Origin of the sequence: Bradyrhizobium sp. 164, assembly GCF_023073715.1 — a bacterium.
In the GTDB taxonomy this organism is placed as follows: domain Bacteria; phylum Pseudomonadota; class Alphaproteobacteria; order Rhizobiales; family Xanthobacteraceae; genus Bradyrhizobium.
The window spans coordinates 1-56,974 of the sequence record NZ_JADPKA010000066.1 but is presented as its reverse complement, the minus strand read 5'-3'; the positions used below and the strand labels follow the sequence as shown (position 1 = coordinate 56,974).

Below are 56,974 nucleotides of genomic sequence, written 5' to 3'. Positions count from 1 at the left end.
TTCGTCCCCGAGCTCGTGATCATTACTGCGCCGGCGCGGGAAGTTCCCGGCATCATCGACCAGGCCGGACGCCGCGGGTCGGCGGGCGCGCTGATCGTCTCGGCCGGGCTCGGCCACGGACCGGGATCCCTCCACGAGGCTGCTATCACTGCTGCCCGCAAATACGGCATGCGGCTGATTGGTCCAAATTGTCTCGGCATCATGATGCCTGGAGTGAGCCTCAATGCCAGCTTCGCAGCACACATGCCAGGCGCGGGAAGTCTCGCGCTGATCTCGCAATCGGGGGCGATCGCGGCCGGCATGGTCGATTGGGCGGCGCAGCGTGGCGTGGGTTTCTCCGGCATTGTCTCGATCGGCGATCAGATCGATGTCGACCTTGCCGATTTGCTGGACTATTTCGCGATGGATCACAAGACCCGCGCAATCCTGCTCTATATCGAAGCTATCAAGGACGCTCGCAAGTTCATGTCGGCGGCGCGCGCCGCCGCGCGCGTGAAACCGGTCGTCCTGGTGAAGTCCGGCCGGATGGCGCAGGGGGCGAAGGCCGCGGCCACGCATACCGGCGCGCTCGCCGGCGCCGACGCCGTCTATGACGCGGCGTTCCGCCGCGCGGGCGTGCTGCGGGTCTCCGATCTGCGCGAGCTGTTCGATTGCGCCGAGACGCTCGGCCGCGTTGAATCCCCGACGGGCAAGCGCCTTGCTATCCTGACCAATGGCGGTGGCATCGGCGTGCTTGCCATCGATCGATTGGTCGAGCTTGGCGGAATCCCGGCGTCGATCTCGGCGGACGCTCGCAAGAAGCTCGATGACGTGCTGCCGCCGACCTGGTCCGGTGCAAATCCCGTCGACATCGTGGGCGACGCCGACGCCTCGCGCTACGCGGCGGCGCTGGAGGTGCTGCTCGCCGATCCCGACAATGATGCCGTGCTCGTCCTCAACGTGCAGACGGCGATCGCCTCAGCGGCCGACATCGCCACGACCGTGACGGAGCTCGTCGGAAAATACCGCGAGCAGCACCGCCAGTGGGCAAAGCCCGTCCTTGCCGCCTGGGTCGGAGCCGATCAAGACATCATTCGGACGCTCTCCGGCGGGGGCATTCCGAACTACCCGACCGAGGACGATGCCGTGCGCGGCTTCATGCATCTGGTCCGGCACCGCGAGGTGGTGGAGGAGCTGAGCCAGGTTCCGCCGGCGATGCCCGATACGTTCGTGCCGGACGCGCCGGCCGCGAAGCGGATCGTCACTGCTGCGATCGCCGACGGCCGCAAATGGCTCGAGCCGGTCGAGATCAAGCACCTGCTCGAAACCTACGACATCGCGATGGTGCCGACCTATGCTGCGACCAATGTCGAGCAGGCGGTGGCCTATGCGAGCGACATGTTCGCGCAAGGCCTGACTGTCGTGCTGAAAATCATGTCGCGTGACATCGTCCACAAATCGGATGTCGGCGGCGTCGTTCTCAATCTGACCACGCCGGATGCGGTGCGCGCGGCTGCCACCGATATTCTCGACCGGGCCAGAAAACTGCGTCCCGAAGCCCGCATCGGCGGCGTCATCGTGCAAGCGATGGTGGTCAAGGCGAAGGCGCGCGAGCTGATCCTCGGTCTTGCCGATGACCCCACCTTCGGCACCGTCGTCGTCTTCGGCCGGGGCGGGACGGCTGTGGAGATCATCAACGACAAGGCGCTTGCGCTTCCGCCGCTGGACCTGCAACTCGCCCGCGACCTGATCGATCGCACGCGCGTGTCGCGGCTGCTTCGCGCCTACCGAGACGTACCGGCAGTGAAGCCGGATGCCGTCGCCATGGTGCTGGTCAAGCTGGCGCAGATGGCCGCTGACATTCCCGAAATCCGCGAATTCGACATCAACCCGCTACTCGCGGACGAAACCGGTGTCACTGCGGTCGATGCTCGCGTCGCCGTGGCGCCGCCGCAGCGGAAGTTCGCCGGCTCCGGCCCGGCCAATTTCGCCGTTCGGGCCTATCCATCGCAATGGGAGCGCCGCCTGGTACTGAAGGACGGCTGGCGTATCTTCGTGCGGCCCTTGCGCCCCGAGGACGAGCCGACCATCCACGAATTCCTGCGTCACGTCACGCCGCACGACCTCCGCCTGCGCTTCTTCGCGCCGATGAAGGAGTTCACCCACGAGTTCATCGCGCGCCTGACGCAGCTCGACTATGCGCGTGCGATGGCCTTCATCGCATTCGCCGAGGAGACCGGTGAGATGGTCGGCGTCGTCCGGCTCCACTCGGACTCGATCTACGAAAGCGGCGAATATGCCATCCTGCTGCGGTCCGACCTCAAGGGCAGGGGATTAGGATGGGCCCTGATGCAGCTGATCATCGACTACGCGAAGTCGGAAGGGCTCAAGACCATATCGGGCGACGTGCTCCAAGAGAACATCGTGATGCTCGAGATGTGCCGCCAGCTCGGCTTCGCGGTCAAGCCGGATCCGACCGAACCTGATATCTGCGAAGTCAGGCTGAAGCTCTGAGCTTACCCGCTAGGAGGGGCTTCAGCCCGAGATGTGACAGACCCGTTGGCCAACCGATGCCCGACCGGTATCGGGCGTTCGGCAGCGCCTCAACGCAATCGCGACTTGCACTGCCTGCAATTTTGCAGCGATCTAAATGCATGGACGCATCCTTCGGTTGCTGCCCTTTCGCCTAGCCGGGGCATTTTCGCGGCATTTGCCTAAAACCGCGCCCATGCTTTCCGGTTGAAAAGCCTGATAACGTTGACTACGCAGGAACCTCGATGCCTCGCAGTCTTAGGAGCCCCGTGGCGTGCCTCAGGACAAGACCGGCGACCCCCGACAGTCAGCGGGCAACAAGCTATCGGTTCTGCGCAAGCACCCGATCTTCGCGGATCTGGAGCCGGAGGCGCTCGATCAGCTCTGCCGCTATGCCAAGCACACAACCGTGAAGCGCGGTGCGACGATCGCCGCCAAGGGCGATCCCGGCAACAATCTGTTCGCGGTGATTTCGGGAACGGTGAAGATCTCCTCTTCGTCGCCGGATGGGCGGAATGCCATTCTCAATCTGATCGGTCCCGGAGAGATCTTCGGCGAGATCGCGGTGCTCGACGGCGCGCCGAGGTCGGCCGATGCGACCGCGAACACCAATTGCGAGCTCTACATCATCGATCGCCGGGATTTCCTGCCATTCGTGAAGAGCCAGCCGGCGCTGGCGATGAAATTCATCGAGCTGCTCTGCGCGCGCCTGCGCTGGACCAGCCAGCAGGTCGAGCAGGTGATCCTGCAGAACCTGCCGGGCCGGCTTGCCAGCGCGCTGATCGGTCTCACCGAGGAGCGCAAGTTCGACTCCGGCAGCGGCACACTCGCGATCACCCAGCAGGAGATCAGCGAGATGGTGGGCATGACGCGCGAGAGCATCAACAAGCAATTGCGCGCCTGGGCCGGCCGTAATTGGGTTCGTCTCGAGCACGGCGCCATCGTCGTGCTGGATATCGATGCGCTGCGCGAACTCGCGGAGAGCGGCCTCTCCGGCGAGTGATATCTCAGACCTGATCGTCGAGGATGGCGACCGCGCGGGTCCAACCGGCGGAGGCGCGTTCGATCTTGACCGGGAAGCATGAGACCGTGAAGCCGGTCGAGGGCAATTGATCGAGGTTGTGCAGCTTCTCGAGATGGCAATAGCCGATGTGCCGCCCTGCCTTGTGGCCTTCCCAGATCAGGCCGGCATCCCTTGTTTCGGCATATTTCTTCGCGGTGTAGACGAACGGCGCGTCCCAGCTCCAGCCATCGGTGCCGGTCAGGCGGACGCCGCGTTCGAGCAGGTACATCGTGGCCTCATAGCCCATGCCGCAGCCGGAATTGACGTAATCGGCTTGGCCGAATTTCGCGCCGGCGCTGGTGTTGACGACCACGATCTCCAGCGGCGACAGCGTGTGTCCGATCCGTTTCAGCTCCTTCTCGACATCGTCGGCGCTCGCCGCATAGCCATCGGGCAGATGCCGGAAGTCGAGCTTCACGCCGGGTTGAAAGCACCATTCCAGCGGCACTTCGTCGATCGTCCACGACCGTTCGCCGCGGTTCATGGTCGGATGGAAGTGCCAGGGCGCATCGAGATGCGTCCCGTTATGGGTCGACAGCGCGACCTGCTCGACGGCCCAGCCCTGGCCATCCGGAAGGTCTTCCGCCTTGAGGCCATCGAAGAACTGCAGCATGCGCGGCAGCCCTTGTTGGTGATCGATGTACTGGATCGTCGGATGGTTGCCTGGCGGATCGGCAGTCACGTCGTTTCGGAGCGGCACGATCAGCTTCCGCGGCATGGGCATTTTCCTCGATATGGTCCGCTGTTTCGAACATGTTGAGGGGGCTCGGTAGGCGGCGTCAAGTCACGTGCCGGCGACGTCGAGCCAGCCCACCGTGCCCACCATAATGCGAATTGCGCCAGAAATTGATCGATGCAAGTCTTGCATTGATCAATGCTGGATTTGGCTTGGACTCAGAATGCCGCCCGCCCTACGGACGACATTGGCGCTTGACTTCACACCTGAAGTGGAGCGACCCAAGGCGGCCCGCAGCCGGCCGACAACGACATAATCAACTCAATCGACCAGGAGGAAAGCCCAGATGAAGACGCTCACCGGTATCATCACAGCCGTTGCCTTAGCGGTCTCAGCGCCCCTGGCGACCGCACGCGATTTCCGCTCCGCCGACATCCACCCCGTCGATTATCCGACCGTCGAGGCCGTCAAGTTCATGGGCAAGCAGCTCGCGGCGGCGAGCGGCGGCAAGCTCGGCGTGAAGGTGTTTCCCAACGGAGCCCTGGGCTCCGAGAAGGATACCATCGAGCAGCTCAAGATCGGCGCTCTCGACATGATGCGGATCAACGCATCGCCGCTGAACAATTTCGTGCCGGAAACCATCGCGTTGTGCCTGCCTTTCGTCTTCCGCGACACGCAGCACATGCGCACCGTCCTTGACGGTCCCATCGGCGATGAGATCCTGGCGGCGATGGAGCCGGCGGGACTGGTCGGACTTGCCTATTACGATAGCGGGGCCCGGTCCATCTACACCGTCAAGGCACCGGTCAAGTCGCTCGCCGACCTCAAGGGCCTGAAGATCCGCGTCCAGCAATCCGATCTGTGGGTCGGCATGATCCAGAGCCTCGGGGCCAACCCGACGCCGATGCCCTACGGCGAGGTCTATACCGCTCTCAAGACCGGCCTCGTGGACGCTGCCGAGAACAACTGGCCGTCCTATGAGTCCTCGCGCCATTTCGAGGCCGCCAAGTTCTACAATGTCACCGAGCACTCGCTGGCGCCGGAAGTTCTCGTGATGTCGAAGAAGGTCTGGGACACGCTGAGCAAGGAAGATCAGGCGATGGTCCGCAAGGCGGCCAAGGAATCGGTGCCTGTCATGCGCAAGCTCTGGGACGAGCGCGAGCAGGCCTCCCGCAAGACGGTCGAGGCGGCCGGCGTTCAGGTCGTGACCATCGCCAACAAGGCGGAATTCGTCGATGCGATGAAGCCGGTGTATACGAAGTTCGCCGGTGACGAGAAGCTCCAGCGCCTCGTCAAGCGCATCCAGGACACGAAGTAAGCACAGCGGTGTCGGGTCCGGAGTCGCCTAGCGTGCGATGCCGGACCCTCGCGGGGAGGCACGGGATGACAGATCCACACGTCGCAAGCCACGAGCACGTGGCGGTCGCCGGACGCCCGTCTACCGGCTTGCTGTCGCGGATCAATGCTCCCGTCGCGCGCGCGGGCATGTATCTGTCCGTGACCGGCCTGCTCGGCATCGTCATCATCGTGTTCTACCAGGTGTTCGGGCGTTACGTGCTCAATTCGAGCCCGACCTGGACGGAGAACCTCGCGCTGGTTCTGATCCTGTATGTCACGTTGATCGGCGCCGCCGTCGGTGTGCGCGATGCCGGACACATCGGCATGGACAGTCTGCTTGTGATGCTTCCGGATTACATCCGGGAAAAGATCGAGCTCGTGATCCACGTCCTGGTGGCCGTGTTCGGCATTGCGATGGCCTATAACGGCTGGATCCTGGGGGCGTCGGTTGGAACGGTGAAGATCCCCAATCTCGGCCTGCCCGAGGTGATCCGTTACGTGCCGCTGATCGCCTCCGGTGTCCTGATCGTCTCCTTTTCAATCGAGCACATCGTTGCTCTCCTGCGCGGCGAAGAGGTCGTCCCCTCATGGAACTGATCATCCTCGGCGCCACGTTCTTCGGCTTCCTGATCCTCGGCGTCCCCGTCGCCTTCGCGATTGGCCTCTCGGCGATCTGCACCATCTTGTACGAAGGTCTGCCGGTTGCCGTCATCTTCCAGCAGATGATGTCGGGGATGAACATCTTCTCGTTCCTCGCCATTCCGTTCTTCGTCTTCAGCGGTGAGCTGATGCTGCATGGCGGCGTCGCCGACAAGATCGTGCAGCTCGCCAAGAATCTCGTCGGGCACATTCGCGGCGGGCTCGGCATGTCCAACGTTGTCGCCTGCACGCTGTTCGGCGGCGTCTCCGGCTCGCCAGTGGCCGACGTGTCGGCGATGGGCGCGGTGATGATCCCGATGATGAAGAAGGAGGGTTTCGACACCGGCTACGCCGTCAACGTCACCACCCATGCCTCGCTGGTCGGAGCCTTGATGCCGACCAGCCACAACATGATCATCTATGCCCTCGCCGCCGGCGGCAAGGTCTCGATCGGCGCGCTGATCGCCGCCGGCCTGCTGCCGGCGCTCGTGCTGATGGTGTGCATGCTGGTTGCCGCCTACGCAGTCGCGGTGAAGCGCGGCTATCCGGCCGGCAAGTTTCCGGGCTGGGCCGAGGTCTTCCGCTCGCTCGCCGCCGCGCTGCCTGGCCTTCTGATCGTCGGCATCATCCTGGCGGGCATCTTATCCGGCGTCTTCACGGCCACTGAATCGGCAGCCGTCGCGGTCACCTACACGATCCTGCTGACGTTCTTCATCTACCGCACCATGACCTGGGGCAACTTCCTGCGTGCCGCCGCCAAGGCGGTGAAGACGACCGGCGTGGTGCTGTTGCTGATCGGCGTCTCCACCATGTTCCAGTATCTGATGGGGCTATATGAAGTCGCCGATCTCGCCGGCGCGATGATGAGCAAGGTCTCGACCCAACCCTGGGTCATCTTCCTGCTCATCAACGTCATCCTGTTCGTGCTCGGCACGTTCATGGACATGGCCGCGACCATCCTGATCTGCACCCCGATCTTCCTGCCGATCGCGATGAAGGCGGGCATGGATCCGGTGCAGTTCGGCATGCTGATGCTGATCAATTGCGCGCTGGGGCTGAACACGCCACCGGTCGGAACGACGCAGTTCGTGGGCTGCGCCATCGGCGGCATCTCGGTCGGCGCGGTGATGCGCACCATCCTGCCGTTCTATGCCGCCCTGATCGCAGCACTGATGTTCGTGACCTACGTCCCTGCGTTCTCGCTGTGGCTGCCCCGCCTGCTGATGGGCTACAAGGGATAGCAGCATCAGGGAGAAGCTATCAGTGACGGACTATCGCAAGCTTTTCGATCTCACCGGCAAGACCGCAGTCGTTCTCGGCGCCGCATCCGGCATCGGCAAGTCGTCGGCCGAGGCGCTGGCCGGGCTCGGTGCCCGCGTCGTTTGCGCCGATCGCGCGTTTGATGCGGCGGAAGCGACCGCCGCCGGCATTCGCGACAAGGGCGGCTGGGCGGAAGCAGCTAGCTGCGACGCCGCAAGCGCCGCGGACGTCAAGGCGCTGGCCAAAACCGTGATGCAGAAGTTTCCGCGGCTCGACATCGCCGTGACGACGCCCGGGCTCAATATCCGCAAGACCATCCTTAACTATACCGAGGAGGATCTCGATCGCGTCCTGAACCTCAACGTCAAAGGCACGGTCTGGTTCTTCCAGGCCTTTGGCCGCATCATGGTCGAGCAGAAGGGCGGCAGCATCATCGCCTGCTCCTCGGTGCGCGCAGTCACGATCGAGCCGGGCCTCGGCGTCTATGGCTCGACCAAGGCGGCGATCGGCCTTCTGGTGAAGGGCTTTGCCTCCGAGGTCGGGCATGCCGGCGTGCGCGTCAATGCGATCGCGCCGAGCATCGCCGAGACCGCGTTGACCGGCCCGTTCAAGCAGCGGCCTGACATCTACAATCTCTACGCCGGCCACACCGTGTTCAACCGCTGGAGCAGCGCCGACGAGGTCGCCACCGCGGTGGCCTATCTCGCCTCGGACGCCGCGAGTTATGTCAGCGGCAGCACGATGTTCATCGACGGCGGCTGGACGGCCGTGGACGGCCCACCGACAGGCCTTACCCAGCTACACAAATAGGCGGCCATCTGCATCTAGCCGGTAAAGCCCACGCGTCGGCGCAGCTCCTTCTGCTCTTCGCCAGTCAGCAGGGCGATCAGCGCGGCCGCCTCCTTTGGATACGCGGCCCGCGCTGTCGCGCCGGCCGTGTACATCGTCACGAGCTCGCAGCCCGGCGGCAGCGATCCCGATAGCGCGATGCCGTCGGTTGCGATGATCTCGGTCGCTTGCGTGCAGCCGATCGGCCTTTGCGCGGTGGACGCCGCGAGCTCCCGCATCGCAGTCGCTCCGTTCGGAAAGATCATGAGGCGTGACGCGACCTCATAGGCAATGCCGAGCTGATCCAGCACCTTGGCGACATGCTGTCCCGCCGTCGAAGCCTTGGTATCGGGGACGTAGATCGCATCGGCGCTGCGTAAGACTTGACGCAGATCGGATTCGGTCCTCACCGTCACCCCGGGATCTCGGTTGCGGACCGCCAGTGCAGTCTCGACTTGGCCGATATCAGCGATCGAGGAGGCCGTGACAAGCTTTTCCCCGGTGAGCTTTGCAAGAAGGGCTTGCGTCAGGATCACGAGGTCCGCAGGTTTTCCCGCGCGCAACTTGTCGGCCATGATACCGACCGCGCCAAATTCGCCGTCAATGCCGAAGCCGGTCTGCGCCTTAAAGGCGTCGGTGAGGCCGCGCACCAGCCCTTGCGCTGCGCCGCCGCTCAAAATGTTCACTGTCGTCACGATGCAAGCTCCGCAGCTGCAATGATCCTGTCGCGCGTGATTGGCAGGTCGCGCACACGCACGCCGAGGCAGTCGTAGACCGCATTGGCGATCGCGGCCGTCACCGGGCCGTGCGCGGCCTCACCGGCGCCAACTGGCTCGGTCTCCGGCCGCTGGATGAGCTCGACATCCACTGCCGGCACTTCGCTGAATCTCAGGATCGGATAGTCGGTCCAGGACGTCGATGTAATTCGCGCCCGCTCGAAGCGGACACGCTCCTTCAGCACCCAGCTCGTTGCCTGGATCGCGCCGCCCTCGATCTGGTTGATGACGCCGTCCGGATTGATGGCTTCGCCAACGTCGACGGCAAGCGTCAGCCGCTTCACGCGGATGTCGTCGGTGCCTTCGATTTCGGCAATCGCGGCGCAGTAGGCTCCCATGTTCTTATAGCGCGCAAAGCCGACGCCGTGACCGATGCCGGTTCGCTTCTGCGGTTTCCACGCCGCGCGTTGCGCAGCGGCGCGGATGACGTCCTTGGCGCGCTCGTCGCGCAGATGGCGCAAACGGAATGCGATCGGGTCCTCGCCGCGCAGGGCGGCGATCTCGTCGAGCAGGGATTCGATGGCGAACACATTGCCTTGTGCGCCGAGGGTCCGCAGCGCCGAGGTGCGTACCGGCATCGTCAGCAATCGGTGGCTCGTGATCGTCCAGGCCGGGAGGTCATAGAGTGGAACGGAGTTGCGATCAGCGCCGCCGCCATTGGCGACCGGCGGGTTGGACGAGATCATGCGCGGGTACGGGTTTGCGATCTCAGTCGCGGCAAGCAGCGCCGGCTGCGCCGCGCGCCCCGGCCGCGCCGCGTGGCCGTTGCTCCAGATGGTGTGACGCCAGCCGACGATCTCGTTGTCGGCGTCGACATCGGCCTCGATCTCGATAGCCATGGCCGCACCGAACGGCGCATGGGACATCTCGTCATGGCGCGACCATTGCACCCGCACCGGATGGCCGACGGCAGCCTTTGCCAGCAGCACGGCGTCGAGCGCGACGTCGTCGGCCGCGTTGTGTCCGTAGCAGCCGGCGCCCTCCATGTGCTCGACGACGATGTTCCCGGCCGGCAGCTTCAGCACGATCGCGAGATCGGCGCGCAGCAGATAGACGCCCTGGCTGTGGGTCCAGACATGGACGCGATCGCCATCCCATTGCGCCATGGCGCAGGACGGCGCGATCGAGCCGTGTGCGATGTAGGGGCGGGTGTATTGGCGGCGCAGGGTTTGGGCCGGCTTGTTCGTCGCCGCTGCGGTCCTGATCTCGATGATGGTGGTCTCGACCGGCTGGCTTCTTAGGAAGCCCGTCAAATCATCTTCATCGGGCAGCGCATCGCCGGCCGACCAAGTCGCGCCCTTGCGTAAGGCTTTCAGAGCGGCTTCCGCCGCTGCCTCGCTGTCAGCAACCACGCCGGCAAAGCCGCCGTCGCGAACGATCGTGACGAGAGCGGGGACAGCGCGCGCAGCCTCCTCATTGAGCGCAGTCAATCTGGCCCCTGAAACCTCCGGCCGCAGCACGCGTCCGTGCAGCAGGCCCGGCAGTGCCCAGTCGTGGATGAAGCGCGGCCGCGCGAACACCTTGTCGGGAATGTCGAGGCGCTGGACGGAATGTCCGGCGACGAGACGCTCGGTGGCGCTTTTCGCTGTCGCGCCCGCGGTGACGTCGTGGTCCAGCGAGACCTCGCCAGCCAGCTCCCAATAGCTGGTGCTGACATTGCCCGGTCCCGAGATCGTGCCGTCATCGATACGCAGCAGCGCCGCATCGACGCCGAAGCGCTCCGATGCAGCAGTGAGGAAGCGCTGGCGCACCTCGGCGCAGGCGTGGCGCAGTGCGCGGCCGGATTGCTGGATCGACAGGCTGCCCGAGGTGACGCCTTCGTTCGGGCTCATTGCCGTCGAGGCGCGGATCATCTCGATCCTGATGATATCGAGATCGAGCTCGTCCGCCGCAATTTGCGCCAGCGCCGTGACAATGCCCTGGCCGATTTCCACTTTGCCGGGCGAGATCGCTACCCGGCCATCGGCGGTGAACCGCACCCAGGACGATAGTCTTGGATTGGCTGCGAGGCTGGCCGACAGCTTCGGGGCAGGAGACGACACATTCATGACGTCGCCATCTCCGATGCTGCCCGCAGCACGGCGCGGACCATGCGGTTGTGCGATCCGCAGCGGCACAGATTGCAGTCCAGCGCGGCTTTAACCTCGGCGTCCGTCGGTGACGGATTGCGCTTCAGCAGCGCCGCAGCGCTGATCAGAATCCCCGATACGCAATAGCCGCATTGCATCGCCTGTCCGCAGATGAAGGCGCGTTGCAGCGGGTGGGGCTTCTCCGCGGTGCCAAGGCCTTCCACCGTGACGACGTCCTTGCCCGCGACCGACCAGATCGGCATGTCGCATGAAGCCATCGCGCGGCCGTCGACCATGACGTAACAGGCGCCGCACTCACCGGCGCCGCAGCCGAAATGCGCACTGTTGACACCGAGCCGGCTGCGCAGCACGTCGAGCAGGATCTGGTCAGGATCGACATCCACGGCCATCGCTGCGCCGTTGAGCTGGAATTGAATGGTAGGCATTCTCGCGCTAAGGCCTCACGACTTGTCGAACTTCTTGACGATGTCGGCCCATTTCTCGATGTCGCCGCGCAGGAATTTTTCGAATTGTTCCGACGTCATCGACATGGGCACGGCACCTTGTTCTGTCCAGAGCCTGATGATGTCGGGCCGCTTTACCATTGCGTTGACGGCCGCATTGAGCTTGTCGATGACAGGCTTCGGCGTCCCCGCCGGCGCCATCAGGCCGAGCCAGATCGTCGCCTCGTAGCCAGGCACCCCGGCCTCGATCGCGGTCGGCACGTTCGCCAGCACGGCCGAGCGCTGTTTGCCGGTGGTGGCGAGCGCGCGGACTTGGTTCTCACCGATGTTCGGCGCCATTGCCGGCACGGCGTCGATCATCATCTGCACTTGTCCGCCGATCACGCCGCTGCGCGCCTCGCCACTGTTGCGATAAGGCACATGGACGATATCGACGCCGGCCATGACTTTGAACAGCTCGCCGGCCATGTGATAGGGCGTGCCCTGGCCGGAGGAGGCGTAGTTCAGTTTGCCTGGCTGCGCCCTGGCGAGCGCGATAAATTCCTGCAACGTCCTTGCTGCGACTTGCGGATTCACCACGATGACGAGATCGGAAGAGTTCACCGGCGCGATCGGCGCGAGATCGCGCATCAGCTCGTATTTGCGCTTGTCCGGCGTCAGCAGGGATTCGTTCGCGGTCTGGGTATTGGACATCATCAACAGCGTGTAGCCGTCGGCGGCCGCCTTTGCCGCTTCGACCGTGCCGATGACGCCGCCCGCGCCGGTGCGGTTCTCGATCACGAAGGGTTGGCCAAGGCTTTCCTGGAGCACGTTGCCGATCAGCCGGGCCGCGACGTCCGCAGGCCCGCCGGCGCCAAAGGGCACGATGATGCGGACCGAGCGGGTGGGATAATCCTGTGCCAAGGAGGAGGCCGCGGAGAACGCGGCGAGCACGCCGGCTGCCAGAGCCAGCATGGATCTTCGGGCTTTCATGCCCACCTCCCTGATGTCGTTCTTGTTGGCCGACACTGTAGCGGCAGGGGATGTGGACTGTCGACGGCTCACAAAGCCGCTCGTGCCGGGAATATTGCGACCGTATCGGTGTGGCCGCGCCGCTCTTCGCAGTCGCGGCAGGAACCGGAAGCGCACGTGATCTGAGCAAATCGCATGGGCATTGCCGGATAAATGCCCTCGGCTGACGGGTATTTTGGTGTTACGAACTGGAACATGAACCAGCACGCCAAGATCGAAATCCGCCATTCGACCTGCCCGCATGATTGTCCCTCGGCCTGTGCCCTCGATGTCGAGGTGGTCGAGGGCCGCAGCATCGGCCGCGTCCGCGGTTCGAAGCAGCAAACCTATACGGCCGGCGTCGTCTGCGCCAAGGTCGCCCGCTACGCCGAGCGCATTCATCACCCCGAGCGGGTGACGTTTCCGATGCGCCGCATTGGGCCGAAGGGTTCTGGGCAGTTTGCGCGGATCTCCTGGGACGAGGCGCTGGATGAGATTGCCGATCGCTTCAATCAAGCCGAGCGCGAGTTCGGCGCGGAATCGATCTGGCCCTATTACTACGCCGGCACCATGGGCCTCGTGATGCGCGACGGTCTCAATCGCCTCACCCATGTGAAGAAATATTCGCGCTTCTATCAGACAATCTGCGCCAATGTCGCGCGCATCGGGTTCGCGATCGGCACCGGCAAGATCGCCGGCGTTGATCCGCGCGAGATGGCGCTGTCAGACCTCGTCGTGATCTGGGGCACAAATCCCGTCAACACCCAGGTCAACGTGATGACGCACGCCTCGCGCGCGCGCAAGGAGCGCGGCGCCAGAATCGCTGCGGTCGACATCTACGACAACGAGACCATGAAGCAGGCCGACATCAAGATCCTCCTGCGGCCCGGCACCGACGGCGCGTTTGCCTGCGGCGTGATGCATGTCCTGTTCCGCGACGGCTATGCCGACCGCGCCTACATGGACAAATATACCGATTGCCCTCGTGAGCTCGAGGCGCATCTGAAGACGCGCACACCCGAATGGGCCTCGGCCATCTCAGGCGTGCCGGTGGCCGAGATCGAGGCCTTTGCCAAAGCGGTCGGCGAGACCAAGCGGACCTTCCTGCGTCTCGGTTACGGCTTCACCCGCTCGCGCAACGGCGCGACGCAGATGCATGCGGCGCTCTGCATTCCCGCCGTGACCGGCGCCTGGCAATATGAAGGCGGCGGCGCCTTCTTCAACAATTACGCGCTCTGGCATTTCAACGAATCGATCATCGAAGGCCACGACGCGATCGACAAGACTACGCGTGCGCTCGACCAGTCGCAGATCGGCCGCATCCTCACCGGCGATGCCGAAGCCCTGCAGGGCAAGGGTCCTGTCAAGGCGATGCTGATTCAGAACACCAACCCGATGACGGTGGCGCCGGAGCAGGCGCTGGTACGGCAGGGCTTTGCGCGCGAGGATCTTTTCGTCGCGGTGCACGAGCAGTTCATGACCGAGACCGCCGAGATGGCCGACATCGTGCTGCCGGCGACCATGTTCATGGAGCATGACGATCTCTATTACGGCGGTGGCCATCAGCACATCTCGGTCGGGCCCAAGCTGATCGACCCGCCCGGCGAATGCCGCTCCAATCACGAGGTGTTGCAGGGGCTGGCGCCGCGGCTTGGTGCGAAGCATCCGGGTTTCGACATGACCCCCCGCGAACTGATCGACGCGACCTTGAGGCTCAGCAATCACGGCGACATCGCCGGCCTCGAAGCCGATATCTGGCGCGACCTGCAACCCGATTTCCGCACCTCGCATTATCTCGATGGCTTCGCCCATGCCGACGGAAAGTTCCATTTCAAGGCTGATTGGGCGCATCCGCCCTTCGGTCAGACCATGGGCGATTTCGACAAGATGCCGGCGCTGCCGGATCATTGGGCGGTGATCGAGCACAGTGATCAGGCCCATCCATTCCGCCTCGCGACCAGCCCCTCGCGCAGCTTCCTCAACACTACTTTCAACGAGACGCCGTCCTCGCAGGCGCGCGAGGGCAGGGCGAGCGTGATGATCCATCCGCTGGATGCGGCCGCGCTCGGCATCGCCGGCGGCGATGCGGTGACGCTCGGCAACGGCCGTGGTGAGAGCACGCTGGTCGCAACGCTGTTCGAGGGCGTGCGGCGCGGCGTTCTGATCGCCGAATCCGTTCACCCGAACAAGGGCCATATCGGAGGCCGCGGCATCAACATGCTGACGGGCGCGGACACCATCGCGCCGATTGGCGGGGCGGCATTCCACGACAACAAGGTCTGGATCAGGAAGGCGGCCGCGGGCTGAAGCACACTGTCGCTTCGATTGCTCTCTAAATTTGTGTCGAGGCGCTAAAGCTCCGCCTCGCCGCAGATTGCGCTTGCACCTCGCGCCCGAGCTGCCGCAAATGACAGCAAAACCGGGCCAAGGAAGCGAGCGTGCCATGAGCGACACCACAGCCGTCATTACCGAGAAGCGCGGGCAGGCGCTCTGGATCACCATCAACCGGCCGGAGAAGCGCAACGCGCTGAACGGCGATGTCATCGCCGGCATCAGCAAAGGCTATCGCGACGCGCATGACGACAAGGACGTCCGCGTCATTGTGCTGACGGGCGCGGGCGACAAGGCGTTCTGCGCGGGCGCCGACCTGCAGAATTCCGGCGCGGCTTTCGCGATGGATCATTCCAAACCAAATGTCGACTATGCCGATCTGCTACGTTTGTCACAGAACGCCACCAAGCCTGCGATTGCGCGGGTTGGCGGCGTCTGCATGGCCGGCGGCATGGGCCTTTTGTGCATGACCGACATGGCGGTTGCAGCCGATCACGTCATCTTCGGCCTGCCGGAGGTGAAGGTCGGCGTGTTCCCGATGCAGGTCCTGAGCCTGCTGCAGAGGATCGCGCCGCCGCGGCTTGTCAACGAATGGGCGCTCACGGGTGAGCCGTTCGATGTCAAGGCGGCGCAGGCCGCGGGCCTCCTCAATCACGTCGTGCCTACGGCCGAACTCGACGCCAAGGTCGACTGGCTGATCGGCCGCATCGTCGACAAATCGCCGACCGCGATCCGCCGCGGCAAATACGCCATGCGCGCCATCGCGTCGATGTCTTTCGACGAGAGCATCGCCTACACCGAAAGCCAGATCGCGCTGCTCGCGATGACCGAGGACGCCAAGGAGGGATTGAAGGCGTTCAGCGAGAAGCGATTGCCATCTTGGACCGGAAAATAGGCGATCATGTCAGGGCACGGTTGGATGCTGTGGTCCTTCAAAGCAGCTTTATTCCGAGGAGTGATCGGCGTTTAGTCCAACAAGGAGCGCTCTTCTGCGCTGCTCGCGGCGCTTCTTTGTGGCTGTGATCAACTGTTTGCCGGTGCGCTTGGCGTAGGTTGGCAGTTGGCGGCTTGATCTATGACGGCCTGCGGCACGCAACTCTGCGTCCGTGAGATCGCTATCGGCACCTTCGGTGAAGCCTCCGTGCCGGAAGGAAGTAAAGGAAAGTTCCTGGCGAAGGTCGGCCGCTGCGATGATCTTTTTCACCACGCTGCGCAGATAGCGCAGGTCCTTGCGTGGCGTAATCCATGGAATCGGGTTACCGACCGACGATGGGCATGGTCACGCCGGAATACCAGCCCCGGGAGCGAAGTCTTTTTCATCTCGTCGAGCTCGTCCATAAGTTCAGGAAAGAGAGGGGCGCCCGTTTCGTCTAACAGTGGCCACCAGGCTTCCTCTCCATTCTTTGGGTGCACGATCCTGACGCTGTTTGGCCGTTCGCTAGGACGGTAGTGCGACATGTCGAAGGAGCCAAATCCTATCTGCGCAGCACCGACGATTTCATCTTCCGCAATACCTTCCGCGACATCGAACGTATCCTGAAGATGCTCGGCGAGGAGCACGGCACCCGCTTCGAGCACGAGTGCTACGACGTCGGTCATCTCTATAATCTCGCTCATTTCCTGGACCGGAAGCTCGTCAAGCCGCCGTTCTTCGTCCAGACCATCTTCGGTATTCTCGGCGGTATCGGTGCCGACATGCGCAACTTGGTGTTCATGAAGGAAACCGCCGACCGGCTTTTCGGCGACGACTATCACTGGTCGGTGCTTGCAGCCGGCCGCTCGCAGATTCCATTCGCGACGCAGGCCGCGATGATGGGCGGCAATGTCCGCGTCGGCCTTGAGGACTCACTGTTCATCAGCCGCGGCAAGCTGGCGACGAGCAACGCCGAGCAGGTCGGAAAGATGCGCCGCATCCTGGAAGAACTGGGCCATTCGATCGCAACACCGGCCGAGGCGCGCGAGATGCTCGCTCTGAAAGGCGGCGACCAGGTCGGCTTCTGACGTTTCGGGCTAAGCAACGAACAATTTGAAGAGAGAAGGATAACCATGCGATTTGAAGATGCCAACGACATGTTAAAGCCTGGCTATCTGCCGTTCGAATCCGGTTATCAGGAGATCGAGGACGGCAAATGGGTCGTTGCGGGCCTGACGCGTATGCCCGGCTGTCGCGCCAAGATGGTGGTTCGGCTGGCCTGGCGACATCGACTGGGAGGCTCCGGGAAACGTTCGATGACGGCGGGATTGTGGAAGTCGTGGCGACCATCGCTGCGTACAATATGGTCTCACGCTTTCTCGTCGCGCTCAATGTTTCGCATCGATAAAGGTCCTGAAGACGAGGCGGAGATGTGGAAGACGTTCATCTCGTGCCCAACTATTGCGTTCCGACAGGCCGCTGCGACCATGCATGCCGCGCAACCTGCGGACTGCGGACCGATCCTGACGTCATCGCTCCGATCGGAGCTCGGGTTATTGTTCTTATGACTTCGTCAATGAAGTCAACGGCAACTGCCTTGGTTGCGCTTAAAATCGATTCATCTGTCACGTTATCGGAGCAGGGTTGCACGAGTACCTCCAGGCGACAAAAGCTCGCGCGAGAGCTGTTTTGTACCGAAGATGAGTGCCTCGATTGCCATATTCGAACGAGTGCGGCTCGGTTTGACCAACTCCTGTAGAATGAGCCCATCGATCCCAGCCAAGATGAAGCGCGCAAGAGTCGTATATCCCCTAGGCGACAGCTGCGGCTTTCCAGACTTGCTTGCGAGCTGATCTCGGTAGAGGCGCAGATATGCCTCGTATTGTTGATCGGCCAACCATTGGGCGCCCTCTCGCAAGGCATAGAGTGTCAGCTCATATTGAACAATTTGTCGCGCGCGTGACTGCGTGATCGAACGCCAAGTGCCGCGAATGAGTATCTCTATCCGCTCGTCCAAGGAGGGGTCGGTGCCGGCCCTGTCCTCCCGCAGCCGTTCTGCGATCTCTTCAATGAGCACCTCTAGTACGGCGACCAGGAGCGCGCTTTTGCTCTCGAAGTGATAGTGCAGAGTGGCAAGTTTGACGTTCGCTTCCGCCGCAATCTTCCTGGTTGTCGTCGCGAGAACACCTGTTTTCTCCAGAGCTTGCAGCGCTCCTTGGATAATCTGAGCACGCGTAAGTTCGCTTTTGGCCGTCATGTTTTTCATGCGCCGAATGTCGATGATGTGCCCGACGCTGTCAAACCCAACAGGCATCGGCGCCCAAAATGTCAGCATCTGTGCCCAAAATTGGTCGCTTGACTAAATTTGGTCATTTGACCAGATTATGGAAAAGGAACTGGAGGAAAGATGGCGCTTGCCGATCAGCAAAGGGGATTGATTGCCGCCGCCGCCGATCGCAGCTTCGACGAACAGGTCGAGCGAACGAAGGCGTTCGCCGCCATTCCGAGCACAAGGGGCGCGGAGTGGCCTTGCCCAGGATTTCGTGGCGGGCGAGCTCCGGGCCAGAGGCTACGTCGTCGATGATTGGCAGATCGATTTGGCTGAGCTGCAGGGACTACCGGACCTCGGCGTGATTTCCCACGATTTTTCACGGGCGCGGACGGTGGTCGGGACACTTCAGCCGCACGTGGAGACCGGCCGATCCATCATTCTCCAGGGCCATTGCGACGTCGTTCCGGCAGGACCTGCCCAGATGTGGAGGTCGCCCGCATTCCAGCCCGAGATCAGGGATGGGTGGCTTTATGGCCGGGGAGCCGCGGACATGAAGGGCGGCACGCTGGCAGCCCTGTACGCGGTCGAGGCGATCCGAAAGGCGGGATTTCGCCTGAAGGGGCGGATTCACTTTCAATCTGTGATCGAGGAGGAGAGCACCGGGGTCGGTGCCTTGTCGGCCCTCCAGCGTGGCTACCGCGCTGACTGCGCGCTCCTTCCAGAGCCCACTGGCCAACGCTTTGGCGATGTTTGTCTGGGCGTGATCTGGTTTCGTTTGCGGGTGTCAGGCGAGCCGACGCACGTTTCGCATGCAGGAGAGGGCTTCAATGCCATCAAGGCCGCCATGGAAATGGTGCGGGCTCTCGAGGGACTTGAAAAAACATGGAACGACCGGGCGGCCGGCCATCCCATCTACGGAGAAGTCGACCATCCCCTGAACTTCAACCCCGGCATTATACACGGGGGCGATTGGGCATCGAGTGTACCAGCCTGGTGCGATGTCGATTGCCGCATCGGCCTCTTGCCTGACTGGAGCGTGGAGGCCTGCCAGAGGGAGATTGTCTCCTGCGTCAACGCTGCGGCGTCGAAGATGCCATTCCTTGCGAACAATCCTCCCGAGATCGTGGGGTCCGGCTATCTCTCGCACGGCTACATCATGCGCAATGAGCCCGCTGTTCGGCAGGTCTTGGAAGAGGCGCACCGCGCAGTGACGAGGCGGCCTCTCGAGCGGCGACTTGCGACGTCGCTGAACGACGCGCGTTTTTACGATCGTCACTTCGGAATCCCGGCTTTTTGCTACGGCCCCGTGGGGGAGCGGATTCATGGATTCAACGAGCGCCTGAATCTCGAGTCGCTCCGCGAGACGACCAAGACGATCGCCTGCTTTGTGGCTGATTGGTGCGGCGTCGAACCGGCGCAGCAGAATCTGGCAAGCAGGAAGCAGAGCATCTCATGATGGTTAGGATAGACGGCGAGCGGTTATGGTCCGACCTGATGACGATGGCCGCCATCGGAGCGACGGCCAATGGCGGTTCGTACCGGACTGCGTTGTCCGACGCCGATCGCGACGGCCGCAACCTCTTCGTCCACTGGGCGAAGGAGGCCGGGCTGGCCGTCAGTGTGGACAAGATCGGCAACATTTTCGCGCGCAGGGAAGGGCAGGATCCGAAGCTGCCACCTGTCATGCTGGGCAGCCATCTCGACACCCAGGCTCCCGGAGGCAGGTTCGACGGCGTGCTTGGCGTGCTGGCCGGACTCGAGGCCGTGCGCACCCTCGATCGTGCCGCTATCAGGACGCGGCGCGCGATCGAGGTCGTGAACTGGACCAATGAGGAAGGGGCGCGGTTTCCGCCCGGCGTCGTCGGCTCCAATCTCTTTGCGGGGCGCACAACGCTGGAAACATTGCTGCAAACCAGGGATCGCGCCGGCATTCTGATGGGCGACGAACTGAAACGTATCGGTTATGCGGGCGAGGTCGAGGTCGGGCAGCGACTGGTCGACAGCTATATCGAAGTGCATATCGAACAGGGTCCCGTGCTGGAAGCCTCGAATGTCACGATCGGCGCGGTAACCCACACGTCATGCCAAGGCGGCGGCATCATCGAAATCCTCGGCGAGAACGGTCACTCGCAGACGACCAGAATGTCTAAACGGCGCAACGCTCTGGTCGGTGCCGCAAGGATCGTTGAAGCAATCGAACAGATCGGGATGGCGCAGGAGCCGCACGGTATGGCGAGCGCGACCGTAATCGACATCCTACCGAACAACCGGATCAACATTCCACACAAAGCGGTGTTGCAATTTTTGGCCGTTCACGCCGAGCCGGAGGGACGCGACCGTATCCTCGACATGATCGAGCAGGCGGTCACCAAGGTGGGCAAGGAAGCCCAACTGGCTGTATCATTCTCGCGCAACCCGCAGCGCCACAAGTTCGATTTTCCAATAGAGCTCGTGGAGCTGGCAGAGCGCATTTCCGGCGATCTTGGCTATTCGTCCATGCGGTTACCAACGTGGACTGCGCACGATGCGCTGAACATGCACGTCGTGTGCCCGACTTCGCTGATCTTCGTGCCCTGTCGGGACGGCATATCGCACAGCGAGTTCGAATGGTGCGAGCCGGAACATGCGAAGGCGGGCGCCGACGTTTTAGCCAACATGGCACTCGCGCGCGCACAGCGTCCGAGCGATTGATGCGGTCGTTCGTCGTTGGCCACGGTTGGCCGATATCCGATCATAGAGGGTGAGGAGGCAGTGACGTGAGTGATTTTGATCCCATGCGAGACTCGACCCACGTACGTTCCTACCGAAGCCCGTCGCGGCGTGCGTTGTTGAAGGCAGGGGTTGCCGCCGCCGCGACCGCGCCTTTTCTAATGCGCATCGACGAGGCGATCGCTCAGGGGATCACACCGAAGCGGGGTGGCACCCTGACGAGCCTTCTGACGCCCGAGCCTCCGGTCCTCATGATCGGCGTCAATGCCCAGGGGCCTACTCTGACCGCCGTCAGCAAGATCTTCCAGCCGCTTTTCACCTATACGCCGACACTCGATTTCGAACCGGTGCTGGCGAAGAGCTGGACGATCTCGGACGACAAGAAGGTCTATACCTTCCACCTCCAAGAGAACGTCAAGTTCCACGACGGTCAGCCCATGACGGCCGACGACGTCATCTTCTCGGCGATGAAATTCTGGATGACGCTCTCGCTGCGGGCGCGGATCATTTTCGCCCGGATCGAGAAGGCGGAGGCACCGGATCCGCACACCGTAGTCTTCACCCTGAAGGAGCCGTTCGCGCCATTTCTGTATGGTTTTGGCGGGACGGGCTTCATGATCGTCCCCAAGCATCTCTATGACGTTGCCGACCTGCGCAACAATCCGAACAATGCCAAGCCGGTTGGTACTGGACCGTTCAAGTTCGTCGAGTGGCAGCGGGGCAGCTTCATCAGGCTGCGCCGGAACGAAGAATATTGGAAGCCGAACCAGCCGTACCTCGACGAGATCGTCTACCGCATTGTCCCCGACAGCCAGAGCCGCGCTCTCGCTTTGCAGTCAGGCCAGGTCCAGCTGGCCGGCGGCAACGACATTGAGCCTTTCGATCTGCCGCGATTCCAGGCACAACCGAATTTGTCCGTCACGCTGAAGGGATGGGAGTACTACGGCCCGCTGGCGTGGATCGACATCAACAAGCGTGTCAAGCCGCTGGATGACGCCCGCGTCCGGCGCGCCATGAGTATGGCGCTCGATCGCAACTTCATCCTGCAGAAGCTCTGGTTCGGCAGCGGCAAGGTCGCCACGGGTCCGCTGTGCGAGACGACCAAATTTTACGATGCTTCGGTCAAGCTGCCTCCGTTCGATCTGGCTGCCGCCAACAAGCTGCTGGATGAGGCCGGCCATAAGCCCGACGCTTCCGGCGTCCGGTTCACGATCCGCCATTTGCCACTTCCCTACGGCGAAGTGTGGACGCGACTGTCTGAATATTTCCGCGCCTCGATGCAGAAGATCGGCATCAACGTGACGATGGAAACGACAGACGCGGGAAGCCACTCGGCCCGGATGGCAAAATGGGACTATGAGACGTCGATCAATTACATCTACCAGGTCGGTGATGCCAACATCGGCATGGAGCAGTATTTCACCTCGGAGAACATCAAGAACGTCGCGTTCAACAACGTCGGTGGTTACAGCAACCCGCGGGTTGACGAACTCCTCGCCAAGTCACGGTATGCCATCGATCCCGTCGAACGCCAGAAACTACTGTCGGAATTTCAGCGCATCGCGGTCGACGACATGCCTTACATCTATCTGCTACAGATGAGTTTCCCGACCTATTACGCGAAGAGGCTCAACAATACGGTCACGACGGCGATGGGCATTGCCGATGACTTCGACGACGTCTTCCTCGCATGAGTTCGAATCGTCTTCAGGCAATGCCCCGCCTGATCGGATGGCGGGTGCTGAAGATGGCGGCGATGGTCCTGGCCATCGTCGTCGTCAACTTCCTGCTCATTCATGCCGCACCAGGCGATCCGGCGAGCGCGATCGCCGGCCAGTCGGGACAGGCCGATGCCGAATTCATGCGGCAATTGCGCGAGCAATTCGGCCTCGACAAGCCGTTGCCCTTGCAGCTCTGGATCTACATCGAACGCGTTCTCACGTTGGACCTCGGGGTCTCGCATCGTCTCCAGCGGCCGATTCTCACCGTGATCTTCGAACGGCTGCCGGCGACGTTACTGCTGACCGGGACTGCGTTCCTGATCGCGCTGGCCAGCGGCGTCGCACTCGGGGTCCGGGCCGCCCGTAAGCCAGGCGGCATAGCCGATACGCTCATCATGGGCGGCTCGCTGTTCTTCTATGCAACCCCGCTCTTTCTGGTCGGTATCGTGCTGGTACTCGTCTTCGGCGTCTGGCTCAATTGGCTCCCTACGTTCGGAATGGAGACGGTCGATATGCCCCTCCAGGGCATTGCGCGCGCCACAGACATCGCCCGGCACGCCGTTCTCCCCGTGATTACGCTCGCCGTATTCTATTCGGCTGTTTACGTGCGCCTGACGCGTGCCTCTATGGTGGAGGTGTCGAGCTATCCTTTCATTAAGACTGCGCGCGCCAAAGGCGCCTCCGAGACTCGGATCAGGTGGGTTCATATGCTCCGGAACGCGCTGCTGCCCGTGATCACGCTGGCTGGAATCCAGGCCGGCCATCTGGTCGGTGGGTCCATCCTTGTCGAGACAGTGTTCGCCTGGCCTGGGATCGGCAGCCTTGCGTTCGAGGCCCTGCTCGCGCGCGACTATGACCTCCTTCTCGGCATCTTTCTCTGCACATCGGTCGTTGTCTTGACCTTCAATCTCCTGACCGACCTCGTCTACCTTGCCTTCGACCCGCGAGTTCAGGCGCTATGAGATCCTTTATCAGGCGCTATCCTCGAATGGTCATCGGGGCCTCGATCATTCTGGCGGTGATCTGCCTGGCCATCGCTGCACCTATTCTGTTCCCGTTCTCTCCATGGGAGATGCGGGGAGCACCTTTCGAGCCGCCTGGCAGCCCTGGTTTCATTCTGGGCTCCGATGCGCTCGGCCGGGACATCGCCGCCGGGCTGGCACACGGGACCTGGGTGTCGCTGCTGATTGGCGGTGTCTCAACTCTGGCCTCGCTCGGGATCGGGATCAGCCTCGGGGCGCTTGCGGGTTATGTCGGCGGACGTGTGGACGATGCAGTCATGCGGTTCGCCGAGTTTTTCCAAACGATCCCGAGTTTCCTGCTCGCGATTCTTCTCGTTGCGATATTCCGGCCGAGCATCTTCTCCATCATAACGGCGATTGCCCTGGTATCCTGGCCGCCTGTCGCTCGGGTTGTGCGGGCCGAATTCCTCTCGTTGCGAAAGAGAGAGTTCGTCCAGGCGGCGGAAGTCCTCGGCGTTTCCCATTTCCGCATTGTCTGGCAAACGCTCCTCCCCAACGCTCTACCGCCCGTGATCGTCCTGGGCAGCCTCATGGTCGCCAATGCGGTTCTTACCGAGTCCGCGCTGTCCTTTCTTGGGCTCGGCGATGCGAACTGGATGTCCTGGGGATTTCTGGTCGGGTCGGGACGTAGCGTGATCCGGATCGGCTGGTGGATCAGCGTCCTTCCCGGTGTGGCTATCGTCATAACGGTGCTCGGTCTTAATCTCCTCGGTGAAGGTCTTCAGACATGGCTGAATCCGCGCCTGTCGAAGCGGGATCTGCCATGACCTGTAAGCTCTTGGCTGTCGAACAACTGTCGATCGGCCTTCCGGCGTATGCCGACCGTGCGCAAGCTGTGTCCAAGGTCAGCTTTTCGCTGGGAGAGGGTGAGATTCTTTGCGTTGTCGGCGAAAGTGGCTCCGGCAAGTCGATGATCGCCAATTCGATCATGGGGCTGCTTTCGAAGGAGCTGCCGGTCCTAGGTGGACGGATCGAGCTGCAGGGGATCGACCTTCTGAACCAAACCCCGGCGCAACTACGAATCTTGCGCGGCTCCCGGATGGGAATGGTGTTCCAGGAGCCTATGGCGGCGCTCAATCCCTTGATGCGGATTGGTGATCAGATCGCGGAGGTGTTCCAAGTCCATGGCATAGCGTGCAGCCAGGAGCGGGTGGCCGATCTGCTCCGGGCGGTCAATCTGCCCGACCCGGAAGTGCTGGTGCGCGTGTATCCTCATATGCTGTCTGGCGGCCAACGGCAGCGCGTTGTGATTGCAATGGCGATCGCGCTCGAGCCCTCGCTGCTGATTGCGGACGAGCCGACAACCGCCCTCGACGTCACCACGCAGGCTCAGATTCTGAAGCTCATTCGCGATATCCAGCGGAGGCGGAATACCGGAGTGCTGTTCATCACGCACGACTTCGGCGTGGTGCGGGAAATCGCCGACCGCGTGATTGTCATGAAGGACGGTGAGCTGGTGGAGCACGGCAGCGCCGACGACGTCCTCGAGCGGCCATTGCACGACTACACGAAGAAATTGCTCGCCGCCGTCCCACGACCGAACATGGATGCGCCGCGACCGCGGGCCGACAGAGCTATCCTCCAAGCGTCCGGCCTGCGCAAGACTTATTGGCGCGGCAGCAAGGAGGTGGCTGCGCTCAACGATATCAGCCTCGATCTGCGGAAGGGCGAGACCATCGGGCTCGTCGGCGAGAGCGGCTCGGGCAAGTCGACACTCGCGAGGACCATTGTTAACTTGGTCACTCCGGATAGCGGCGAGATCAGATTCGAGGGTACTGACCTCCGGTCCTTATCCCGCAAGCAGTGGAAGCCATTCCGCAAGCGCATCCAGTTCCTGTTCCAGGACCCATTCGAGTCGCTCGATCCACGGCGCACGGTCGGTGACATCATCTCAGATGGCCCGATCGCGCACGGAACGAGTGCAGCAGAAGCGAGGGCCATCGCTCGGGAAAAGCTGCAGCTCGTCGGGCTCGATCCGTCGGCAGTCGTCCGCTGGCCCCATGAGTTCAGTGGAGGGCAGCGTCAGCGGATCGGTATCGCCCGGGCCCTCGCCATGAACGCAGAGCTGCTGATCGCTGATGAGCCGGTCTCGGCTCTCGACGTATCGGTGCAAGCGCAAATACTCGATCTGCTCGAGGGTCTTCGCGACAAGCTCGGTCTGTCCATGCTGTTCATCACTCATGACATGAGGGTTGCGGCACAAATCTGCGACCGCATCGCGGTGATGAAGCTCGGAGAGATCGTCGAGGAAGCACCTGCACGGGAGCTGCTGTCCAACCCGCAGCACCCCTACACACGAATGTTGATCGCCTCGGTGCCGGGCCTGGCAGCCGGCAGCGTCGTTGGTTCGGCCATGGAGACATCATGAAGATCATATCGTCTCCCATACATTGATACCACTTTCACGGAAGCGAGCAGTTCGGCACCATCGGCAACGGAATCGTCGCCGGGCAGCCCGATCATCGAGGAGAGCCGAGGAATGACCATTCGTCCGAATTCGATCGAAGCGCGCGACGTCGCTCGCATGTTGCACCCTTATACCAACGCCGTCGTCCACGAGAGGACGGGACCCATGATGATCGAAAGCGGCGATGGCATCTACGTCGTCGACAACGAAGGAAATCGGTACATAGAAGGGCTCGGCGGACTGTTCTGCGCCTCGCTCGGCTTCAGTGAGCAGCGCCTTGTCGAGGCGGCGTACCGACAGATGCAGAAGCTTCCATTCTATCACAGCTTTGGCGGCAAGTCGCACGACACTGCCGTTGAACTTGCTGAGCGACTGGTTGATCTCGCCCCCGTGCCGATGAGCAAGGTGTTCTTCGCCAGCTCCGGATCGGAAGCCAATGACACGGCGATCAAGATGGCCTGGTACTATCACAACGCGATCGGAAAGCCTGGCAAGAAGAAGATCATCTCGCGGATGCGCGCTTATCACGGCGTGACCATTGCCTCGGCAAGCCTCACGGGCCTCCTCAACAACCACCGCGATTTCGACCTGCCGATCAAGGGCATTTTGCATACCGAATGCCCGCTCCACTACCGCTATGCAGAACCTGGAGAGAGCCCGGAAGACTTCGCGACGCGGTGCGCCGATGCACTTGATCAGCTCATCCAGAAAGAAGGACCCGATACGATCGCGGCATTCTTCGCCGAGCCCTTGATGGCTTCCGGCGGCTGCATCGTTCCGCCGCCGACCTATTACGAGAAGATCCAGGCGGTTCTGCGCAAGTACGAGATATTGCTGATTGCCGACGAGGTCATCTGCGGCTTTGCCCGTACCGGCAACATGTTCGGGTCCGAGACCTTCGCTATGAAGCCCGATATCATCACCATGGCGAAGCAGCTTTCGGCTGCATACCAGCCGATCGCGGCTGTGATGATCAATGAGAAGGTCTATGCGGCGATCCGCGAAGCAAGCGGCAGGATCGGCACTTTTGGTCACGGCTTCACCTATGGCGGCCATCCCGTCGCGACCGCGGTCGCCCTTGAGACTCTCAAAATCTATGAGGAGCGGGACATCGTGAACTATGTCCGCTCGATCATGGGCGATTTCCAGGCGGGTCTGCATTCCTTTGCGGACCATCCTCTGGTCGGGAACGCGCGGGGCATCGGTCTGATCGGGGCGCTGGAGCTCGTCAGCAACAAGCAGACGAAAGAGGTGTTCGATCCGTCCTGGGGTATCGCTGCCCAAGTGGGAGAGCGCGCCCTCAAGCATGGCCTGATCACGCGGGCGCTCGGCGATACCGTCAACTTCTGCCCTCCGATGATCATTACCAAGTCGGAGATCGCGGACATGTATTCCCGCGCCCGGCTTGCTCTCGACGAGACGTACGCCTGGCTGCAGGCGGGCCGTCCTGCCGCCGCGGCCTGACTTTCAAAAGCGATCGCTGGGGCCCCGAGCAGCTCCAGCCTCGCCGACCTTTGCCGCTTTCACCATACAAGGATCTCAACGATGCGAAATTTCGAAGTTCCCGGACGGTCCTTGGCCTATGCGAAGGACGGGATGGCAGCGACGTCCCATCCGGTCTCGACGTTGACGGCGCTCGAGATCATGAAGGCGGGCGGCAACGCCATGGACGCCGCGATCGCAGCCTGCGCGGTGCAATGCGTCGTTGAGGCCGGATCGACGGGTATCGGCGGCGACTGTTTCGCGCTGTTCTCTCTCCCAGGAAGTGCAAAGCCAATGTCTTATAACGGCTCCGGAAGAACGCCGGCGGCGGCCGAAGCAGCGTGGTATGTCCGGCATGGTATCCGGAGCATCGACCGGCAGACACCGCACGCGGTGACGGTTCCTGGTGCGGTAGAGGCGTGGGCGACGCTCGCAAAAAACCATGGCCGCCTTCCGTTCGGCGAGATCCTCGCCCCTGCCGTGGAGATAGCTCGCCGTGGTTACGTTCTCACGCCGCGCGTCGCGTTCGATCTCGCTAACCAGACCAACTTGCTTGGCGCGGACATCGGTTGTCGAGAGACATTTCTGATATCTGGCGATGCGCCGAAAGCCGGCTCCGTCCAGAGCCAGGAGAGGCTTGCTGACACGCTTGAGCTGATCGGCCGCGAAGGAGCGCGGGCTTTCTACGACGGCGACGTCGGCGCCGCGCTCGCCGGCTTCTTGGCGGACAAGGGCGGTCTCCACACAAGCGCCGACTTCGCATCGGCGAAGGGGGAGTACACCGATCCGATCTCCATCGATTATCGCGGCCGCACAGTCTACGAATGCGGCCCGAACGGGCAGGGCATCATCGCTCTCATGATCATGAAGATCCTCTCCCGGTTCGACCGATCCGGCTCGCCGCGAGATGTCGATAACCTCTATATCGAGGTGGAGGCGACGCGCCTGGCGTATGCGGCGCGCGACCGGTTGCTGGCGGATCCCGCGATGGCAACCGTGCCTGTGGATTATTTGCTGTCCGACGATCTCGCGTCATCCCTGGCCGCAAAGATCGACTTGGGCAAGGCGATCGAAGAAATGCCGCCGTTCTCGGGCACCGAGCACAGCGATACGGTCTATATCTGCACTGTCGACAAGGACCGAAACGCCGTCAGCTTCATCAACTCTCTTTTCCATCCATACGGGGCCGGCTTGATGGAGCCGACGACCGGCGTTCTGTTCCACAATCGCGCGCAGAGCTTTGTGATCGATCCGGGACATCCCAACTGTATTGGGCCCCGCAAACGTCCGCTGCACACGATCATTCCCGGCATGGTGTATGAAGGTGGCCGACCTTCGATGGTATTCGGCGTGATGGGCGGGCATTACCAGGCGATGGGTCATGCCCACTTCCTGGCCAGGCTGTACGAGTACGGACTCGATCTGCAGTCCGCGATGGACGAACCGCGGCTGTTTCCATTGCCCGGTGGAATTATTGTCGAGGCGGAGGAAGTTCTTCGCGGTTCGATTGTCGAGGCGTTCGGCGAGCGGGGTCTCAGAGTGCAGCCGCCGCGCTGGCCGATAGGCGGGGCCCAGGCCATTGGGATTGACTGGCAACAAGGCGTGCTGGTCGGCGGCTCCGACCATCGGAAGGATGGCTGCGCGCTGGGTTATTAGAGGAGACTGCTAATATCGATCGCCTAAGGACCAGCGATTCGGTTGGGCTCGCCATCCCCAGATCGTCTTGGATGGGCGGTCGATGAAAACAGAATTGCTGCTCGAGACCCGCGTGCTGACCTGCGCGTCACCGGCCTACCTTGCGTCTCCTAGCAAACCGACGCATCCGCGGGACCTGGCGAGGGAGCATCAATGTGTTCTCATCCGCGATTTCCGCGACCGGTCGTCCCGTTGAGTGGGAATTTCAGCGCGGCGAAGAGGTTATCCCGTTTGCGGCATCCGGACGGCTCCTGGCCTATGACACCGGCTCGCTCATTGGGAGTTGCCTCGGCGGCATCGGTGTTGCGCAATTGCTGGAGCTATACGCCAAGGCCATCCTGGCGGAAGGGAAGCTCGTGCATCTGCTCCCGGACTGGTCGGACGAGTGTCAAACGCCATCCGGAACTGCCCCCTTTGCGTCATGAAGAACTGCCCCCACCATCGCGCTATGATCTCGGTTGAAGGTTGTTTCCGCCGGTGGCGGGCCGGAGGGAGGCGGAGCCGACCGGAGGGCCGTCACCGGCGGTCAGCGTCTTGATGAGGCCGCTCTTGCGCTTGGCGCGGAGCCGATGGCTGTCGCCTCGGATCGTCAGCACGTGGCTGTGGTGCAGGAGCCGGTCGAGGATCGCGGTGGCGACCACGGGATCGGCGAACACTGTGCCCCATTCGGCAACGCTGCGGTTCGACGTGATCAGCATGGCGCCGGTTTCGTAGCGCCGGCTGACCAGTTGGAAGAACAGATGCGCCGCGTCAGGTTCAAGCGGCAAGTAGCCGAGTTCGTCGACGATGAGCAGCTTTGGCTTCGACAGCGCGAGCAGTTTCTCGTCCAGGCGTCGCTCGCCGTGCGCCTTGGCAAGGCCTGCGACCAGCGTCGTCGCAGTGGTGAACTGCACGGTGTATCCGGCCAGGATCGCCTCTCGCCCGAGAGCGATCGACAAGTGCGTCTTACCTACGCCTGGCGGGCCGAGCAGCAGCACGTTCTCTCCGTTGGCTATCCAACGTGATGCGGCCAGGTCGCGGATTTGCTTTGGGTCGATCGATGGCTGCGCTTCGAAGTCGAAGCCCGCAAGCTCCTTCACGGCCGGGAAGTGTGCGAGCTTCAGCGCCATCTCGATGCGGCGATGATCCTTGCGCGCGATCTCGCGCTCGCACAGCAGGATCAGCGTCTCACGCGCCGACAGGTTCGCGCGCGCCGCCTCGTCGAGCAGGCTGTCGAGCTGGTCGCGAATGCCGGAGAGCTGCAATCGCGCCAGCATGGCGTCTAGCGGATCGGTTGTTGCTTCAATTACATTCTTTGCCCGTGCCATCAGAAGCTTCCTCCGATCACGGCTTCGTATTCGGCAAGAGGACGCAACAACGAGGGCGGTGGAGACGATCCCGGTACCGTCGCCGCAGCAATCTCCGGCCGGCGGACCGCGCCGTTGCGACCAGCAACACCATCGAGATGGGCAAAGTCGATGATCCACAGCCGGCGACCCTCCGATAGCTTGTGCACTGCTACCTGGTGCAATCCATGGCGGATCCGCACTTCGCCGGCCGCGATCGTTACCGCCACGCGCTCGCCAATCAGGCGCCACGGTACCGAGTAGCTGTTCGTGTCGATCTCGACGGCGCAATCATTGCCGACGACGCGGGTCAGTTCACGCAAGGATCCGAACGAAGGCTGCCCGCCGAGCGGCTTCAACCGATGTATCTCGTCGCGCGCGAAGCGGATGATCGGCGCCTCTCCGGTCGTGCCATGGATACGAACGTTTGCAACCTCACGCTCCCACCTGTCGAGATGCGCCTCGAATGCTTCCCAGCTTGGGAAGGAATGACCGGCGATTGCGTTCTTCTTCACGTAGCCGACGCCGTTCTCGGTCTTGCCTTTCGTGCGCGCCCGATATGGTGCGCAGGCGCGAGGACGGAAGCCCCAATATTTTGCGAAGGCGATCAGCTTGTCATTGAACTGAACCGATTGGCTCACCGCGTCGTGGCGCACCACAAGCGCCCGTGGATTGTCCATCAGCACTTCCTCGGGCACACCGCCGAGGGTCGTGAATGTGCTCTCGAGCCCCGCAAACCAATGCTCCTGTCTCTCGGCCCGGAACGCACGCACATGAAGCCGTCGCGAGTGGCCGAGCGTTGCCACGAACTCGAATGCCTTGACTTTCGCTCCTCCGATCTCGACCAGGCGCTCCCCAAAGTCGATCTGCAGCTGTCGGCCCGGCGGCGTCTCAAACCGCGTCGTCGCCAGAGCCTCCGCCTTCAGCGCCTGGCGATAGGGCTGCACGGCGCGTTGCAGCGTCCGCCGGCTGACTGTTACGCCTTTCTCGGCCAACAGGTCCTGGCGCACCACGTCGGCATTGCCGCGATGCCGAATGAGCCTCTCGCGCAGCCAACCCTCAAGGCCGTCGAGACGCTTCGGCCGCTCAGGCGACTTGAACGCCTTCACCCCGCCCGCCACCACGTAGCCCTTCACCGTGTGATGGCTGCAGCCCAGCTGTCGCGCAATCCGCTTCAGACCCCACCCGCACGCCCTCAGGCGCAACATCTCCGCCACGTCATCCGGCGTCTTCATCACCTGCCCCCGTGGATCAATCCACGACGAGCCTTCAGTGATTCGTTCCTGCTTCATTCACTCTCTCCCCAGCTATCCGAGGAGGGGGCAATTCCTCGTGACGCTGAGGGGGCAGTTTTCCATGGCGCGCGACAGACGAGACTTTTCCCTGTACGCCTACCACCGCCCATCCAATCTTGTGTCCGCGAAGGTGAGGGTGTTTCTCGAGTTCGTTCGGAAGCTTGTGTCATGAAAGCAGGCAAGAGATGAATGCCGCAATGGCGGGAGGTGTCTCCGATCTCCACCGCCTTCGCGCAGCCGCGGCATTTGCAAACGGGTTCCGCCCGGCCCCGTTCGCCTGCCCTCGTCCGATCTCCGCACGAAGCGATGCTGAACGCGGTGCATGATCTTATTTGGGGGGCCGAGGTGGACGATAATGGTTCTTGGAGCGCGTACTGAGAACGAGAACGTCAGCTCGGTAACGGCTGAGCGGCGCTCCATCTGCTTGCGCAGGCCGGCCTTCATCGTGATCTGATATTCCCCCTTTCTTTCCCGAACCAAGGTAGCAGTATGGACATGAGGTGGCGGCGCGCCCTGCAAAGTGGCAGAAGGGAACGAACAGTATCGGCCATTCCTGCGGAGAATAAGATGGATCGTCTGGCTTCCATGGAGACGTTCGTGCGTCTGCGCCGCGGTGACCTTCGCTCGCATCCACCTCATTCCTGTTGCCGAAGTTTCTAGCCCAGAACCCGGAGCTCGAGCTCGAAGTCATTCTTGATGACCGTCAGATCGACCTCATCCAGGAGGGAATTGATGTGGCCCTCCGGATGGGTAAATTGATGGACTCGACATTGGCTGCCCGTCGTGTGGCCAGATGCAAGCGCCTGGTCTTGGGTACACCTGCCTATTTCGATCGCGAGGGCAGGCCAGCGGCCCCGCGCGAGCTGAGTCGCCATCAGGCGATCGTCTACCTTCAAGAAGGCAGTGTGTGGTCCTTCCGACGCGACGGCTCAGAGGTCTCCGTCAGGGTTCAGAGCCGCCTACGCGTGACCGCCGCGGAAGGCGTTCGGGCCGCAGTCCTTGCCGATGCAGGGCTGACCACTGCGTCGGAATGGATGTTCAGCCCCGAACTGCGATTGGGAAGCGTGCGCGCGGTGCTCTCCGAATGGGATCTTCCGACGGTGGACCTTTGGGCCGTGCTGCCGACAGGGCGCACCGCGACGGCCAAGGCGCGCGCCTTTGTAAACTACTTCGAGCGCACTTTTAACGAATAACCGCCTCGACTGGCGGGCCTCGGCTGACGTTCGACCAGGCCGCGGTTCTCCGCTTCCGGCCGTTCAGGCTGTCTCTGCTATTCCAATCTGGAATATTATCTAGTCGACCGACGCTGCTACCCGGTACGGCGGTCTTCCTTAGCTTGTTGAGCGTGATCTTGAGAGCAGGGCGCGTATCGCCCACGCGAATACCAAAGGAGCATCGCCATGTCACTTCAAGCCAAGCTCGACGCTTTCAAAGCAGATTTCGAAGCCGGCAAGCCTCCCTACAGCGTTCCTCGTTCTGTGATTGAGACCATGCACCGCGCCACTGCGGAGCTGATCGCGTCCGGAGCCGCCCAGCGCGCAAAGAAGGCCGGAGACACCGCTCCTTCGTTCGCTCTCAAGGATCCGAAAGGCAATGTTGTCAGCTCCGACGAACATCCTGAGCCGTGGGCCCGTTGGTGCTCAGCTTCTACCGCGGAGTCTGGTGCCCCTACTGCAACATGGAGCTTCAAGCCTTGGAAGCGGCCAAGCCCGAGTTCGACAAATACGGGGCGTCCCTGATTGCAATCTCGCCGCAGACCGCGCCCAACAGCCGCAAGTCCGTCCGGCAGAACAACCTCAGCTTCCCGATATTGTCGGACGTCAAGGGGCAAGTTGGCGCAGCTTTTGGCCTTCGCTTTAGCCTGCCCGACTACCTGATCGAGCTCTACAAGCAGCTCAAGAACGACCTGCCGACCTTCAATGACGATCCCAGTTGGACTTTGCCGATGCCGGCCCGCTACGTGGTCGGCCGGGATGGCGTCATTCTGTATTCCGAAGTGAATCCCGATTACACACGGCGTCCCGAGCCCGAAGACATGATCCCGGTACTGCACCGGCCAAGCCACTTGAAGCTTGACTGAACACTTACCGAAGACGTGCTCGGCCTGTTTCAGCCCGTTAGTTCGAAATGGGGCGGGCCATCCTGAAGTCAGGCAAGACGTCGCCCGTACTATCTCTGCGGAGCTTGCGTCCGCGCATCTCCTCGCCGGGGTCGGAGGGAATGGCTTGGTGGAATCGATGCCAACACAACCCGCTGCGCAGCGGTCCGGTTCTCGATGTGAGCGAAGGCATGGTTGAACTGGGTCAAGAACCGGGGCTCGGAGTTGGCGCCGGACCTTTAACGAGCGCTATCGCAGCATCTAGAGTGGCATCCGCCTCTCCGCCACCGGCGGCTACTGCGGGTCGATTCCGGCCGCTTTGATGATCCGACCCCATTTGCCTATCTCGTCTTTCAGGAACGCTTCGAGGGCCTCCGGTGTAGCACGCTCGGGCTCGACCGGAGTCATGCTGAGCTCGGCGAATCGGCTGATCAGCGTCGGATCCTTTAGCGCGGTCTGCAGCGCGCCGACGAGTTGGTCGATCACGGGCTTCGGCGTGCCGCGGGGCGCGTAGAGACCGTACCAGGTCGTCACGTCAAATTCGGGAACACCGGCCTCGGCCGAGGTCGGCACGTCCGGGAGGGTCGCAACCCGCTTCTTGCTGGTGATCGCGTAGCCCTTGATTGTGTTCGATTGGATATAAGGAGTGGGTCCGGTTGCAGGATCGCAATAGACATCGATGTGGCCGGCGATCACGTCGTTCAATGCCGGCCCGCCGCCCTTGTAGTAAATCGGCGTGAGCTTGGTGTCGGTGGTGCTCATGAACATCAGGCCGCAGAGCTGCGAGGCCGAGCCGAGACCGACATTGCCGAAGGTGATCTTGTCGCCAGCGTTGCGAATGGTCGTGACCAGATCGCGGAGATCCTTGGCCGGAAAGTTCGGCCGCGCCACGAGGATCATCGGGACGTCGGTGACGAGCCCGATCGGGGCGAAATCGCCGACCGGATCGAACGGCAGCTTGGCGTAAAGAGCGGGTGCGGTAGCCTGGCCGACATGCATCAGCAGCAGCGTGTAGCCATCGGGGGCCGCCTTGGCGACGCGGTTGGTGCCGAGCGTGCCGCCGGCGCCCACGACATTTTCGATCACGATCGACTGTTTCAGCGTCGCGCTCATGGCACTGCCGAGGATGCGTGCGATGACGTCGCCGGGACCGCCGGCGGAGAAGGGCACGATCATCGTGACCGGGCGGGAGGGGTAGTCATCTGCGATGGCCGCAGCGCAGGGTGTTAGCAGGACAAGCAGGATCAGCGATCGTACGAGATACGGCATCGAACACTCCCTGGCGGCATTGTTCTAGTCGTCGGAAGGCGCCGCCTCCTTAGCCGCCGACGATTTTTCGATCATGTCGAGCGCGGCCACCGCAGCCGCGTTGATGTGGTCGACGCAGCATCGCTCGGCGAGGTCTGCATCGCCGCTCTGGATCGCCCGCCAGATCGCGGTGACCTCACGCAGGCTCTTGTTGATCCGCTTCGGCTGCGACATCGAGGTGATCCGCAGCAGCTGGATGCGGTCGTGCAGCGGCTTGAGCATGCGCTCGATGAACGCATTGCGGCAGCCGCCGATCAGGGCCGCGTAGAAATCGGTCTTGGCCTCGAGGCATCCGACGAGGTCCTGCTTGGCGGCCGCCGCCTTCAGCCGCGTCAGGGCGTCGCCGATCCGGCGTGCCACCTCGGGATCGTGCAGCCGCGCGCATTCGCGCCCGGCAAAACCTTCGAGCACCGCGCGTGCGGCGTAGAGCTGCCGCGCCTCTTCCAGGCTGATCGTGGACACCACGGGGCCGCGGTGCGGGACCGTGTTGACCAGCCCGTCGGCTTCGAGCGCCCGCAGCGCCTCACGGATCGAGGGACGGCTGACGCCCATCATCTCGCAGAGCTCGCGCTCGACCAGGCGCTGGCCCGGCTTCAGCGTTCCCGACATGATCGCCGCACGCAGCTTCTGCGCCACCATCGCCCGGACGGTCGGGACGTCCTCGATGCGGAGTGTCGACTGCAATTCGCGGCGTCTTTCCATGTCGTGGTCCTGTTCGGGAAAAATCAGTACCGGTTTACAGGGAGAATCATCATTTCGGCAATTTGAACATGGGCGGGCTGGTCGAGGGCGAACACGATCGACCGCGCGATATCGGCGGGGTCGAGCGCCATCCTGAACTGGTCGAAATATTCCTTTTCCTTCTGCTGATCGCCTCGGTAGCGGGTCAGGATGATGTTGGTGCGGGTCAGCCCAGGCTGCAGCTCGGTGACCCGGATGGCGGTGTCCACGAGCTCGCCCCGGAGGGTTTCGGTGAACATGTGCACACCGGCCTTGCTGGTGCTGTAGGCGGCCATGTCGGGCACGATCCGAACCGCGTTGATGGAGCTGATATTGACGATGTGGCCGGCGTTGCGCTGGACCATCTCGGGCAGGATCGCGCGCGTGACGCGCATCAGGCCGATCAGATTGGTCTGGATGATATTGGACCAGTCGTCGGCAGAACCGATGTCGAAGCGCGTCCGGCCACCGATGTCGTGGCCGGCATTGTTGATGAGGATGTCGACCGGCTTGAAATGAGCAGGAATGGCATCCGGCAGGCGATCCACGGCGTTTGCATCGCTGACGTCGAGCTGGATCGGGAACGCCGCGTCGCCTGCCGTCGCCGCCAGCTCTTCAAGCGCCTTGCCGTCGCGGTCGACCAGCACAACGCGGCGGCCGCCCTCCAGCAGCGCCTTGGTGATCGCGCGCCCCATGCCGCCGGCGGCGCCTGTCAGAACGGCGGTCTGGCCTGATCGTCCAGTCATCGCAACACTCCCATTCCTATGTGCTCATGCCACCGACCAGCCGCCGTCGATCGGCAGGCTGGCCCCGGTGATGTTGTTTGCGGCGGCGCCGCAGAGGAAGACGACCATGGCGGCGACCGCATCCATCTCGATGAAACGCTGCGTCGGCTGGCGCTCGCCGAGATAGTCGCGCGTGACGTCCGCGACCGGACGGCCGCTGCTCTCCGCCATGCCCGCGATCTTGTTCAGGATGGCAGGCGTCGGCAGTGTGCCGGGGCAGAGTGTGTTGCAGGTGATGCCGCTGCGCGCCGTCTCCAGAGCGACGGCGCGGGTCATGCCTGCGATCGCCGTCTTAGTGGTGACGTAGTCGATGCGGTTCTCGACCGCGCGGCTCGAATAGATCGAGCCCATGTTGATGATCCGGCCCCAGCCGCGCTGCTTCATTGCCGGCAACGCCAGGCGGATGATGTGGAACGGCGCCGACAAATTGACGGCCAGCGCCTCGTCCCAGCGGTCGGGCGGAAACTGCTCGATCGCGGCGAAATGCCTGACGACGGCGTTGTTGACGAGGATGTCGATGGCGCCGCAGCGGTCGAGCAGGTCGGCCATCATGACTTCGATCGCCTCGCGGCTGCATAGATCGACGCCGGCTGCGATCGTTTCGACGCCGAAGCGGGCACGCAGATCGTCCGCGGCCTGATTCGGTTGATGGAGGTCGTGCAGGACAATGTTGACGCCCGCGCCGGCAAGGCCTTCCGCGATGGCAAGGCCGAGCCCTGCAGTCGCGCCGGTCACGAGTGCCCATTTGCTCATTGCGATCCCACTCGATTACTTCTTGTCGAGCTCGGCGAAGACTTCCTTCGCGTTGCGGAAGGCGTCGACGCCGGCTGGCACCCCGCAATAGATCGCGACCTGCATGAAGACCTCGCGGATTTCCTCCTTGGTCGCGCCGTTGGCGAGCGCGCCGCGGACATGGGTCTTCAGCTCGTGCGGGCGATTGAGCGCGCACAGCATCGCGAGGTTGAGGAAGCTACGGGTCTTTCGTGTGAGGCCCTCGCGGCCCCAGACGTAGCCCCAGCAATATTCCGTGGTGAGGTCCTGCATCGGGCGGTTGAACTCGTCGGCGGATGCGATCGCCTTGTCGACGAACTCGTTGCCGAGCACGCTCTTGCGGATTTCGAGGCCGCGGTCGTAGGTCGCCTTGTCCATGTTGGTCTCCGTTTTCTTGTTCAGGCGTTGTCAGCTCTTCGGCCAGAACGGTTTTGCCAGCGCGAGTTCGGGTGGGAAAACCGTCACCGGCACGCCGGCTTGCCATTGCACGATGGTCATGCCGGCACCGATGCGGCGGCCTTTCTCGTCGAACTTGATCTCACCCAGCGGGTAATATTTGGAGGGGCCGCCGTCCATGGTGCGCAGCGCTTCGCCGACGGCGACGCGATCGGCCTTGCCGGCCTTCTCCAGCGCGTCCTTGATCACCCACATGTCGCCATAGGTGGAGATCGCGTTCTGCGTCATCCACGGCTCCTTGTAGCGGGTCTTCAACTCGGCAATGAGGGCCTCATGGCCCTTGGCGCCCCAACTGGCGACGCACGTCAACACACCCTGGAGCAGCTCGGCGCTGACGGTCTGCAGCATGTCGGGCTCGGCGATCGCGATCCCGAACGAGATCGTCGGCACCTTGCCCTGGCCGAGGCCGAACTCGTTCATCTTCTCGAGCAGCAGTTTTGCATCCGAGATCACGGTCGGCAGAAAGAACAGCAGATCGGGCTTGGCCGAACGGATCTTCTGCACCAGCGACGTCGCATCCGCCAGCGGCGGCGTGAACGTCTCGTCGACGATCAGCTGCAGCTGGTTCTCCGCCAGCAGGCCCTCGCGCATCGCCTTGGCCGAGGCGATCGAGGCGCCCGTGTTGTCGGTGAGGATGGCGACCGTCTTGGGGCGCTTGCCCGAGGCGGTCTCCGCCAGCTTGATGAGCTGGGGCAACGCTTGCCGTGCCTGCGACCCCGCGGTGGCCGCGGTCTGGAACACGTACTTGAAGCCGCGCTCGGTGATGAGATCCGAGTAGGAGAGGGTGAGCATCGGCAGGTTGGCGCGCTCGGTCACCTCGGTGACCGCGAGCGTGAACGAGGACAGATAGGCGCCGCTGGCCGCGACAAGATCAGTCTCCTGCGCCACCATGCGCTGCGCGGCGTTCTTGGCCTTCTCGGTGGTGTCGCCCGAATCGAGCACCACGAGCTTCAGCTTGGCGCCACCGAGCGCCTTGACGCCGCCTTGGGCGTTGATGTGGTCGATCGCCATCTCGGCGCCCTCGCGCATCACTGTTCCCGGGCGGGCGTAGAGCCCGGAGATCGGCACCAGCAGGCCGACCTTCACCTCGGCAGGCTGCTGCGCCCAGGCAACACGGGATGCGATCAGCGTGCCGGAGGCGCCGGCCAGCAGGGCTCGCCGCGATATCGTGAATTTGCTCTTTGCAGTCATGACAATTCTCCTTCCTGAAAAATTGCGCGATGCTTTACGGTTTCTTCGGCCAGAACGGCTGGGCCTGCGCGAGCTCGGGCGGATAAACGGTGACTGGCGCGCCCGACTGCCACTGCACGATCACGACGCCGGCGTCGACCCTGCGGCCCTTCTCGTCGAATTTGAGCTGGCCGCCCGGATAATATTTCGAGGGTCCGGCATCCATGGTGCGGAAGGCCTGCGCGACCGCGTTGCGATCGGCCTTGCCAGCCTTCTCCAGCGCTTCCTTCATCAGCCACATGTCGCCATAGGTCGAGATGACGTTCTGCGTCATCCAGGGCTCCTTGTATTTGGCCTTGAGCTCGGCGATCAGCGCCTCGTGGCCCTTCGAGCCCCAATTGGCGACGATGGTCATGATGCCCTGCACGGTCTCCGGGCTGACACTCTGCAGCATGTCGGGCTCGGCGATGGTGATGCTGAAGGACACGGTCGGGATCTTGCCCTGGCCGAGGCCGAACTCGCTGATCTTCTCGAGACCAAGCTTGGCGTCCGACACCGCATTCGGCATGAACAGCAGCAGATCGGGCTTGGCCGAGCGCACTTTCTGGATCAGCGGCGTCGCATCCGATAGCGGCGGGGTCCAGACTTCCTCGACCACAAGCTGGAGGCCTTCCTGCGCGAACAGCTTCTCCTTGAGCGCCTTGGCGGTGGCGACCGAGGTTGCGGTGTTGTCCATCAACATCGCCACGGTCTTCGGCTTCTTGCCCGAGGCGTTCTCGGCGAGCTTCATCAGCGTCGGCAGACCGAGCTCGGACTGGCGGCTCGCGGTCGCAGCGGTCTGGAAAATGTACTTGAAGCCGCGGTCGGTCAGCAGGTCCGAATAGGACAGCGTCAGCACCGGCAGTTCGGCGCGCTCGGTCACCTCGGTGACCGCCAGCGTGAAGGAGGAGAGATAGGAGCCGGTGGCGGCGACCAGATCAGGCTCCTGCGCCACTATGCGCTGCGCCGCGTTCTTGGCCTTCTCGGTGGTATCGCCGCAGTCGATCACGACCAGCTTCAGCTTGGCGCCGCCGAGCGCCTTGATGCCGCCCTGCGCGTTGATGTGCTCGATGCCCATCTCGGCGCCCATCTTCATCACCTGGCCGGGGCGGGTGTAGATGCCCGACAGCGGCACGATCAATCCGACCTTGATCTCGCCAGGTGCTTGCGCGCGCGCCACTCCGGCGAGGCCGACGGCCGCGGCGCCGGAGAGCACGGTGCGGCGACTTAGTCCTTTTGCAGTCTTGTCCATTTTGTTTTCTCCCTGCTCTCTGTTTTTTGTGTTGGTCACATGCCGAGATAGGCCTTGCGCACGCGGTCGTCGGCGCGCAGCGTGGCGTTGTTGCCTTCGAGCACGACGTGTCCGGCTTCGAGGACATAGCCGTGGTCGGCCGATTCCAGCGCTTCCGCGACGCGCTGCTCGACCAGCAGCATGGTCAGCCCGGACTGGCGCCGGATCTCGATCAGCCGCTCGAAGATGAAGTCCGCGGTCGAGGGCGCGAGCCCCATCGAGGGCTCGTCCAGCATCAGCAGCTTCGGGGAGGAGGCGAGGCCGCGGCCGATCGCGAGCATCTGCTGCTGGCCGCCGGACATCGTGCCCGCGAACTGACCGCGGCGCTCCTTCAGCACCGGCAGCCATTCGAAGATGCGCTCGATATTGGCTTGCCAGTCCCGCCGGCCGCTTTCAGTGATCGCGCCCATTTCCAGATTCTCCATCACGGTCAGTGACGGGAAGACCTGGCGTCCCTCCGGGACGTGGGCGATGCCGAGATGGGCGCGCTGCGGCGGCGGCACCGCGAGCAGATCGACGCCGTCGAACGTGATCGCGCCGCCGCTGGGCTTGACGATGCCGGAGATCGTCTTGAACAGCGTGGTCTTGCCGGCGCCGTTGGGTCCGACGATCGCGACGAACTGGCCCGCGCCGACATTGATCGAGACATCGTTCAGGACGGGCTTGGCCGAATAGCCCGCGCTCAATCCCTCAATTCGCAGCATGGCCCACCCATTTCTTGCCGAGATAGGCCTCGATCACGCGGTTGTCGCGCGTCACCACTTCCGGCAGGCCTTCGGTGATGACGGCGCCGTGGTCGAGCACGAGGAATCTGTCGACCAGCCGGACCATCGCCTGCATGGTGTGCTCGATGATCGCGATGGTGATGCCATCGCGCGCGAGCTGCTGGATCACGGCGACGACCTCATCCGCCTCGCCGTGGCCGAGGCCCGCGAGCGTCTCGTCGAGCAGCAGAATGCGCGGCTGGCCGGCGATCGCGCGGGCCAGCTCCATCAGCCGCAGCTCCTTGGTCGAGAGCTCGCCGGCGACACGGTCGGCGACGGCAGAAAGCCCGACGCGGGCGACCGCATCGGCGGCCATCTTGCGCGCCTCATCGTCGGTGCGGGCGCGCACATAGGCCCCGACCACGACGTTGTCGAGGATCGACATGCGCAGGAACGGCCGCATCACCTGGAAGGTACGGCCGACGCCGGCCTCGCAGATCACGTGCGGCCGCTGGCCCGACATGTTGCGGCCGTCGATCAGCACTTCGCCCTGGCTCGGTTTGAGGAAGCCGTTGAGGAGATTGAACAGCGTGGTCTTGCCGGCGCCGTTGGGGCCGATGATACCGAGGATCTCGTTCTTGTGCAGCTTGAAGCTGACATCTTGCACCGCCTTCAGGCCGCCGAAGGAGCGCGAGAGGTTCTTCACTTCGAGCACGACCTCGCCGGTGGCGCCACGCTGCCGGGAGGCGGGCTTCAGGGCCGTCACGTTGGCAGCTGCCGCTTCCGCGATATCACTGACCGCCGCCTTGGATGCGGTGCGCTTGCGCAGGAGATCGCGCAGCTTCCAGAACAGGCCTTCCGGCGCGAGCAGGATGACGCAGACGATGGCGATGCCGAAGATGACGCCCTGAATGCCGGGGATGCGCGCGCCAGCTTCAGCGTGCAGGATCTCCGCGAGCGGGATCAGGATCACCGAGCCGATCACGGGGCCCCAGACCGTGCCGACGCCGCCGAACATCGCGACAGTGAGCGCCTGCGCCGACACCAGCATGCCGAACACCGATTGGGGCGTCACGACCAGCAGCACCTGCGCATAGAACCCGCCGATGGCGGCGGCGATCGCGCCGCTCAACGTGATTGCGCGCAGCTTCCAGGCCAGCGTGTTGATCCCGGCCGCTTCAGCCGCGGCCTCGTTCTGCTTGATCGCGAGCAGCGCCATGCCGAAGCGCGAGCGCTCGATCATTTGCGTCAGCACGATGGTGGCGAGCATGATGGCGAGCCCCAGCAGCGTGTAGATGTGGGGATCGGAGAACTGCATATAGGCGATCGGCGCGTCGCGCTTGATCGGAAGCGTCACTTCCTGGAAGCCGAGCCATTCGAACACGTAGAGAATGGCGAGCGGATAGGCGAGCATCGCGAGCGCAAAGTAGTGGCCCTGGAGGCGGAAGGTCGGAAATCCGATCAAGAGCCCGGCGATGCCGCCGAGCATGGCCGCGATCGGAATCAGCAGCCAGGGGGAGATGTTGAAATAGATCTGCCCGAGCGCGGTCGCATAGGCGCCGATGCCGAAGAAGGCGGCATGGCCGAACGAAATCAGCCCGGTGTAGCCGCTGAGCAGATTCCAGGACAGGCCGAACACCGCCCACACCGGCACCAGCGTCAGGATGAGCTGGTAATAGGAGTTGGTGACGCCGAGCGAGATCCCGGCGTAGGCGAGCGTGAACAGCAGGGGAGGCAGCAGTGAACGCATCCGGAGCATGGTCACGTCCTCTCGACCATGCGCCCGAAGAAGCCTTGCGGACGGAAGAAGATGATGAGGAGGAAGACGGCGAAGATCGCGGCGTTTTGCAACTGCGTCGGCAGGATCAGGGTCGACATCTGCTGCACGAGACCAATCGTCATGCCGCCCCAGAAGGCGCCGATGATGCTGCCCATGCCGCCGAGCACGACGCCGGCATACATGACGATGACGTATTCGAGGCCGACGAAGGGATGGAACGGGTAGTTGGTGGCGAGCAGGCCGCCGGCGATCGCGGTGATGCCGCAACCGAGCGCGAAGGCGGTGCGGTGCGCGCGGTCGACGTCGATGCCCATATAGGTCGCCGCGGTCGGATTATCTGCAGCGGCGCGGAGCGACTTGCCGATCCGGGTCCGCGTGATCAGCAGCGACAGCAGGATCATGATCGCGAGCGAGACGATCGCGTCGATGCTGCGCGCCTTGTTGAGGAAGATGCTGATGTCGAAGAACGGAACGAGCTCCCAGGCCGAGCTCGATAGCGGCGTGCGGATCGAAGCCAGTACCGAGCCGAAGACAATGAGGCCGCCGTTTTGCAGGATCAACGCGATACCGAGCGTCAGGATGAGCTGGGCGTAGTGGCCCTCGCCCTCCAGCGAGGCGATGCGCGTCCCCGAGACGTGCGAGATCAGCGTGCGATGGACGAAATAGCCGAATACAGCGAGTACGGGTCCGGCCAACAGGATCGAGATGAACGGCCCGACCGTATTGCCGAACATCGCCTGCACGCCGGCGGCGGTGAACAGATAGAAGGCGGTGTACATGCCGAGCATCATGAAATCGCCGTGGGCGAAGTTGATGACGCGCATGACGCCGAAGATCAGGCCGAGCCCGACGCACATCAGCCCGTAGACGGCACCAATCAGCAGGCCCGCGGCGAGCGCTTGCAGAAATGCTTCCATCAGCCACGTCTCCGCGCTGCAGACGATGCTAGACTGGCGTCCCGGCCGACCATGTTTCCCCCCTTCCTCTCCGGCACTTCTTAAGATGCCGATCGTAAAGTCCGTTCCGTTGCGGTCAGGCGGCAGTGCGCGGCGATGACGCCGGCATCGCCGAGCTGTTCGCATTCGTCGATGAGTTGCTCGAGCCGGTGCGCGCGATCTTCGCCGAGCACAGAGGCAGCGGCGGCGCGAAAGCGCGCGCGAATGCCCGATGGCATTGCGGCGATGACGTCGGGCAAAGCGTGCCGGATCGTCCGGCCGCTGCGCAGATGCACGGTCACGTCCGCGCCCTGCTTGCCGGGGAAGGCGGCAGTGAATCCGGGATCGGCCTTCAGATCGGTGATCGCGACGAGACGGATGATCTCGGCATCGTCGAGCTCAGAGTAATTCTCCTCCTCGATCTCGCCTCGCGCGAGCGTCGCCGCGACGCTGAAGGGAATGCTCATCTTGGCCTGCAGCGCGTTGCGGTAGGGCCCCATCGAATCGCAGCCGGGGTAGCGAACGGCGGCATCGGGCGCGCGGATGACGACACGGTCGATCTCTTGGGGGTTGGCGAGCTCGTGCGAGACGCGAAGCGCGGCTTGCGCGGCGGTCTGGGCGAAATTGCAGGCGGGTACCGGCTTGTTGTAGACGGCCATGATCTCGCACGCGCCGTTGGGGAACAGCGCGATGCTGTCCGGCGCGGCCTCGCGGCGGTAGGCGGCGAACAGGCCGGCTTCGCCTTCGATGATCGTCTCCGAGCCGAATGCGCCGGCGGCGGCAAGGCCGATGGCCCTAATCGCGTTGCTGGCGGCAAAGCCGGGATGGAAATACATGTCCGAGCCGCCGGCATGCGGCCATTCGTTGAGCCCGCCTGACGTGTTGGCCGCGATCGCGATGGCGCTGGTCGCCTGGTCCTCGGACAGCCCAAGCGCAAAGCTTCCCGCGAGCGCCGCACCCAGAGGGGCCACGAGCCCGGTCGGGCGGTAGAGACGCGCGAGGTCGGAGGTCAGCAGCGTGCGGCCGATCCGCGCGCCGGTCTCGTAGCCGATGATGGCAGCAGCGAGCAGCTTGGCGCCGTGCAGCGGCTCCTGCTCAGAGAGTGCAAGCAGGGCCGGCCAGATCACGACGCCGTGGTGTGCGATGCTGGCGGCATGCATGTCTTCGCGCACCAGGCCGTGCCCCATCACGGCATTGGCGAAGGCGGCGTCGGCCGGCGAGGAGAGCTGCGAGGTGCCGATGATGGTCGCGCCGCCGCCGCCATGCGCGATCGCAACGGCCTGACGGCTCCAGGGATGCTGGCCGGCCTCGAAGGCACAGGACAGGAAGTCGAGCAGGCAGAGCTTTGCCTTGGCGACGACGTCCGATCCGAAATCGCCGAGATCGACGGCAAGCGCGCTCCGCGCCATCCGGCGCGCAAGCGGTACTTCGCCTGATCCCATCGGGCCGATCGTCATCGCGGGCTTCTCTCCCTGACTGGTTTGCGCGATCAGCCGCGCATTTCCACCCCGGCCCACTCCTCGAGCACTTTTGCGATCGAGGTGAAGTCGGACGAGGCGCCAAATTTGGCGTTGGTGATCGCGAGCATCTGCCGCACCACCGCGCCGCACACCATCGGCACGCCCATGGCCTCGGCCTCGTCCACGCAGAGACGGACGTCCTTGTAGGAGAGGCCGGTGGTGAAGCCGAAGTCGAAGGTGCCGGGCAGCACTGCGCGGGGGAATTTGTCTTCCGAGGCGCTGTTGCGGCCGCTGCTGGCATTGATGATGTCGATCAGCACCTTTGCGTTGACGCCGCCCTTGACGCCCATGGCGACGGCCTCCGAGGTGATCACGAGCGCGGCGGCCGCCATCAAATTGTTGGCGAGCTTGGCCGTCTGCGCCACGCCCGGCTTGTCGCCGGTGTAGAACAGCTTGCCGAAATTCTTCAGGATCGGCTGCACGGTCTCGTACGTGGGCTGCGGGCAGGAGACCATCACGGCCAGCGTGCCGTTGACCGCGCCCCTGATGCCGCCGCTCACGGGCGCATCGACCAGCGTCATGCCCTGGGCTTTCAGGCCTTCCGCGACGAGCTTGGCCGCGCCGGGCCCGGAGGTCGACAGATCAACGACGATCTTGGCGCGGTTGCCGCTGCTGATGCCGTCCTGGCCGAGCGTGACCGCCTTGAGGGTGTCGGGCGTCGGCAGGCTCGCGAGCACGATGTCGGCGCGCGAGGCGACGTCCGCCGGCGATTTGCCGAGCAGCGCGCCGCGCTTGACCAGCGGTTGGGTGGCCTCGGCCTGCGTGTCGTAGACGACGAGCGAATAGCCCGCGTCCATCAATCGTCCCGCCATGGGGCCGCCCATGCGGCCCGTGCCGATCACGCCGAGCGTTTCTCCCGCCATCATTCACTCCCTGTCGCGCGATCCCGTCACGGGCGCGCCTTCTTGATTTCGTTGTCAAATCGTTGTCGCCGGCTGGCCGACCCGGCCGTCGTTGTGGTGGCGGGATCCCGCGCCAGCGGCCGGGATTGTTATGATTGTCAGACAAGCTGTCAAGCATAACATTTTGGGGTCGACAGTTTGCCGCGGATCGGCATAAGGTCCGAACAAAACGAGGAAGATGCTCCGCGTGCCGCAAGATCCAATTCCGAGTGTGAGCAGGACGCTCGCCGATTTCGTCGCGGCCTCGTCATGGGCGGACGTGCAGGTGCAGAGCGTCGAGGCGAGGCGCTCGATCCTCAATTTCTTTGCGACCGCGCTCGGCTCCGCGCGCGATCCGGTGGTCGTCGCCGCGATGCGGGCCTTGTCGCCATTCAGCGGCGCGGGGACATCGACGGTCATCGGTCACTCCGAGCAGATGGACGCGCTATGCGCATCGTTTCTCAACGCCATCTCGGCCAATCTGCTCGATTTCGACGACACCCATCCCGAGACGATCATTCATCCGGCAGCGCCGGTGGCTGCTGCCATATTCGCGCTTGCGGAGACGCAAAAACAGCCGGGGCGCGCGGTGTTGACCGCGTTCATTCTGGGCGTCGACGTGGAATGCCGCATCGGCAGTTCGGTCTCGCCGCACCATTACGCGCGCGGCTGGCACATCACCTCCACCTGCGGAATCTTTGGTGCTGCCGCAGCCTGTGCGAAGCTGTTGGGCCTGCCTGCGGAAGCTATTGCGAACGCGATCGGAGTTGCGGCGAGCCAGTCGGCCGGCAATGTCGAGAACCTGCCGAGCGCCGCCAAGAATGTCAGCGTCGGCAATGCGGCGCGCAACGGGTTGTTCGCCGCTCTGCTAGCACGAGAGGGCTATGAGGCCGCGCCGCGCGCCATCGAAGGTCCGCTCGGCTGGGCGCGCACCATGGGCGACGCGCCGGATCTTGCTCGTTTGCTCGATGGCCTCGGCAGGACCTGGGAGATCGCAAAAAACACCTACAAGCCCTATCCGGCCGGCATCGTGTTCCATTCGGTCATCGATGCCTGCCTCATGTTGCGTGAGCGGATCGGCCGCAACGTCGATCAGATCGAGTCCGTGACGGTGCAGGGCTCGGCGCTGCTGCTTGCGCGCGGCGATCGCCCCGTCATGAACGAGCGTGATGCGCGCGTCAGCATCCATCATTGCGTCGCCTGCGGACTGCTGCTCGGCACGGCGGGCGTGACCGAGTTCGTGCAGGAGACCGTGATTCGGCCCGATATCGTGCGAATGCGGGAGAAGGTCAGGGCGGAGCTCGATGCTCAGATGCCGGACGGCGCTGCGCGCGTCGCATTGCGCCTCTCGTCCGGTGAGGTGCTCATGGAGACCGTGACGTCGCCGCGCGGCAGCCAGGCTGCGCCGCTGTCTGACCGCGACATCGAAGAGAAGCTGCGCGAAGGCGTACGGACTGGTCGAAGCGATTGGGATGCGGACCGCGTCATCGACGCTGTCTGGCGGCTCGATGCGGTCGATGACGTCGGTAAGCTCCTGCAATCGCTGCGTCCGCCGCCGGCGAACCGCCAAACAACTTCCAACTAGACCTTCTCAAGACCAGAAAGGGACGATCATGAGCAAGACCGAACTGTTCGAAAAGGGACTCAAGGTCCGCAAAGAGGTGCTCGGCGAGGACTACGTCAACAAATCGATTGCGGGGGCTGACGAGTTTACGCGCACGATGGCGGAATGGTCGACCGAGTTCTGCTGGGGTGCCTTGTGGACGCGGCCTGGCGTCGACCGGCGCACGCGCTCGATCGTCAATTTGGCGATGCTCGGCGCACTGAACCGCCCGCACGAGCTGAAGCTGCACGTTAAGGGCGCGCTGAAGAACGGGCTGACCAAGGAGGAGATCAAGGAGATCCTGCTCCAGGTCGCAGTCTATTGCGGCGTGCCCGCAGGTATCGACGCCTTTCGCAACGCGCGCGAGGCCTTCAACGAGCTCGACGCGGCAGGTTCCTGAGCGTGCATCCCGATCGGAGGACGTCATGGCTGACCTGGACTATGAGCTGTTTGCGATCCGCTACGCGACGCGCGATGCGCAGCGGAGCGAGCATTTCATAGGCGGCGACCCGCATGACGGGCCGATGCCAATGGACTATTTCATGTGGCTGGCGCGGGGAGGCGGGCGCACCTTCGTCATCGACACCGGATTCAACGCGGAAGTGGCCAGGCAGCGCAAGCGGGATTTTCTGCGCTGCCCGGTCGAGACCCTTGGTGCGTTCGACATCGATTCTGCAGACATCAAGGACGTGATCCTCACGCATCTGCACTACGACCATGCCGGCAATTTCGACCGGTTTCCGAGCGCGCGGTTTCATCTCCAGGAGCGCGAGCTTGCCTACGCCACTGGCCGCTATATGCAATATCCGAGGCTGTCGCATTCCTTCGAGGTCGAGGACGTCTGTGGGATCGTGCGGCTGAACTACGCGCGGCGGGTGCTGTTCTACGACGGCGACGCCGAGATCGCGCCCGGACTGACGGTCCATGCCGCCGGCGGGCATTCCGCCGGCCTTCAATTCGTCCGCGTCACCACGCGACGCGGGCCCGTCGTGCTCGCCTCCGATGTCAGTCATTTCTACGAGAACATGACCAGCGAGCGTCCGTTCACGACGGCGTTTCATGTCGGCGACATGCTGGTGGGTTTCGATAAGCTGCGCGCCGCGGCACCCAGCGCGGACCACATCATCCCCGGCCATGATCCACGGGTCATGAAGCTCTACCCGGCGCCAAGCCCCGACCTAAAGGGGGTCGCTGTTCGCCTCGATGTCGCGCCGTCCGGAGCTCCTCATTCTTAGGACGCCCCGCATCCGATGCGACAATCAAAAAAATCGATTTTCGATTTTTTGTTGACCTCGCCGCTCTACCTTGCAATCATTCCGGCATGGGTCCGCTTCAGTTCCAGTTGGCCGGAAGTCCCGGCAACGGTCCGCGCAGCTTGACGTCGGCGCTGCATGAGCGCCTGCGCACCGACATCCTGGCGACGCGGCTGCTGCCGGGGCAGAAGCTGCACATCGCGGGACTAGCCAAGCAGTTCTCGGTGAGCTTGCCGCCGTACGTGAAGCGTTGTCGCGTCTCGTCGCTGACGGTCTCGTGCAGGCCTCCGACCAGCGCGGCTTTCGCGTGAGCCCGGTCTCGCTGGCCGATCTTGCGGACGTCACGCAAACCAGGATCGACATCGAGGGGCTCGCACTGCGCCGCTCGATCGAGCGCGGCGACGAGGCTTGGTTCGCCGCGCTCAAATCGGCGTGGACCGATCTCAAAGCCGTTCCCTATCGCTACCCCGATGATCCCACCGTGCATTATGAGGAATGGGTCATCCGTCACCGCGTCTTCCATCGTGCGCTGGTCAATGCCTGCGGCTCGCCATGGCTGCTCGGCTTCCGCGACGTCCTGCACGAGCAGAGCGAGCGATATCGCCGTCTGTCGATCCGCCGCGAGGTCGGCGCCAAGCGGCGCGACGTCGAGGCCGAGCACGAGGCAATCGTCGCGGCTGTGGTGAAGCGCGATGCCGACGCGGCGGTTCGCGCCCTGTCGAAGCATTTCGGTATCACCAAAGAGTTCGTCGAGCTCGCCGCCTCGCGCATCGCGGAGGTGAGTCGCACGACCTGACGATCCGGAGGCAATCCGGCACATAAAAGTACCGGGGAGGAAACAACAATGAAGATCAATCGCCGTCACGCGTTGCTATCGCTCGCCGCCGCCGCACTTCTTGCCGGCCCCGCGAGCGCCGCCGAGACCATCCGCGTCGGCCTGCCCACGAAAACTTATTGGCCGACCACGATCGCCGAGACGGCTGTGCGGCAAAAGCTGTTCGAGAAGGAAGGCATCCAGGCCGAGCTGACCATCTACCGCAGCGGCGCCGAAACCTTCGAGGGCATGGCGGCCGGCGCCGCCGACATCATCCTCGATCCGCCGTCTCTGGTCTCCGCCGGACGCAAGAAGGGCGTGATGTCGCGGATCGTCGCCAACGCCGCGATGGGCAATTTCGGCTGGCAGTTGATGGTGCCGGCCAAGTCAACGCTCGACGTCAAGGACCTCAACGGCAAGAAGGTGGCAATCACCGCGGCCGGCTCGGGCTCGGACCTGCTGGCGCTGTGGACCATCCAGGACAAGAAGATCGACTTCACGCGTGTGCCGGTCGGCGGTGGCGGCCTGGTGCCGAACCTGCTGGCCGGCAATGTCGAGGCCGCCGTGGTCTATTCGCCGCTGAGCTTCCAGATCTCGAAATCCGGCGAAGCCAAGAGCATCCTCGACTATTCGACCGCGGTGCCGCCGAACCTCACCGCCGGTTGGATCGTGCTCGACAAATTGGCCGAGGCGAAGCCCCAGCTGGTGCAGAAGGCGGTGAACGCGCTCTACGGCGCGGTTGCATTCATGCGCGCCAACCGCGACGTCACCGTCAAGCTGATCGCCGAGCTCTACGAGATGCCACCGGAGATCGCGGCGCTCGAATACGACAACACCATCATGAAGCTCGAGACCAGCGGTGACATGGGGGCGGCTGACGTCAAGGCCGCCGTGCAGCTCTCGCTCGATCTCGCCAAGCTCGGCGGGCTTAAGGACATCGTGCCGGCCGAGGACGTGATCTCGACCAAGTTCAAGCCGGTGCCGACCAAGTAATGGCGATGCAGAGCACGCTTCTCATCAACCTCGCGCGGATCGCGATCATCGTCGCGGTGCTGGCGCTGTGGGAGCTGCTGTCGCGCACCGGCCTCGTCAATCCGCGCCTGCTGCCGTCGGCGTCCGACACGTTCGCGACGCTCGGCGATCTCCTCCAGCGCGCGGCGGTGCAGAAGGACCTAATGGTGACCGCGACCGAGGTGCTGGCGGCGTTCGCGCTGGCCGTGCCCGTCGGCGCGCTGATCGGCTTTCTGCTCGCGGAGAACCGCTACTTCGCCGATGTCGCCAAGCCGCTGCTATTCTTCGCCTTCAGCATCCCGAAGTCGATCTTCCTGCCGATGTTCATCCTGGTGTTCGGCGTCGGCTTTGCCCAGAAAGTCGGCTTCGGCTTTTTCTCCACCATCTTCATCGTGATCATGTCGACGACGACGGCGGTGGAATCGGTCAAGGTCGAGCATCTCACGGTAGCACGCTCCTATGGCGCGACGCCGCTGCAGACCGCGCTGCGGGTCTATCTGCCGAGCATGCTGCCGGTGCTGCTGGAAGCCTTGCGGATTTCTATGATCTTCAACCTCACCGGCGTGATCCTCGCCGAGATGTACGCCTCGCGCGACGGCATCGGCCACCAGATCGCGACCTGGGGCGAGAATTTCCAGATGAAGCAGCTCCTCGCCGGCGTCGTGATGGTCGCCGCGATCGCCGTGACCTTCAACGAACTTGTCAGATGGGTGGAAACGCGATGCAGCCATTGGCGAACGTGACCCCGCTCAAGCCCGCCGCGCGCGCCGGCGCGATCGAGGTGAAGAATGTCGGTCAGGTGTTCAAGACCCGGTCGCAGGACGTCGTCGCGCTCCAGGACGTCTCGCTCGAGATCAAGCCCGGCCGCTTCGTGGTGCTGGTCGGCCCCAGCGGCTGCGGCAAGTCCACGCTTCTGATGATGATGGCGGGCCTGCGCCAGCAGACAGCCGGCACCATCACCATCAACGGCGCGCCGATCCTACAGCCGGACCCCGATCGGGTCGGCGTGGTGTTCCAGGAGGCGAGCCTGTTTCCGTGGCTGACGGCCGAGGACAATGTCGAGTTTCCGCTGGCACTGCGCGGCGTTCCCAAGGCCGAGCGCCGCGCCAAGGCGCAGGATGCGCTCAAACTGGTCGGGCTCGACGGGTTCGGCAGGCGTCATCCGCATGAACTCTCGGGCGGCATGAAGCAGCGTGTCTCGATCGCGCGCGGGCTCGTACAGGACCCACCGGTGCTGCTGATGGACGAACCCTTCGCAGCACTCGACGAGCAGACGCGCATGACCATGGGCGACGAGCTGCTGCGGATCTGGGCTGCGACCGGCAAGACCGTCGTCTTCGTCACGCACAGCCTCACCGAAGCGGTCTATCTCGCCGACGAGGTGATCGTGATGTCGGCGCGGCCCGGCCGCATCGTGGACCATCTCCAGGTCCAGCTGCCGCGGCCGCGGACCTACGAGATGCTCAGCGGCGATGCCTTCGGCAGCCTGCGCGACCGCATCTGGCGTCATATCCGCAAATCGGCGTGAGGCGGGGATGAGCGCCTGGATCAGTGCCAAAGCCCTGCGATACCTGATCGTGATCGGCCTGATCGCGCTGTGGGAGCTGCTGCCGCGGACCGGGCTCATTCCCGAGCTGTTCCTGCCCTCGCTGTCGTCGACGCTGATCGCGGGATGGACCGATGCGGGCGAATACGGTCATGCGCTCGCGGTCACGCTGTACGAGGTCGTGGTGTCCATGGCGTTCGCCTGCGGCGGCGGCATCCTGCTCGGCGCCATCGTCGGCAGCCTGCCGCGCCCGCGAATCCTGATCATGCCGATGATGTCGAGCCTCTACGCGGTGCCGTTGGTGATCCTCTATCCCGTCTTCACCGTGTGGCTAGGCATCGGCTCGGAGTCCAAGATCGCGTTCGCCTCGATCTACGGCTTTCTGCCGACGATGCTCGCGACCGCCGCCGGCATCCAGACCATCGACCCGCAGCTGCTGCTCGCCGCGCGCAGCATGGGTGCGACGCTGAGTCAGCGGCTGGTTCGCGTCATCATCCCAGCGGCAATTCCGACGGTGCTGTCGGGCCTGCGTGTCGGCGGCGCGTTGGTGATCGTCGGCGTCGTCGTCTCGGAGATGCTGATCTCCTCGGCCGGCATCGGCTATCTGATTTCGCGCTACCGCACCATCCTCGACAGCGCGCATGTGTTTGCGGGCGTGCTTCTGGTGCTGTTCCTCGCCATCGGCTTCAACGCCGTGATCCGCTGGATCGAGCGCAAGGCGACGATCTGGCAGACCGGCACCCGCGCCGGACTGGCCAACGACGACATCGCCGCGGGCGCAATGCAGCCCGCAACCTGAGGTCAAGCGCGTGTATGATCTGACCCTGACATTCGACAACGGCCCCGATCCCGCCGTCACGCCGCACGTGCTCGACATCTTGGGCAAGCGCGGCATCAAGACCACCTTCTTCGTCATCGGCGAGAAGCTTGCCGATTCCGAGCGGCGCCGCCTTGCGGAGGTGGCCCATGACGAAGGGCACTGGATCGGCAACCATACTTTTACGCACAGCGTTCCGCTCGGCGCGCAGGCCGGGCGGGACACCGCTGAGCGCGAGATCGGCCGTACGCAGGCAGCGATCGGAGACCTCGCGCATTCACAGCGCTGGTTTCGGCCGTTCGGCGGCGGCGGCAATCTGGACCGGCGCCTGCTCAAGCCGTCCGTGGTCGATTATCTCACCCGCAACAGACACAGCTGCGTGCTCTGGAATTCCATTCCGCGCGACTGGGACGACCCCGACGGCTGGAGCGCGCGCGCACTTGACCAATGCAGCCGGCAGCCCTGGACGCTGATGGTGCTGCACGATCTGCCGACCGGCGCGATGGCGCACCTGGAGCGCTTCCTCGACCGCGCCACTGCGGCCGGCGCGCGCTTCCGCCAGGATTTCCCGCCGGCCTGCGTTCCGATTCGCGGCGGCCAGATCGCGCTTCCAATCAACGACTATGTTTCCTCCATCGAAGAGAGTGTTTGACCGATGAAAGTTGCAAGCTTCACGATCGCGGGCACGGCGAGCTATGGCATCGTCACCGACAAGGGTGTCATCGATGCCGGCAAGCGCACGAAGGCCACTCCGACGCTGAAAGCGCTGCTGACGAAGAGCTCGCTCGACGAGCTGAAGAAGCTCGCCGCCGAGACACCCGACTACACGCTTGCGGAAGTCGTGCTGCTGCCGACGGTCCCCGATCCCGACAAGATCTTCTGCATCGGCGTCAACTACGCCACGCATCTGGCTGAGAGCGGCCATCCGACGCCGGCGCATCCGATGATCTTCACCCGCTTCGCCAACAGCCAGGTCGGCCATGGCCAGCCTATGATCCGGCCGCTGGAATCCGAGCGTTTCGACTATGAGGGCGAGATGGCCGTCATCATCGGCAAGGCCGGCCGCCGTATCTCGCGCGAAGCTGCGCTCGGCCATGTCGCCGGCTATGCCTGTTACAACGACGGCAGCGTCCGCGACTGGCAGCGCCACACCTCGCAATTCGCGCCGGGCAAGAATTTTGCCGGCACAGGCGGTTTCGGGCCGTGGATGGTCACGACCGACGAGTTGACGGATATTACCAGGCAGACACTGATCACCCGGCTCAATGGCGTCGAAGTGCAGAAGGCTCCGATCTCCGATCTCGTCTTCGACGTGCCGGCGCTGATCGCCTATTGCTCGACCTTCACCGAGCTCGTGCCCGGCGACGTGATCGTGACAGGCACGACCGGTGGTGTCGGCGCCTATCGCACGCCGCCGCTGTGGATGAAGGGCGGCGACGTCGTCGAAATCGAGATCTCCGGCATCGGTATCCTGCGCAATCCCGTCGAGGAGGAAGCATCGGCCGCGGCAACGCGCGCGGCCTGACCCGTCGCCTCCAACAACAATAAGAAGGAGAACCCCATGCCTATGCCGACGCATATCCTGCCGACCACTGTGGTCGGCAGCTATCCGCAGCCGGAATGGCTGGTGAACCGCGCCATGCTGTCGAAGGTGGTGCCGCGCACCCGCCTGCACGACATGTGGCGATTGCCGGCGGAGCATCTGGAAGAAGCCCAGGACGACGCCACCATCGTCGCGATCCGCGACATGGAGCGCGCCGGCATCGACATCGTGACCGATGGCGAGATCCGCCGCGAGAGCTACTCCAATCGTTTCGCGACCGCGCTCGATGGCATCGACGCCGACAATCCCGCGATAATCGTGGCGCGCACCGGCAATACCCAGACGCCGGTGCCGCGCGTCGTCGGCCCGGTGAGGCGCAAAGGCCCGGTCGAGCTGCATGACATGCAGTTCCTGCGCAAGAACACGGAGCGTGCGGCGAAGATCACCCTTCCCGGCCCGTTCACGATGAGCCAGCAAGCCAAGAACGAGTTCTACAAGGACGAGGAAGAGCTCGCGATGGCGCTCGCGGAGGCCGTCAACGCCGAGGCGCTCGATCTGCAGAAGGCCGGCGCTGACGTGATCCAGCTCGATGAGCCCTGGGTACGCAACAATCCGGAACTCGCCAAGCGCTATGCCGTCAAGGCGATCAACCGCGCGCTGCAGGGCATCACGGTACCGACCGTGGTGCATCTTTGTTTCGGTTATGCCGCCGTCGTGCCCGGCTCGAACAAGCCGGCCGGCTATTCCTTCCTGGCCGAACTCGACGACACGATCGCCGAGCAGATCTCGATCGAGGCGGCGCAGCCAAATCTCGACCTCGGGGTACTGAAGGATCTTTCGTCAAAGAAGATCATGCTAGGCGTGCTCGATCTCGCGGATCCTGCGATCGAGAGCGTCGATATCGTCGCCGATCGCATCCGCAACGGTCTGAAATATGTGCCGGCCGAGCGTCTGATTCCGGCACCGGACTGCGGCATGAAGTACATGCCACGCTCGATTGCGTTCGGGAAGCTAAAGGCTATGTGCAATGCAGCGGCGAAGGTCCGGCAGGAGATTGGGTGATGGGGTATACGAAGGGCTACTTATAGGTTGATGTCGGCCTTCGAAACTCGATCTGCTCTTGCGCAATGCGGCCCTTCGATCAGCTCCGACCTCTTTGGGGCGGAGCTTGCTTCCGATTGGCCGATGATAGAAAAGGAACGAGAGCTCGGTTTTTTTCAAATACTTAGAAGTTGCGTGTTGCGCCGGGAGATCAAGAGAAACCCATTGAAGGCAGGCGTGTGCCAGGCGTTTGCAGGGTGTATGCTGAACTGTGAGATTGGCAGACCCTCGCGCGCAAGTGCACTAGCAGCATGCAGGGGCAGGGCGCGTACCGACCGCGGTTGCGGTGCGGTGGTCCAGCTGCGTGGAGAAGGGGGGGCGACACCAGGCTGCAAGGGGGCGCGACGGCGGATGAACAGAGTGCTGATAAAGGCCCACCATGCACCGGCAGATCGCAACGTTCAGACGCTCTTGAGAATGCCGCGTAGGCTCCCATCGGCTTGTTTCCAATTGCATTCGACATCCTGTTTAGGAGCCCGTGCGCACCGAAAGGCTCCGGTCGCGCCTTCTGCTTCAAAGCTCGGCCAGTGAAGAACTTTGGCGGCTGGTTCAATCGAAGCCTTCTCTGATAATGACCAGCTGTCCCCGGTTTGCCCCAAGCCGCGGTCGAGCGTTCGGCGGTTCTCCGTCCGTCGCCGAATCGTCCGTCCCCGCGACGATCCAATCTGGCCCAGACTTCTATCACATAGGGCCTCAGCTCGATCTGGCCGAGGTTTTCTGCCCGCGGAGCTTGCGTTGTTCCGACAGGACAGCGGGATTTTGGAGCTCGGGCCTCACAGGCTCTGCGGCACCAGTAAGCGTCGGGACGCGTAACTCTCGCGATTGCCTCGGTAGGGTCGGTTATGAGCAGGAATGCCGATCCATTTCCGGTTCGCCGCTGCAACCTTTCTTTGGCGATGCGTGGCAGGATCCGTCAAAGCGTGTGCCGCGGAACCGGATCAGGTCTGTGTTTCGGCATGGAATAAGGACCCCGTTTTCGGGGTGATCGGCATCCAATCGGGACCCCGGGATAAGGGTCCACAGTGGCTTCCATCGAGTCATG

General features: G+C 63.4%; 51 protein-coding genes and 3 pseudogenes (1 of these 54 cut by a window edge). 33 read left to right on the top strand and 21 right to left on the bottom strand.

Annotated features, from left to right (window positions below; genetic code table 11):
• On the top strand, nucleotides 1–2,493 hold the 3' portion of the coding sequence (locus IVB01_RS20350) for a bifunctional acetate--CoA ligase family protein/GNAT family N-acetyltransferase (RefSeq protein WP_247280612.1). 201 nt of this gene lie to the left of the window's left edge; only the last 2,493 of its 2,694 coding nucleotides appear in the window; the start codon falls outside the window, past its left edge; its stop codon occupies nucleotides 2,491–2,493.
• 292 nt (nucleotides 2,494–2,785) lie between these two features.
• Nucleotides 2,786–3,514, top strand: coding sequence for a Crp/Fnr family transcriptional regulator (locus IVB01_RS20345; protein WP_247280613.1), 729 nt, complete (start codon nucleotides 2,786–2,788; stop codon nucleotides 3,512–3,514).
• Nucleotides 3,515–3,518: 4 nt separating this feature from the next.
• Here the strand turns inward: IVB01_RS20345 and IVB01_RS20340 are convergent, their stop codons facing one another.
• Nucleotides 3,519–4,292, bottom strand: a complete 774-nt coding sequence (locus IVB01_RS20340; RefSeq protein ID WP_247494822.1) for a cyclase family protein — start codon at nucleotides 4,290–4,292, stop codon at nucleotides 3,519–3,521.
• Between the two features lie 304 nt (nucleotides 4,293–4,596).
• On the opposite strand from IVB01_RS20340, the gene IVB01_RS20335 reads away from it, so the two are divergent.
• The 4 genes from IVB01_RS20335 (at nucleotide 4,597) to IVB01_RS20320 (ending at nucleotide 8,297) form a co-directional block, all read left to right on the top strand.
• Nucleotides 4,597–5,568 (top strand): TRAP transporter substrate-binding protein, encoded by a 972-nt coding sequence (locus IVB01_RS20335; RefSeq protein WP_247494821.1) that lies wholly within the window; start codon nucleotides 4,597–4,599, stop codon nucleotides 5,566–5,568.
• A 65-nt stretch (nucleotides 5,569–5,633) separates the two neighbouring features.
• Nucleotides 5,634–6,185, top strand: a complete 552-nt coding sequence (locus IVB01_RS20330; protein ID WP_247494820.1) for a TRAP transporter small permease — start codon at nucleotides 5,634–5,636, stop codon at nucleotides 6,183–6,185.
• Nucleotides 6,176–7,468 (top strand): TRAP transporter large permease, encoded by a 1,293-nt coding sequence (locus IVB01_RS20325; RefSeq protein ID WP_247494819.1) that lies wholly within the window; start codon nucleotides 6,176–6,178, stop codon nucleotides 7,466–7,468. Before IVB01_RS20330 ends, IVB01_RS20325 begins: the two co-directional genes overlap by 10 nt.
• Nucleotides 7,469–7,490: 22 nt before the next feature.
• Nucleotides 7,491–8,297: an SDR family oxidoreductase gene (locus IVB01_RS20320; protein ID WP_247494818.1), complete on the top strand. Its 807-nt coding sequence runs from the start codon at nucleotides 7,491–7,493 to the stop codon at nucleotides 8,295–8,297.
• Nucleotides 8,298–8,311: 14 nt separating this feature from the next.
• Here IVB01_RS20320 and IVB01_RS20315 read toward each other — a convergent pair whose 3' ends face one another.
• Genes IVB01_RS20315 through IVB01_RS20300 form a run of 4 tightly spaced genes read right to left on the bottom strand, consistent with a single transcriptional unit; the run spans nucleotide 8,312 to nucleotide 12,596 of the window.
• Nucleotides 8,312–9,010, bottom strand: a complete 699-nt coding sequence (locus IVB01_RS20315; protein WP_247494817.1) for a substrate-binding domain-containing protein — start codon at nucleotides 9,008–9,010, stop codon at nucleotides 8,312–8,314.
• Entirely contained in the window at nucleotides 9,007–11,139 is a 2,133-nt protein-coding gene (locus tag IVB01_RS20310; protein WP_247494816.1) for a molybdopterin cofactor-binding domain-containing protein, read from the bottom strand. The genes IVB01_RS20315 and IVB01_RS20310 overlap by 4 nt, the downstream gene beginning before the upstream one ends.
• Entirely contained in the window at nucleotides 11,136–11,606 is a 471-nt protein-coding gene (locus IVB01_RS20305; protein ID WP_247280621.1) for a (2Fe-2S)-binding protein, read from the bottom strand. Before IVB01_RS20305 ends, IVB01_RS20310 begins: the two co-directional genes overlap by 4 nt.
• Before the next feature lie 15 nt (nucleotides 11,607–11,621).
• Nucleotides 11,622–12,596 (bottom strand): tripartite tricarboxylate transporter substrate binding protein, encoded by a 975-nt coding sequence (locus IVB01_RS20300; protein WP_247280622.1) that lies wholly within the window; start codon nucleotides 12,594–12,596, stop codon nucleotides 11,622–11,624.
• Between the two features lie 234 nt (nucleotides 12,597–12,830).
• On the opposite strand from IVB01_RS20300, the gene IVB01_RS20295 reads away from it, so the two are divergent.
• Together IVB01_RS20295 and IVB01_RS20290 are read left to right on the top strand one after the other, a co-directional pair.
• On the top strand, nucleotides 12,831–14,921 hold the full coding sequence (locus IVB01_RS20295) for a molybdopterin oxidoreductase family protein (protein WP_247494815.1): 2,091 nt from the start codon (nucleotides 12,831–12,833) through the stop codon (nucleotides 14,919–14,921).
• 136 nt (nucleotides 14,922–15,057) lie between these two features.
• Nucleotides 15,058–15,840, top strand: a complete 783-nt coding sequence (locus IVB01_RS20290; protein WP_247494814.1) for an enoyl-CoA hydratase/isomerase family protein — start codon at nucleotides 15,058–15,060, stop codon at nucleotides 15,838–15,840.
• A gap of 48 nt (nucleotides 15,841–15,888) precedes the next feature.
• On the opposite strand, the gene IVB01_RS20285 is transcribed toward IVB01_RS20290, so the two are convergent.
• Entirely contained in the window at nucleotides 15,889–16,149 is a 261-nt protein-coding gene (locus tag IVB01_RS20285; RefSeq protein WP_247494813.1) for a hypothetical protein, read from the bottom strand.
• Nucleotides 16,150–16,415: 266 nt separating this feature from the next.
• Between IVB01_RS20285 and IVB01_RS20280 the strand changes: the two are divergent.
• Nucleotides 16,416–16,946, top strand: a pseudogene (locus IVB01_RS20280) (3-keto-5-aminohexanoate cleavage protein); the annotation flags it as partial.
• A 45-nt stretch (nucleotides 16,947–16,991) separates the two neighbouring features.
• Nucleotides 16,992–17,426, top strand: coding sequence for a hypothetical protein (locus tag IVB01_RS20275; RefSeq protein WP_247494812.1), 435 nt, complete (start codon nucleotides 16,992–16,994; stop codon nucleotides 17,424–17,426).
• Nucleotides 17,427–17,488: 62 nt separating this feature from the next.
• Here IVB01_RS20275 and IVB01_RS20270 read toward each other — a convergent pair whose 3' ends face one another.
• Nucleotides 17,489–18,193, bottom strand: coding sequence for a TetR/AcrR family transcriptional regulator (locus IVB01_RS20270; protein ID WP_247494811.1), 705 nt, complete (start codon nucleotides 18,191–18,193; stop codon nucleotides 17,489–17,491).
• Between the two features lie 72 nt (nucleotides 18,194–18,265).
• On the opposite strand from IVB01_RS20270, the pseudogene IVB01_RS20265 reads away from it, so the two are divergent.
• From IVB01_RS20265 to IVB01_RS20225, 9 genes and pseudogenes are all read left to right on the top strand, one after another.
• Nucleotides 18,266–19,586, top strand: a pseudogene (locus tag IVB01_RS20265) (ArgE/DapE family deacylase).
• A complete protein-coding gene (locus IVB01_RS20260) occupies nucleotides 19,583–20,821 on the top strand; it encodes an allantoate amidohydrolase (protein ID WP_346659343.1) in 1,239 nt (412 codons plus the stop codon). The pseudogene IVB01_RS20265 and the gene IVB01_RS20260 overlap by 4 nt, the downstream one beginning before the upstream one ends.
• Before the next feature lie 65 nt (nucleotides 20,822–20,886).
• Nucleotides 20,887–22,533: an ABC transporter substrate-binding protein gene (locus tag IVB01_RS20255; RefSeq protein WP_247494809.1), complete on the top strand. Its 1,647-nt coding sequence runs from the start codon at nucleotides 20,887–20,889 to the stop codon at nucleotides 22,531–22,533.
• Nucleotides 22,530–23,522, top strand: a complete 993-nt coding sequence (locus IVB01_RS20250; RefSeq protein ID WP_247494808.1) for an ABC transporter permease — start codon at nucleotides 22,530–22,532, stop codon at nucleotides 23,520–23,522. The genes IVB01_RS20255 and IVB01_RS20250 overlap by 4 nt, the downstream gene beginning before the upstream one ends.
• Entirely contained in the window at nucleotides 23,519–24,349 is an 831-nt protein-coding gene (locus IVB01_RS20245; RefSeq protein WP_247494807.1) for an ABC transporter permease, read from the top strand. The genes IVB01_RS20250 and IVB01_RS20245 overlap by 4 nt, the downstream gene beginning before the upstream one ends.
• Entirely contained in the window at nucleotides 24,346–25,950 is a 1,605-nt protein-coding gene (locus tag IVB01_RS20240) for an ABC transporter ATP-binding protein (protein ID WP_247494806.1), read from the top strand. Before IVB01_RS20245 ends, IVB01_RS20240 begins: the two co-directional genes overlap by 4 nt.
• A gap of 111 nt (nucleotides 25,951–26,061) precedes the next feature.
• Nucleotides 26,062–27,453: an aspartate aminotransferase family protein gene (locus IVB01_RS20235; protein ID WP_247494805.1), complete on the top strand. Its 1,392-nt coding sequence runs from the start codon at nucleotides 26,062–26,064 to the stop codon at nucleotides 27,451–27,453.
• Nucleotides 27,454–27,534: 81 nt separating this feature from the next.
• Nucleotides 27,535–29,127, top strand: coding sequence for a gamma-glutamyltransferase family protein (locus tag IVB01_RS20230; RefSeq protein WP_247494804.1), 1,593 nt, complete (start codon nucleotides 27,535–27,537; stop codon nucleotides 29,125–29,127).
• 194 nt (nucleotides 29,128–29,321) lie between these two features.
• Nucleotides 29,322–29,591 carry a hypothetical protein gene (locus tag IVB01_RS20225; protein WP_247494803.1) on the top strand — a complete coding sequence of 90 codons (270 nt, stop codon included), beginning with the start codon at nucleotides 29,322–29,324 and terminating at the stop codon, nucleotides 29,589–29,591.
• Nucleotides 29,592–29,612: 21 nt separating this feature from the next.
• Here the strand turns inward: IVB01_RS20225 and istB are convergent, their stop codons facing one another.
• Nucleotides 29,613–30,473 carry an IS21-like element helper ATPase IstB gene (istB, locus tag IVB01_RS20220; RefSeq protein ID WP_247494802.1) on the bottom strand — a complete coding sequence of 287 codons (861 nt, stop codon included), beginning with the start codon at nucleotides 30,471–30,473 and terminating at the stop codon, nucleotides 29,613–29,615.
• Nucleotides 30,473–31,783 carry an IS21 family transposase gene (istA, locus tag IVB01_RS20215; protein WP_247494801.1) on the bottom strand — a complete coding sequence of 437 codons (1,311 nt, stop codon included), beginning with the start codon at nucleotides 31,781–31,783 and terminating at the stop codon, nucleotides 30,473–30,475. Before istA ends, istB begins: the two co-directional genes overlap by 1 nt.
• A gap of 647 nt (nucleotides 31,784–32,430) precedes the next feature.
• Here istA and IVB01_RS20210 point away from each other — a divergent pair.
• Complete coding sequence (locus IVB01_RS20210) at nucleotides 32,431–32,979, top strand: substrate binding domain-containing protein (RefSeq protein ID WP_247494800.1); 549 nt, start codon at nucleotides 32,431–32,433, stop codon at nucleotides 32,977–32,979.
• A 207-nt stretch (nucleotides 32,980–33,186) separates the two neighbouring features.
• Nucleotides 33,187–33,866 (top strand): annotated as a pseudogene (locus tag IVB01_RS20205) (peroxiredoxin-like family protein).
• Between the two features lie 312 nt (nucleotides 33,867–34,178).
• On the opposite strand, the gene IVB01_RS20200 reads toward IVB01_RS20205, so the two are convergent.
• The 12 genes from IVB01_RS20200 to IVB01_RS20145 form a co-directional block, all read right to left on the bottom strand.
• Nucleotides 34,179–35,153 carry a tripartite tricarboxylate transporter substrate-binding protein gene (locus tag IVB01_RS20200; protein ID WP_247494799.1) on the bottom strand — a complete coding sequence of 325 codons (975 nt, stop codon included), beginning with the start codon at nucleotides 35,151–35,153 and terminating at the stop codon, nucleotides 34,179–34,181.
• A gap of 24 nt (nucleotides 35,154–35,177) precedes the next feature.
• A complete protein-coding gene (locus IVB01_RS20195) occupies nucleotides 35,178–35,894 on the bottom strand; it encodes a GntR family transcriptional regulator (protein WP_247494798.1) in 717 nt (238 codons plus the stop codon).
• A gap of 23 nt (nucleotides 35,895–35,917) precedes the next feature.
• Nucleotides 35,918–36,658, bottom strand: a complete 741-nt coding sequence (locus IVB01_RS20190) for an SDR family oxidoreductase (protein WP_256464849.1) — start codon at nucleotides 36,656–36,658, stop codon at nucleotides 35,918–35,920.
• Nucleotides 36,659–36,682: 24 nt separating this feature from the next.
• Nucleotides 36,683–37,450 (bottom strand): SDR family oxidoreductase, encoded by a 768-nt coding sequence (locus IVB01_RS20185; RefSeq protein ID WP_247494796.1) that lies wholly within the window; start codon nucleotides 37,448–37,450, stop codon nucleotides 36,683–36,685.
• 15 nt (nucleotides 37,451–37,465) lie between these two features.
• Nucleotides 37,466–37,846: a carboxymuconolactone decarboxylase family protein gene (locus IVB01_RS20180; RefSeq protein ID WP_028137140.1), complete on the bottom strand. Its 381-nt coding sequence runs from the start codon at nucleotides 37,844–37,846 to the stop codon at nucleotides 37,466–37,468.
• A 30-nt stretch (nucleotides 37,847–37,876) separates the two neighbouring features.
• Nucleotides 37,877–39,115 (bottom strand): ABC transporter substrate-binding protein, encoded by a 1,239-nt coding sequence (locus IVB01_RS20175; protein ID WP_247494795.1) that lies wholly within the window; start codon nucleotides 39,113–39,115, stop codon nucleotides 37,877–37,879.
• A 34-nt stretch (nucleotides 39,116–39,149) separates the two neighbouring features.
• Nucleotides 39,150–40,385: an ABC transporter substrate-binding protein gene (locus tag IVB01_RS20170; RefSeq protein WP_247494794.1), complete on the bottom strand. Its 1,236-nt coding sequence runs from the start codon at nucleotides 40,383–40,385 to the stop codon at nucleotides 39,150–39,152.
• Nucleotides 40,386–40,420: 35 nt separating this feature from the next.
• Complete coding sequence (locus tag IVB01_RS20165) at nucleotides 40,421–41,128, bottom strand: ABC transporter ATP-binding protein (protein ID WP_247494793.1); 708 nt, start codon at nucleotides 41,126–41,128, stop codon at nucleotides 40,421–40,423.
• The gene (locus IVB01_RS20160; RefSeq protein ID WP_247494792.1) at nucleotides 41,115–42,887 is read right to left on the bottom strand and encodes a branched-chain amino acid ABC transporter ATP-binding protein/permease; all 1,773 of its coding nucleotides are present in this window, start codon (nucleotides 42,885–42,887) and stop codon (nucleotides 41,115–41,117) included. Before IVB01_RS20160 ends, IVB01_RS20165 begins: the two co-directional genes overlap by 14 nt.
• A 2-nt stretch (nucleotides 42,888–42,889) precedes the next feature.
• Nucleotides 42,890–43,825, bottom strand: a complete 936-nt coding sequence (locus IVB01_RS20155; protein WP_247494791.1) for a branched-chain amino acid ABC transporter permease — start codon at nucleotides 43,823–43,825, stop codon at nucleotides 42,890–42,892.
• Nucleotides 43,826–43,905: 80 nt separating this feature from the next.
• Nucleotides 43,906–45,300 (bottom strand): MmgE/PrpD family protein, encoded by a 1,395-nt coding sequence (locus IVB01_RS20150; protein WP_247494790.1) that lies wholly within the window; start codon nucleotides 45,298–45,300, stop codon nucleotides 43,906–43,908.
• A 32-nt stretch (nucleotides 45,301–45,332) separates the two neighbouring features.
• Nucleotides 45,333–46,226, bottom strand: coding sequence for an NAD(P)-dependent oxidoreductase (locus IVB01_RS20145; RefSeq protein WP_247494880.1), 894 nt, complete (start codon nucleotides 46,224–46,226; stop codon nucleotides 45,333–45,335).
• Between the two features lie 250 nt (nucleotides 46,227–46,476).
• Between IVB01_RS20145 and IVB01_RS20140 the strand changes: the two genes are divergently transcribed.
• The 12 genes from IVB01_RS20140 to IVB01_RS20085 all read left to right on the top strand — a co-directional run bounded on the left by IVB01_RS20140 (nucleotide 46,477) and on the right by IVB01_RS20085 (nucleotide 55,893).
• Nucleotides 46,477–47,829, top strand: coding sequence for an MmgE/PrpD family protein (locus IVB01_RS20140; protein ID WP_247494789.1), 1,353 nt, complete (start codon nucleotides 46,477–46,479; stop codon nucleotides 47,827–47,829).
• Nucleotides 47,830–47,857: 28 nt separating this feature from the next.
• Nucleotides 47,858–48,247, top strand: coding sequence for a carboxymuconolactone decarboxylase family protein (locus IVB01_RS20135; protein ID WP_247494788.1), 390 nt, complete (start codon nucleotides 47,858–47,860; stop codon nucleotides 48,245–48,247).
• 25 nt (nucleotides 48,248–48,272) lie between these two features.
• On the top strand, nucleotides 48,273–49,082 hold the full coding sequence (locus IVB01_RS20130) for an N-acyl homoserine lactonase family protein (protein WP_247494787.1): 810 nt from the start codon (nucleotides 48,273–48,275) through the stop codon (nucleotides 49,080–49,082).
• Nucleotides 49,083–49,168: 86 nt separating this feature from the next.
• Nucleotides 49,169–49,411 (top strand): GntR family transcriptional regulator, encoded by a 243-nt coding sequence (locus IVB01_RS20125; RefSeq protein ID WP_247494786.1) that lies wholly within the window; start codon nucleotides 49,169–49,171, stop codon nucleotides 49,409–49,411.
• A complete protein-coding gene (locus IVB01_RS20120) occupies nucleotides 49,351–49,896 on the top strand; it encodes an FCD domain-containing protein (RefSeq protein ID WP_247494785.1) in 546 nt (181 codons plus the stop codon). Before IVB01_RS20125 ends, IVB01_RS20120 begins: the two co-directional genes overlap by 61 nt.
• Nucleotides 49,897–49,944: 48 nt before the next feature.
• A complete protein-coding gene (locus tag IVB01_RS20115) occupies nucleotides 49,945–50,907 on the top strand; it encodes an ABC transporter substrate-binding protein (RefSeq protein WP_247494784.1) in 963 nt (320 codons plus the stop codon).
• A 5-nt stretch (nucleotides 50,908–50,912) separates the two neighbouring features.
• Complete coding sequence (locus tag IVB01_RS20110; RefSeq protein ID WP_247494783.1) at nucleotides 50,913–51,668, top strand: ABC transporter permease; 756 nt, start codon at nucleotides 50,913–50,915, stop codon at nucleotides 51,666–51,668.
• The gene (locus IVB01_RS20105; protein ID WP_247494782.1) at nucleotides 51,647–52,453 is read left to right on the top strand and encodes an ABC transporter ATP-binding protein; all 807 of its coding nucleotides are present in this window, start codon (nucleotides 51,647–51,649) and stop codon (nucleotides 52,451–52,453) included. Before IVB01_RS20110 ends, IVB01_RS20105 begins: the two co-directional genes overlap by 22 nt.
• 7 nt (nucleotides 52,454–52,460) lie before the next feature.
• The gene (locus tag IVB01_RS20100) at nucleotides 52,461–53,270 is read left to right on the top strand and encodes an ABC transporter permease (RefSeq protein WP_247494781.1); all 810 of its coding nucleotides are present in this window, start codon (nucleotides 52,461–52,463) and stop codon (nucleotides 53,268–53,270) included.
• A 10-nt stretch (nucleotides 53,271–53,280) separates the two neighbouring features.
• Complete coding sequence (locus IVB01_RS20095) at nucleotides 53,281–53,940, top strand: polysaccharide deacetylase family protein (protein WP_247494780.1); 660 nt, start codon at nucleotides 53,281–53,283, stop codon at nucleotides 53,938–53,940.
• 3 nt (nucleotides 53,941–53,943) lie between these two features.
• Nucleotides 53,944–54,813 carry a fumarylacetoacetate hydrolase family protein gene (locus tag IVB01_RS20090; RefSeq protein ID WP_247494779.1) on the top strand — a complete coding sequence of 290 codons (870 nt, stop codon included), beginning with the start codon at nucleotides 53,944–53,946 and terminating at the stop codon, nucleotides 54,811–54,813.
• 36 nt (nucleotides 54,814–54,849) lie between these two features.
• Nucleotides 54,850–55,893 carry a 5-methyltetrahydropteroyltriglutamate--homocysteine methyltransferase gene (locus tag IVB01_RS20085; protein WP_247494778.1) on the top strand — a complete coding sequence of 348 codons (1,044 nt, stop codon included), beginning with the start codon at nucleotides 54,850–54,852 and terminating at the stop codon, nucleotides 55,891–55,893.
• The last annotated feature ends 1,081 nt before the right edge of the window (nucleotides 55,894–56,974 follow it).

Excerpts from the sequence above, each read along its gene's own strand:
- IVB01_RS20270 (WP_247494811.1), bottom strand. The coding sequence starts at position 18,193 with ATGCTGACATTTTGGGCGCCGATGCCTGTTGGGTTTGACAGCGTCGGG.
- IVB01_RS20165 (WP_247494793.1), bottom strand. The coding sequence starts at position 41,128 with ATGCTGCGAATTGAGGGATTGAGCGCGGGCTATTCGGCCAAGCCCGTC.
- IVB01_RS20185 (WP_247494796.1), bottom strand. The coding sequence starts at position 37,450 with ATGAGCAAATGGGCACTCGTGACCGGCGCGACTGCAGGGCTCGGCCTT.
- IVB01_RS20305 (WP_247280621.1), bottom strand. The coding sequence starts at position 11,606 with ATGCCTACCATTCAATTCCAGCTCAACGGCGCAGCGATGGCCGTGGAT.
- IVB01_RS20250 (WP_247494808.1), top strand. The coding sequence starts at position 22,530 with ATGAGTTCGAATCGTCTTCAGGCAATGCCCCGCCTGATCGGATGGCGG.
- IVB01_RS20090 (WP_247494779.1), top strand. The coding sequence starts at position 53,944 with ATGAAAGTTGCAAGCTTCACGATCGCGGGCACGGCGAGCTATGGCATC.
- IVB01_RS20105 (WP_247494782.1), top strand. The coding sequence starts at position 51,647 with ATGCAGCCATTGGCGAACGTGACCCCGCTCAAGCCCGCCGCGCGCGCC.
- istB (WP_247494802.1), bottom strand. The coding sequence starts at position 30,473 with ATGGCACGGGCAAAGAATGTAATTGAAGCAACAACCGATCCGCTAGAC.
- IVB01_RS20160 (WP_247494792.1), bottom strand. The coding sequence starts at position 42,887 with ATGCTCCGGATGCGTTCACTGCTGCCTCCCCTGCTGTTCACGCTCGCC.
- IVB01_RS20245 (WP_247494807.1), top strand. The coding sequence starts at position 23,519 with ATGAGATCCTTTATCAGGCGCTATCCTCGAATGGTCATCGGGGCCTCG.
- IVB01_RS20340 (WP_247494822.1), bottom strand. The coding sequence starts at position 4,292 with ATGCCGCGGAAGCTGATCGTGCCGCTCCGAAACGACGTGACTGCCGAT.
- IVB01_RS20235 (WP_247494805.1), top strand. The coding sequence starts at position 26,062 with ATGACCATTCGTCCGAATTCGATCGAAGCGCGCGACGTCGCTCGCATG.
- IVB01_RS20115 (WP_247494784.1), top strand. The coding sequence starts at position 49,945 with ATGAAGATCAATCGCCGTCACGCGTTGCTATCGCTCGCCGCCGCCGCA.
- istA (WP_247494801.1), bottom strand. The coding sequence starts at position 31,783 with ATGAAGCAGGAACGAATCACTGAAGGCTCGTCGTGGATTGATCCACGG.
- IVB01_RS20195 (WP_247494798.1), bottom strand. The coding sequence starts at position 35,894 with ATGGAAAGACGCCGCGAATTGCAGTCGACACTCCGCATCGAGGACGTC.
- IVB01_RS20150 (WP_247494790.1), bottom strand. The coding sequence starts at position 45,300 with ATGACGATCGGCCCGATGGGATCAGGCGAAGTACCGCTTGCGCGCCGG.
- IVB01_RS20275 (WP_247494812.1), top strand. The coding sequence starts at position 16,992 with ATGCGATTTGAAGATGCCAACGACATGTTAAAGCCTGGCTATCTGCCG.
- IVB01_RS20175 (WP_247494795.1), bottom strand. The coding sequence starts at position 39,115 with ATGACTGCAAAGAGCAAATTCACGATATCGCGGCGAGCCCTGCTGGCC.
- IVB01_RS20330 (WP_247494820.1), top strand. The coding sequence starts at position 5,634 with ATGACAGATCCACACGTCGCAAGCCACGAGCACGTGGCGGTCGCCGGA.
- IVB01_RS20240 (WP_247494806.1), top strand. The coding sequence starts at position 24,346 with ATGACCTGTAAGCTCTTGGCTGTCGAACAACTGTCGATCGGCCTTCCG.
- IVB01_RS20180 (WP_028137140.1), bottom strand. The coding sequence starts at position 37,846 with ATGGACAAGGCGACCTACGACCGCGGCCTCGAAATCCGCAAGAGCGTG.
- IVB01_RS20310 (WP_247494816.1), bottom strand. The coding sequence starts at position 11,139 with ATGAATGTGTCGTCTCCTGCCCCGAAGCTGTCGGCCAGCCTCGCAGCC.
- IVB01_RS20125 (WP_247494786.1), top strand. The coding sequence starts at position 49,169 with ATGGGTCCGCTTCAGTTCCAGTTGGCCGGAAGTCCCGGCAACGGTCCG.
- IVB01_RS20260 (WP_346659343.1), top strand. The coding sequence starts at position 19,583 with ATGATGGTTAGGATAGACGGCGAGCGGTTATGGTCCGACCTGATGACG.
- IVB01_RS20110 (WP_247494783.1), top strand. The coding sequence starts at position 50,913 with ATGCAGAGCACGCTTCTCATCAACCTCGCGCGGATCGCGATCATCGTC.
- IVB01_RS20085 (WP_247494778.1), top strand. The coding sequence starts at position 54,850 with ATGCCTATGCCGACGCATATCCTGCCGACCACTGTGGTCGGCAGCTAT.
- IVB01_RS20335 (WP_247494821.1), top strand. The coding sequence starts at position 4,597 with ATGAAGACGCTCACCGGTATCATCACAGCCGTTGCCTTAGCGGTCTCA.
- IVB01_RS20190 (WP_256464849.1), bottom strand. The coding sequence starts at position 36,658 with ATGACTGGACGATCAGGCCAGACCGCCGTTCTGACAGGCGCCGCCGGC.
- IVB01_RS20295 (WP_247494815.1), top strand. The coding sequence starts at position 12,831 with ATGAACCAGCACGCCAAGATCGAAATCCGCCATTCGACCTGCCCGCAT.
- IVB01_RS20230 (WP_247494804.1), top strand. The coding sequence starts at position 27,535 with ATGCGAAATTTCGAAGTTCCCGGACGGTCCTTGGCCTATGCGAAGGAC.
- IVB01_RS20300 (WP_247280622.1), bottom strand. The coding sequence starts at position 12,596 with ATGAAAGCCCGAAGATCCATGCTGGCTCTGGCAGCCGGCGTGCTCGCC.
- IVB01_RS20325 (WP_247494819.1), top strand. The coding sequence starts at position 6,176 with ATGGAACTGATCATCCTCGGCGCCACGTTCTTCGGCTTCCTGATCCTC.
- IVB01_RS20130 (WP_247494787.1), top strand. The coding sequence starts at position 48,273 with ATGGCTGACCTGGACTATGAGCTGTTTGCGATCCGCTACGCGACGCGC.
- IVB01_RS20135 (WP_247494788.1), top strand. The coding sequence starts at position 47,858 with ATGAGCAAGACCGAACTGTTCGAAAAGGGACTCAAGGTCCGCAAAGAG.
- IVB01_RS20100 (WP_247494781.1), top strand. The coding sequence starts at position 52,461 with ATGAGCGCCTGGATCAGTGCCAAAGCCCTGCGATACCTGATCGTGATC.
- IVB01_RS20145 (WP_247494880.1), bottom strand. The coding sequence starts at position 46,226 with ATGGCGGGAGAAACGCTCGGCGTGATCGGCACGGGCCGCATGGGCGGC.
- IVB01_RS20170 (WP_247494794.1), bottom strand. The coding sequence starts at position 40,385 with ATGGACAAGACTGCAAAAGGACTAAGTCGCCGCACCGTGCTCTCCGGC.
- IVB01_RS20155 (WP_247494791.1), bottom strand. The coding sequence starts at position 43,825 with ATGGAAGCATTTCTGCAAGCGCTCGCCGCGGGCCTGCTGATTGGTGCC.
- IVB01_RS20290 (WP_247494814.1), top strand. The coding sequence starts at position 15,058 with ATGAGCGACACCACAGCCGTCATTACCGAGAAGCGCGGGCAGGCGCTC.
- IVB01_RS20200 (WP_247494799.1), bottom strand. The coding sequence starts at position 35,153 with ATGCCGTATCTCGTACGATCGCTGATCCTGCTTGTCCTGCTAACACCC.